Annotated in this window: 49 protein-coding genes, 1 tRNA gene and 1 pseudogene (1 of these 51 only partly in view); 27 read left to right on the top strand and 24 right to left on the bottom strand. The window is 70.7% G+C overall.

What is annotated here, in order from left to right:
• A protein-coding gene (locus ACZ6TU_RS25240) for a flavin-containing monooxygenase (RefSeq protein ID WP_469551193.1) crosses the window boundary here: on the bottom strand, positions 1-1404 show its 5' portion. Its footprint begins 156 nt before the window's first position; 1404 of the gene's 1560 nt are visible here — the first part of the coding sequence; it begins with the start codon at positions 1402-1404; its stop codon lies off the left edge, out of view.
• A 130-nt stretch (positions 1405-1534) separates the two neighbouring features.
• On the opposite strand from ACZ6TU_RS25240, the gene ACZ6TU_RS25235 reads away from it, so the two are divergent.
• Positions 1535-2182 carry a MerR family transcriptional regulator gene (locus ACZ6TU_RS25235; protein WP_469551189.1) on the top strand — a complete coding sequence of 216 codons (648 nt, stop codon included), beginning with the start codon at positions 1535-1537 and terminating at the stop codon, positions 2180-2182.
• Positions 2183-2194: 12 nt separating this feature from the next.
• On the opposite strand, the gene ACZ6TU_RS25230 is transcribed toward ACZ6TU_RS25235, so the two are convergent.
• On the bottom strand, positions 2195-2998 hold the full coding sequence (locus ACZ6TU_RS25230) for an exodeoxyribonuclease III (RefSeq protein ID WP_469551187.1): 804 nt from the start codon (positions 2996-2998) through the stop codon (positions 2195-2197).
• Positions 2999-3058: 60 nt separating this feature from the next.
• On the opposite strand from ACZ6TU_RS25230, the gene ACZ6TU_RS25225 reads away from it, so the two are divergent.
• The 4 genes from ACZ6TU_RS25225 to ACZ6TU_RS25210 all read left to right on the top strand — a co-directional run bounded on the left by ACZ6TU_RS25225 (position 3059) and on the right by ACZ6TU_RS25210 (position 6767).
• On the top strand, positions 3059-3547 hold the full coding sequence (locus ACZ6TU_RS25225; RefSeq protein WP_469551184.1) for a GNAT family N-acetyltransferase: 489 nt from the start codon (positions 3059-3061) through the stop codon (positions 3545-3547).
• A gap of 123 nt (positions 3548-3670) precedes the next feature.
• Positions 3671-4879 (top strand): argininosuccinate synthase-related protein, encoded by a 1209-nt coding sequence (locus tag ACZ6TU_RS25220; protein ID WP_469551180.1) that lies wholly within the window; start codon positions 3671-3673, stop codon positions 4877-4879.
• Between the two features lie 81 nt (positions 4880-4960).
• Complete coding sequence (locus ACZ6TU_RS25215) at positions 4961-5695, top strand: 2OG-Fe dioxygenase family protein (RefSeq protein WP_469551179.1); 735 nt, start codon at positions 4961-4963, stop codon at positions 5693-5695.
• A gap of 43 nt (positions 5696-5738) precedes the next feature.
• Positions 5739-6767 (top strand): DMT family transporter, encoded by a 1029-nt coding sequence (locus ACZ6TU_RS25210; protein ID WP_467673189.1) that lies wholly within the window; start codon positions 5739-5741, stop codon positions 6765-6767.
• Here ACZ6TU_RS25210 and ACZ6TU_RS25205 read toward each other — a convergent pair.
• The gene (locus ACZ6TU_RS25205; RefSeq protein WP_467673187.1) at positions 6702-7748 is read right to left on the bottom strand and encodes a LuxR C-terminal-related transcriptional regulator; all 1047 of its coding nucleotides are present in this window, start codon (positions 7746-7748) and stop codon (positions 6702-6704) included. The genes ACZ6TU_RS25210 and ACZ6TU_RS25205 overlap by 66 nt on opposite strands.
• A 222-nt stretch (positions 7749-7970) precedes the next feature.
• Here ACZ6TU_RS25205 and ACZ6TU_RS25200 point away from each other — a divergent pair, with 222 nt between their 5' ends.
• Positions 7971-8132 carry a hypothetical protein gene (locus ACZ6TU_RS25200; protein ID WP_467673185.1) on the top strand — a complete coding sequence of 54 codons (162 nt, stop codon included), beginning with the start codon at positions 7971-7973 and terminating at the stop codon, positions 8130-8132.
• A 5-nt stretch (positions 8133-8137) separates the two neighbouring features.
• Positions 8138-9040 carry a hypothetical protein gene (locus ACZ6TU_RS25195; protein ID WP_467673183.1) on the top strand — a complete coding sequence of 301 codons (903 nt, stop codon included), beginning with the start codon at positions 8138-8140 and terminating at the stop codon, positions 9038-9040.
• A 148-nt stretch (positions 9041-9188) separates the two neighbouring features.
• Here ACZ6TU_RS25195 and ACZ6TU_RS25190 read toward each other — a convergent pair.
• From ACZ6TU_RS25190 to galU, 7 genes are all read right to left on the bottom strand, one after another.
• Positions 9189-9262 (bottom strand) — tRNA-Ala (locus ACZ6TU_RS25190).
• A gap of 82 nt (positions 9263-9344) precedes the next feature.
• Positions 9345-10550, bottom strand: coding sequence for a divisome protein SepX/GlpR (sepX, locus tag ACZ6TU_RS25185; protein WP_469551172.1), 1206 nt, complete (start codon positions 10548-10550; stop codon positions 9345-9347).
• A gap of 172 nt (positions 10551-10722) precedes the next feature.
• A complete protein-coding gene (locus ACZ6TU_RS25180) occupies positions 10723-11343 on the bottom strand; it encodes a GNAT family N-acetyltransferase (RefSeq protein ID WP_469551395.1) in 621 nt (206 codons plus the stop codon).
• Between the two features lie 23 nt (positions 11344-11366).
• Positions 11367-11867: a MogA/MoaB family molybdenum cofactor biosynthesis protein gene (locus ACZ6TU_RS25175; protein WP_467673180.1), complete on the bottom strand. Its 501-nt coding sequence runs from the start codon at positions 11865-11867 to the stop codon at positions 11367-11369.
• Positions 11864-12358 carry a cyclic pyranopterin monophosphate synthase MoaC gene (gene moaC, locus ACZ6TU_RS25170; protein WP_086845559.1) on the bottom strand — a complete coding sequence of 165 codons (495 nt, stop codon included), beginning with the start codon at positions 12356-12358 and terminating at the stop codon, positions 11864-11866. The genes ACZ6TU_RS25175 and moaC overlap by 4 nt, the downstream gene beginning before the upstream one ends.
• Before the next feature lie 61 nt (positions 12359-12419).
• On the bottom strand, positions 12420-13757 hold the full coding sequence (gene glp / locus ACZ6TU_RS25165; RefSeq protein ID WP_469551167.1) for a molybdotransferase-like divisome protein Glp: 1338 nt from the start codon (positions 13755-13757) through the stop codon (positions 12420-12422).
• Positions 13758-13761: 4 nt separating this feature from the next.
• A complete protein-coding gene (galU, locus tag ACZ6TU_RS25160; protein WP_467673176.1) occupies positions 13762-14664 on the bottom strand; it encodes a UTP--glucose-1-phosphate uridylyltransferase GalU in 903 nt (300 codons plus the stop codon).
• Positions 14665-14796: 132 nt separating this feature from the next.
• On the opposite strand from galU, the gene ACZ6TU_RS25155 reads away from it, so the two are divergent.
• Positions 14797-15381, top strand: coding sequence for a 5-formyltetrahydrofolate cyclo-ligase (locus ACZ6TU_RS25155; RefSeq protein ID WP_469551392.1), 585 nt, complete (start codon positions 14797-14799; stop codon positions 15379-15381).
• Between the two features lie 58 nt (positions 15382-15439).
• Here ACZ6TU_RS25155 and ACZ6TU_RS25150 read toward each other — a convergent pair whose 3' ends face one another.
• Positions 15440-18247 (bottom strand): penicillin acylase family protein, encoded by a 2808-nt coding sequence (locus ACZ6TU_RS25150; protein WP_469551163.1) that lies wholly within the window; start codon positions 18245-18247, stop codon positions 15440-15442.
• Positions 18248-18485: 238 nt separating this feature from the next.
• On the opposite strand from ACZ6TU_RS25150, the gene ACZ6TU_RS25145 reads away from it, so the two are divergent.
• The 6 genes and pseudogenes from ACZ6TU_RS25145 (at position 18486) to mscL (ending at position 24264) form a co-directional block, all read left to right on the top strand.
• Entirely contained in the window at positions 18486-20015 is a 1530-nt protein-coding gene (locus ACZ6TU_RS25145; RefSeq protein ID WP_467673172.1) for a potassium/proton antiporter, read from the top strand.
• A gap of 274 nt (positions 20016-20289) precedes the next feature.
• Positions 20290-21600 (top strand): MFS transporter, encoded by a 1311-nt coding sequence (locus ACZ6TU_RS25140; RefSeq protein WP_469551160.1) that lies wholly within the window; start codon positions 20290-20292, stop codon positions 21598-21600.
• 67 nt (positions 21601-21667) lie between these two features.
• Positions 21668-22003, top strand: a complete 336-nt coding sequence (locus ACZ6TU_RS25135; RefSeq protein ID WP_469551157.1) for an FmdB family zinc ribbon protein — start codon at positions 21668-21670, stop codon at positions 22001-22003.
• A 77-nt stretch (positions 22004-22080) separates the two neighbouring features.
• On the top strand, positions 22081-22941 hold the full coding sequence (locus tag ACZ6TU_RS25130; protein WP_467673166.1) for an S-methyl-5'-thioadenosine phosphorylase: 861 nt from the start codon (positions 22081-22083) through the stop codon (positions 22939-22941).
• 253 nt (positions 22942-23194) lie between these two features.
• Positions 23195-23689 (top strand): hypothetical protein, encoded by a 495-nt coding sequence (locus tag ACZ6TU_RS25125; protein ID WP_467673164.1) that lies wholly within the window; start codon positions 23195-23197, stop codon positions 23687-23689.
• Positions 23690-23809: 120 nt separating this feature from the next.
• A pseudogene (gene mscL / locus ACZ6TU_RS25120) lies at positions 23810-24264 on the top strand (large conductance mechanosensitive channel protein MscL).
• Between the two features lie 25 nt (positions 24265-24289).
• Here the strand turns inward: mscL and ACZ6TU_RS25115 are convergent.
• Complete coding sequence (locus tag ACZ6TU_RS25115) at positions 24290-24469, bottom strand: hypothetical protein (protein WP_469551153.1); 180 nt, start codon at positions 24467-24469, stop codon at positions 24290-24292.
• Between the two features lie 56 nt (positions 24470-24525).
• Between ACZ6TU_RS25115 and ACZ6TU_RS25110 the strand changes: the two genes are divergently transcribed.
• The 4 genes from ACZ6TU_RS25110 to ACZ6TU_RS25095 all read left to right on the top strand — a co-directional run bounded on the left by ACZ6TU_RS25110 (position 24526) and on the right by ACZ6TU_RS25095 (position 29219).
• Positions 24526-25767, top strand: a complete 1242-nt coding sequence (locus tag ACZ6TU_RS25110; RefSeq protein WP_467673158.1) for a low temperature requirement protein A — start codon at positions 24526-24528, stop codon at positions 25765-25767.
• A gap of 101 nt (positions 25768-25868) precedes the next feature.
• Positions 25869-26909 carry a P1 family peptidase gene (locus ACZ6TU_RS25105; RefSeq protein ID WP_469551150.1) on the top strand — a complete coding sequence of 347 codons (1041 nt, stop codon included), beginning with the start codon at positions 25869-25871 and terminating at the stop codon, positions 26907-26909.
• A 166-nt stretch (positions 26910-27075) separates the two neighbouring features.
• Complete coding sequence (locus tag ACZ6TU_RS25100) at positions 27076-28293, top strand: L,D-transpeptidase (RefSeq protein WP_469551146.1); 1218 nt, start codon at positions 27076-27078, stop codon at positions 28291-28293.
• Positions 28294-28472: 179 nt separating this feature from the next.
• Complete coding sequence (locus ACZ6TU_RS25095) at positions 28473-29219, top strand: DUF6227 family protein (protein WP_467673152.1); 747 nt, start codon at positions 28473-28475, stop codon at positions 29217-29219.
• Between the two features lie 188 nt (positions 29220-29407).
• On the opposite strand, the gene ACZ6TU_RS25090 is transcribed toward ACZ6TU_RS25095, so the two are convergent.
• The 5 genes from ACZ6TU_RS25090 to ACZ6TU_RS25070 form a co-directional block, all read right to left on the bottom strand.
• Complete coding sequence (locus ACZ6TU_RS25090) at positions 29408-29563, bottom strand: hypothetical protein (protein WP_467673150.1); 156 nt, start codon at positions 29561-29563, stop codon at positions 29408-29410.
• 117 nt (positions 29564-29680) lie between these two features.
• A complete protein-coding gene (locus tag ACZ6TU_RS25085; protein ID WP_467673148.1) occupies positions 29681-31741 on the bottom strand; it encodes a PTS fructose transporter subunit IIABC in 2061 nt (686 codons plus the stop codon).
• Positions 31742-31922: 181 nt separating this feature from the next.
• Positions 31923-32870: a 1-phosphofructokinase gene (pfkB, locus tag ACZ6TU_RS25080; RefSeq protein WP_467673147.1), complete on the bottom strand. Its 948-nt coding sequence runs from the start codon at positions 32868-32870 to the stop codon at positions 31923-31925.
• Positions 32867-33628, bottom strand: coding sequence for a DeoR/GlpR family DNA-binding transcription regulator (locus tag ACZ6TU_RS25075; RefSeq protein WP_467673145.1), 762 nt, complete (start codon positions 33626-33628; stop codon positions 32867-32869). Before ACZ6TU_RS25075 ends, pfkB begins: the two co-directional genes overlap by 4 nt.
• A gap of 172 nt (positions 33629-33800) precedes the next feature.
• Positions 33801-35306: an MFS transporter gene (locus tag ACZ6TU_RS25070; RefSeq protein WP_469551140.1), complete on the bottom strand. Its 1506-nt coding sequence runs from the start codon at positions 35304-35306 to the stop codon at positions 33801-33803.
• A gap of 62 nt (positions 35307-35368) precedes the next feature.
• Here ACZ6TU_RS25070 and ACZ6TU_RS25065 point away from each other — a divergent pair, with 62 nt between their 5' ends.
• Together ACZ6TU_RS25065 and ACZ6TU_RS25060 are read left to right on the top strand one after the other, a co-directional pair.
• A complete protein-coding gene (locus ACZ6TU_RS25065) occupies positions 35369-36349 on the top strand; it encodes a helix-turn-helix transcriptional regulator (RefSeq protein WP_467673141.1) in 981 nt (326 codons plus the stop codon).
• 93 nt (positions 36350-36442) lie between these two features.
• Positions 36443-37888, top strand: a complete 1446-nt coding sequence (locus tag ACZ6TU_RS25060; protein WP_469551136.1) for a hypothetical protein — start codon at positions 36443-36445, stop codon at positions 37886-37888.
• Positions 37889-38031: 143 nt separating this feature from the next.
• Here ACZ6TU_RS25060 and ACZ6TU_RS25055 read toward each other — a convergent pair whose 3' ends face one another.
• Positions 38032-38406: a hypothetical protein gene (locus tag ACZ6TU_RS25055; protein ID WP_467673137.1), complete on the bottom strand. Its 375-nt coding sequence runs from the start codon at positions 38404-38406 to the stop codon at positions 38032-38034.
• Here ACZ6TU_RS25055 and ACZ6TU_RS25050 point away from each other — a divergent pair.
• Positions 38405-39901, top strand: a complete 1497-nt coding sequence (locus tag ACZ6TU_RS25050; protein ID WP_469551133.1) for a hypothetical protein — start codon at positions 38405-38407, stop codon at positions 39899-39901. The two genes, ACZ6TU_RS25055 and ACZ6TU_RS25050, sit on opposite strands and share 2 nt — an antisense overlap.
• 13 nt (positions 39902-39914) lie before the next feature.
• On the opposite strand, the gene ACZ6TU_RS25045 is transcribed toward ACZ6TU_RS25050, so the two are convergent.
• Both ACZ6TU_RS25045 and ACZ6TU_RS25040 read right to left on the bottom strand, forming a co-directional pair.
• Positions 39915-40625 (bottom strand): TetR/AcrR family transcriptional regulator, encoded by a 711-nt coding sequence (locus ACZ6TU_RS25045; protein WP_467673133.1) that lies wholly within the window; start codon positions 40623-40625, stop codon positions 39915-39917.
• A 421-nt stretch (positions 40626-41046) separates the two neighbouring features.
• The gene (locus tag ACZ6TU_RS25040; RefSeq protein WP_354738103.1) at positions 41047-42045 is read right to left on the bottom strand and encodes a sigma-70 family RNA polymerase sigma factor; all 999 of its coding nucleotides are present in this window, start codon (positions 42043-42045) and stop codon (positions 41047-41049) included.
• A gap of 193 nt (positions 42046-42238) precedes the next feature.
• On the opposite strand from ACZ6TU_RS25040, the gene ACZ6TU_RS25035 reads away from it, so the two are divergent.
• Positions 42239-42760: a GNAT family N-acetyltransferase gene (locus ACZ6TU_RS25035; RefSeq protein ID WP_469551130.1), complete on the top strand. Its 522-nt coding sequence runs from the start codon at positions 42239-42241 to the stop codon at positions 42758-42760.
• Positions 42761-42769: 9 nt separating this feature from the next.
• Here the strand turns inward: ACZ6TU_RS25035 and ACZ6TU_RS25030 are convergent, their stop codons facing one another.
• Positions 42770-43555, bottom strand: coding sequence for a dioxygenase family protein (locus tag ACZ6TU_RS25030; protein ID WP_467673129.1), 786 nt, complete (start codon positions 43553-43555; stop codon positions 42770-42772).
• A 90-nt stretch (positions 43556-43645) separates the two neighbouring features.
• Between ACZ6TU_RS25030 and ACZ6TU_RS25025 the strand changes: the two genes are divergently transcribed.
• Positions 43646-44179 (top strand): MarR family winged helix-turn-helix transcriptional regulator, encoded by a 534-nt coding sequence (locus ACZ6TU_RS25025; protein ID WP_467673127.1) that lies wholly within the window; start codon positions 43646-43648, stop codon positions 44177-44179.
• Positions 44180-44268: 89 nt separating this feature from the next.
• Here ACZ6TU_RS25025 and ACZ6TU_RS25020 read toward each other — a convergent pair whose 3' ends face one another.
• Positions 44269-45816, bottom strand: coding sequence for an MFS transporter (locus ACZ6TU_RS25020; RefSeq protein ID WP_467673125.1), 1548 nt, complete (start codon positions 45814-45816; stop codon positions 44269-44271).
• A 182-nt stretch (positions 45817-45998) separates the two neighbouring features.
• Positions 45999-46643, bottom strand: a complete 645-nt coding sequence (locus tag ACZ6TU_RS25015) for a TetR/AcrR family transcriptional regulator (RefSeq protein WP_467673123.1) — start codon at positions 46641-46643, stop codon at positions 45999-46001.
• Positions 46644-46937: 294 nt separating this feature from the next.
• On the opposite strand from ACZ6TU_RS25015, the gene ACZ6TU_RS25010 reads away from it, so the two are divergent.
• Entirely contained in the window at positions 46938-48254 is a 1317-nt protein-coding gene (locus ACZ6TU_RS25010; RefSeq protein ID WP_467673121.1) for a M6 family metalloprotease domain-containing protein, read from the top strand.
• Between the two features lie 143 nt (positions 48255-48397).
• The gene (locus tag ACZ6TU_RS25005; RefSeq protein WP_469551125.1) at positions 48398-50113 is read left to right on the top strand and encodes an IclR family transcriptional regulator domain-containing protein; all 1716 of its coding nucleotides are present in this window, start codon (positions 48398-48400) and stop codon (positions 50111-50113) included.
• Between the two features lie 491 nt (positions 50114-50604).
• Here the strand turns inward: ACZ6TU_RS25005 and ACZ6TU_RS25000 are convergent, their stop codons facing one another.
• The gene (locus ACZ6TU_RS25000) at positions 50605-51531 is read right to left on the bottom strand and encodes a ribosome-inactivating family protein (RefSeq protein ID WP_469551121.1); all 927 of its coding nucleotides are present in this window, start codon (positions 51529-51531) and stop codon (positions 50605-50607) included.
• A gap of 244 nt (positions 51532-51775) precedes the next feature.
• Between ACZ6TU_RS25000 and ACZ6TU_RS24995 the strand changes: the two genes are divergently transcribed.
• Complete coding sequence (locus ACZ6TU_RS24995; RefSeq protein WP_469551118.1) at positions 51776-55516, top strand: nSTAND1 domain-containing NTPase; 3741 nt, start codon at positions 51776-51778, stop codon at positions 55514-55516.
• A gap of 178 nt (positions 55517-55694) precedes the next feature.
• On the top strand, positions 55695-56351 hold the full coding sequence (locus ACZ6TU_RS24990) for a hypothetical protein (RefSeq protein WP_469551116.1): 657 nt from the start codon (positions 55695-55697) through the stop codon (positions 56349-56351).
• Positions 56352-56526: the final 175 nt, after the last annotated feature.

The following is a 56526-nucleotide window of genomic DNA, read 5'->3' as shown; positions in this document are numbered from 1 at the left end:
GATGGTGGTGTTGCGGCCGCTCGCGTCGAGGTACCAGCTGGTGCAGCCGCCGGTGTTCCACACGGTCCGCTTCATGCGCTCCTGCACCCGGTGGTTCCAGGCGCGTACGGCGCTCGGACGGGCGTCGAGGGCGACCCGGCCGCCGAGGACGTCGAGTTGGCGGACGAAGTCGGCCAGGTAGTTCAGCTGGGACTCGATCATGAGGATCATCGAGGAGTTACCGAGGCCGGTGTTGGGCCCGATGATCGTCATCCAGTTGGGGAAGCCGGCGGCGGAGGCACCGCGCAGGGCCTCCATGCCGCCCTTCCAGGTCTCGGCGAGGGTCCGCCCGTCGGCGCCCACGACCCGGTCGGCGATGGGCATGTCCGTGACGTGGAACCCGGTGCCGAAGACGATCGCGTCCACCTCGGCCTCGCTCCCGTCGGCGGCGACGAGGGTCGATCCGCGGACCTCGCTCAGCCCGCTCGCGACCACGTCGACATTGGGCTGCGCGAGCGCCGGGTAGTAGTCGCTGGACAGCAGGATCCGCTTGCAGCCGATGCGGTAGTCCGGGGTGAGCTTCGCCCGCAGGGCCGGGTCCTTGATGGCGCGGGCCATGTTGCGCCGGGCCATCTGCTCGACGAAGCCGAGTTCGTTCGGGCGCTTGGTGAACGCCTGGACCTGCAGCTCCCGGATGCCCCACAGCAGTCCGCGGCGCAGCTGCGAGGTGAAGGGCAGCTGCCGGTGGAGCCACCGCTCGGCGTCGCTGATGGCCCGGTCGACGCGGGGCATCACCCACGGCGGGGTGCGCTGGAAGAGGGTGAGCCGCGACACCTCGGGCTGGACGGCCGGCACGATCTGGATGGCCGAGGCCCCGGTCCCCACCATCGCGACGCGCTTGCCGCGCAGGTCGTAGTCGTGATCCCAGCGGGCCGAGTGGAAGACCTTGCCCGGGAAGGAGTCCAGCCCGGGGATGTCCGGGACCTTCGGGTCGGACAGCGGCCCGGTGGCGGAGACGACGATGTCCGCCGACAGACTCCCGCTGCTCGTCTCGATGTCCCAGCACAGCCGCTCGGCGTTCCAGGTCATCCGCTTCACCTCCGAGTCGAAGCGGATGTGCGGCCGCAGCCGGAACACGTCCGTCACGTGCTCCAGGTAGGCGCGGATGTGCTCCTGCCCCGAGAAGGTGCGCGGCCAGTCGGGGTTGGGCGCGAAGGAGAACGAGTACAGATGCGACGGCACGTCACACGCGCACCCCGGGTAGCTGTTGTCCCGCCAGGTCCCGCCGACGCTGCTCGCCCGCTCCAGGACGACGAAGTCGGTGACGCCCTCGCGGCGCAGCCGCACGGCGGCCCCCAGCCCGCCGAACCCGGACCCGACCACCGCGACCCGCACATGCGCGCGTTCGTGTTCGCGTTCGCCCATGCCGACACCTCCACACACCACGAGAACCATGCCAGTGAACACTGGCGCAATGGGAGAGTAGGGCAGTGACGTACTGATGGGTAGGGGGCGACCGAGGAAAGTTACCCTCGGTACGCCTTAAGGTGCCCAGGTGGCCGAGAAGCGTGAATACCGCATGGAAGAGCTGGCCCGCCTGGCCGGGATCACGGTGCGCACCCTGCGCTTCTACCGCGAACGCAAGCTGATCCCGCCACCTCGCCGGGAAGGCCGTATCGCCTGGTACGACGACCACCACCTGAACCGGCTGCGCACGATCACGGCCCTGCTGGAGCGCGGCCACACCCTCAGCGGCATCGCGGAGCTGGCGGAGGCCTTCGACCACGGCCGGGACGTCGGCGACCTGCTCGGCGTCGGCGCCCCCACCGAGGAGGAGCCGGTCCACCTCACCCCCGAGGAACTCGCCGACCACTTCGCGGGCGAGGCCACTCCCGAGAACCTCGCCGCCGCGATGGAACTGGGCTACCTCGGCACCGACGGCAACGAGATCGTCCACATCAGCCGCCGCCTCCTGGACGTCTCCTCGGCCCTGGTCCGCGAGGGCATCCCCCTCGCGGAGGTCCTCGGCGCGGCCAAGCAGGTCCGCACCCACGCCGACGCCCTGGCCGAACTCTTCACCGGCCTGGTCCTGTGCCACGCCTCCGAGGACGACCTGCCCCGCCTGCGCCCGCTGGCCCGGAGCGTGGTGGAGGCGGAGCTGTCACTGGCCCTGGACCGCAGGATGCGCGGGGGCGGACGCTGATGCCCGACGGCCCTAGCAGTCGTAGACGACGGTCACGGGCGCGTGGTCGGACCACCGCTCCGCATGCGTGGCGGCCCGCTCCACGAACCCCTTGACCGCCCGCCCGGCGAGCCCCGGGGTGGCCACGTGATAGTCGATCCGCCACCCCGTGTCGTTGTCGAAGGCCCGCCCGCGGTACGACCACCACGAGTACGGCCCCTCGCTGTCCGGGTGCAGGGCGCGTACGGCGTCGACGTACCCCCCGTCGGCCGGGTCGAGCACCCGCCCGAGCCACTCCCGCTCCTCGGGGAGGAACCCGGAGTTCTTGGTGTTGCCGCGCCAGTTCTTCAGGTCGGCCCGCTGGTGGGCGATGTTCCAGTCGCCGCAGACGAGGACTTCACGCCCGTCGGCGGCGGCCCTCTCGCGCAGCTGCGTGAGGTAGGCGAGGAACTCCCCCATGAAGCGCTCCTTCTCGTTCTGCCGCTCGGTCCCGACCTCACCCGAGGGCAGATACAGGGAGGCCACGGTGACCCCCGGCAGATCCGCCTCCACATACCGCCCGCTGCCGTCGAACTCGGCGGACCCGAAGCCGACCTGGACCCGGTCCGGCTCACGCCGGCTGTACAGGGACACCCCGGCCCGCCCCTTGGCGGCGGCCGGTGCGTGCACCGCATGCCAGCCCTCGGGCTCGCGGACGTGCTCGGGCAACTGCCCCGGCTCGGCCCGCACCTCCTGGAGACACAGCACGTCGGCGTCGGTCTGCGCGAGCCACTCCACGAAGCCCTTCTTCGCGGCGGCACGCAGTCCATTCACATTCACAGAGGTCACAGTGAGCACCCCGGCACGATACCGGCACACTGGACGAGGTCCAGTTCCGGATCGAATACGGTACGCAGCATGCATATACGCCGGGTCTCCTTCGACCACCCCGACGCCGTGAAGCTGAACGACCAGGTCCAGGCCGAGTACGCCGTCCGCTACGGGGACGACGGCGATGCCACGCCCATGGCCGTCACGGACTTCGACCCGCCGTACGGCATCTACCTGATCGCGTACGACGAGCTCGGCACCCCCGTCGCCTCGGGCGGCTGGCGCGCTCAGGACGCGAACGACGAGGGCAACCTGGACGGCGACGCCGAGGTCAAGCGCATGTACGTGATCGAGCAGATGCGCGGCCGGGGCCTCGCCCGCCGCATCCTGGCCGCTCTGGAGGAGGACGCCCGCGCGGCCGACCGCATCCGCATGGTCCTGGAGACGGGCCTCAAGCAGCCGGAGGCCATAGCCCTGTACACGTCCAGCGGCTACGAGCCCTGCGCCAAGTTCGGCTACTACCGGCACCACGAGTCGAGCCGCTGCTTCGCGAAGCGACTCCGACACCCTCGCTGACGGGCGCTCGGCCACTGTTTCCGGGTGCGGCCATGGCCGGGGGCGGTCGCCCGGAATCCGTTGCCCGGATTCCGGCACCAGGGAAGTCTCCCTCTCGTGACCCGTACGAAGGTTGGAGACACTATGCGGCCCCCGCTCATCCGTTCCTTCTCCCAGCTGGAGGACCTGGCGCCTGGCCAACCCGTGGTGACCCTGTTCAGCGGCGGGCTCGACAGCTCGTACCTGTTGCTCCGGCTGCGCCGCATGGGCATCCGTGACGTCCACGCCATCAGCGTCGACATCGGCGAGGACGAATCCTCGGACCACAAGCGCCAGATCGCCGAGGCTCTCGGGGCGAAACTCCACATCCTGGACCGCCGCCAGGAGTTCGCCGACCGGTACGTCGCCCCCGCCATCGCCGCGCAGGCCGTGTACCTCGGCATCCACCCGGTCAGCTCCACTCTCAGCCGCCCGCTGATCGCGGACAGTGCCGTGGAGCTGGCCCGGGACCTCGGCGCGCAGGCCGTGCTGCACACCGCCAACCGCTCCCAGAACACCCTGCGCAGGCTCAACGGCGCCCTGCGGTTGCTCGGTTACGAGGGTGCCTTCGGCAGCCCGTACGACCTCGACCCCGTCTCCCGCGAGGAGAAGCTCGCCGCCCTCCGCGCCGCGGACGTGGACCTGCTCGCCGGCCGGACCGTCAGCGGCGACTCGAACCTGTGGTGCCGCGAGTTCGAATCGGGCATTCTCGACGACCCGGAGCTGCACGAGGTTCCGGACGAGATGTACACGTGGAGCCGCCCGGTCGCCGCGCCGGCCGACACCGACACCGTGACCGTCGCCTTCGAGCATGGCCTGCCCGTCGCCGTCGACGGCACACCGCTGCCCCTCACCGAGCTGATCGACCGGCTCAACCATCGCGTCGGCGCCTACGGCCTGGGCCGCTACTCCGGTCTGGAACACCTCGACCACGGCGAAAAGGTCCTGGAGATCCGGGAGATGCCTGCCGCCTGGCTGCTCCTGAGCAGCTACCGGCACGTCGAGAGCGCCTGCCTGGAGGCGGAACTCATCCGCGAGAAGCAGCACCTGGAGCAGGTCTGGGTGCGCGAGGCCCTGGAGGGCCGCTGGTTCGGCGAGCTCCGACTCGCCACCCAGCGCTTCATCGACGCCTGCGCCGCCCGCACCACCGGCTCCGTCACCTGGCGGCTGCGGACCGGCGGCGCCGACACCCGGTCCATCACCACGGGCGCACCGCTCTACCTGCGGGACCGCGAGGCATGGGAGGAGCGGGCGATCGCCACCGAGTCGGCCCCGTTCACCCGTCCCGAGCCGGTGCTCGCGGCGGCCGCCTGACCGCGCCCCTTCCCCCCTTACTTCTTCTCTCTTCCTTCCGTTCCTCTTCCTTACGCGCCGCGATCCTTACGGAGTACCGCCATGACCACCGCCACCGCCACCACCCCCTCCGCCACCGCCGAGGCGGTCACCGCCCTGTCCGGTCCCGGCGGGCATCTGATGCCCTCTGCCGCCCTGTCGTCGCTCCTCGGCGTGGACGCCTCCGACTGGGCTCGGCTCGCCGGGCACTGGGACGAGCTGACCCTCGACACCTACATGGCCGACGGCGGAACCTACCGCTTCCGCCGCTACGGCCAGTTCGACCTCGAACCGGGCTCCGGAGAGCTGACCCTGCTGCCGCACGCGCCGTACCGGCAGGAGATGGACGTCAATCCGCTCAACGGCGGCATCGAGCGGGTCTTCGACGCCCTGACCGAGTCCTTCGCCGCAGACCCCCTGCTGCGCTCCGTGCTGGTGGCGCTTGGGAGGATCTTCACCGAGGTCAGCGGTACGCCGCGCTGGAACGTGAAGCTCCACCCGTACCGCATCGTCGCCTCCGCCGACCAGCAGGGACAGCCGGCCCCCGAGGGCCGGCACCGCGACGGCGTCACGTTCATCACCTCGCTTCTGATCGGCCGCACCAATGTCACCGGCGGCGAGAGCGGCGTCTACGCGAACGACGGCGCCCACCTGCTCACCACTACGCTGTCCGAGCCCGGCGACCTGCTGCTGGGTGACGACCGCCGCACCCTGCACTCGGTGACCCCGGTGCGCCCGGCGGACCCGGACCTCCCCGCACACCGCGACGTCCTGGTGATCGCGTACACGGCGCGCTGACCCGCGCGCCCGTCCCGTACTTCTTCCTGCCGAGGAGCCTGAATTGACCGTCACCGTGGCCCGTCGCGCCTGGCTGACCGACCTTCCCGTCCTGCTGGTCGCGGTGGTGTGGGGCTCCAGTTACCTGGCGGCGAAAGGGATCACCACGGCACAGACCGTACTGGCCGTGTTGGTGCTGCGGTTCGCCGTGGTGATTCCCGTGCTCGTCGTCGCCGGGTGGCGAAGGCTGCGGGCGCTCAGTGGCGCCCAGATACGCGGGGCGGGACTGCTGGGGCTGATCCTCGCGGGGATCTTTCTCCTGGAGACGTACGGGGTCGTGCACACATCGGCGACCAACGCCGGGCTCATCATCAGCCTCACCATGATCTTCACACCGATCGCCGAGAGCCGGGTGCGCGGCACCGGGCTGTCGGGAGCGTTCATGGCTGCGGCCGGTCTCTCCGTGCTCGGTGTGGTGCTGCTGACGCAGGGCACCGGGTTCAGCGCTCCGTCAGTCGGTGACCTGCTGATGCTGGGAGCCGCCGTCGCCCGCACGGTGCACGTGTTGGCGATGGCCCGTATGGACTCGGTGCGGGGCGCGGACTCACTGTCCCTGACGACCATTCAGCTGGGAAGTGCGGTGATGGTGTTCGCCCTGCTCTCGACGGCCTCCGGCGCGGACGCCACGCCTTGGGCGGTGGCCGCCGGCTTCGGGGCCGCGGAGTGGCTGGGGCTGCTGTACCTGTCGGTGTTCTGTACGTTGTTCGCGTTCTTCGTCCAGATGTGGGCGGTGCGACGGACCTCTCCGTCGCGGGTGAGCCTGCTGCTGGGCACCGAGCCGGTCTGGGCCGCCGTCGTGGGCATCACGCTGGCCGGTGACCGGCCCGGGTGGCTGGGCTTCCTCGGCGTGGCGCTGATTCTGGGCGGCACGGCCTGGGGCCGCTCCGTGGCCGGCCGGCACGGGGGCGCCGAGACGGCCTCCGCGAGCGACGACGGCACGGGGAGCCCGGCGGAAGCGGTCGCGGCGTCAGACGTCGAGCCAGCCCAGCCGCACGGCACAGACCCCGGCCTGGAACCGGCTGGCCGCGCCTAGGCGTTCCGTCAGGTCCGAGACGAGGCGGCGGACCGTACGCTCGGAGATACCGAGCTTGCGGGCCATCGCCTCGTCTGTCAGTCCGCCTGCGAGCATCCGCAGCACCTCACGGTGCCGGCCGGTGGGCTCCCACGTGCCGTCGACCCCAGCGGCCGCCGGGTCGGTGTCGGCCAGCACGGCCGCACCCGCCCAGCAGTGGTCGAAGATCTCCCGGAACACTCCCACGAGAGTGTCGCCATGCAGCATCACCGCCGCGAGTTCGCCGTCGGCAGTACGCGGCGCGGGCACGATGGCCAGGGAGCCGTCCGCCACGATCAGCCGCAGCGGCAGGGTGTGCGCCACGCGCACCTGCGCACCCGCAGCGCTCAGCCGCCGCAGGTACGACGCCATGTGCGGGACGGCGGCGGCCGAGGCGAGATGGACGGTACGGATGCGGACACCGCGGCCCAGCGCCAGGAGGTCGCGCTCCAGACCGGCTTCGATCATGTCGGGCGGCAGCGCGTGCCCGGGGTGGAGAGAGAGGATTTCCCGCTCGACGCCGCGCGACACGTCCTCCAGGGCGGCCGAGACGTTGGCACCGCCGGTCACCACCTCCAGCTGCACGGAGCGCAGCTCCCGCGCGTGGACCGGCTGGAAGTCCGCCAGTACGCGGGCGACGGCGGAGCGGGTCTGCTGCACGGAGTCGAGCAGGGCCGACGTATGCCGTTCCTCCTCCAGCAGCAGGTTCCGCAGCGCCGTTCCCGGGGACAGGGCCATCCAGCCGTTGGGGTTGCCCTGTGACGGGACGAACAGGCTCAGCCGTCCGAGCAGTTGAAGCGCGTCGGCGAACTCGGTGTCGCTCCAGCCATGGCCGGCCGTGACGTTCTGCGGGCTCCAGTCCGCGTCGTCGAGTGCGATGCGGTACAGCTCCTGCGCCCTCGTGCGCACATCCAACCTGATTCCCCCGGTGTCGACCGCTCCCCCGGCGAGCCGCACACTCATCCTAGGAACGTGCTCCGTGCCTGGCCACACACGGTCCGTCATCCGGACAGGGGCAGGACCTACCGTCATCCGGACCGGAGGAAGACCTGAGGCGACCGTCCGCGCGGGCAGCGTCCGGGCCTGGCCATGGCCGGTCCCGGAACACCGGCGGGCATAGCCGCGCCCGTACTCCACGGCCCATGCTGATGGCACACCAAATGCCGATTCCCAGGGGGATTTTCGATGTCCGCTGCCCAGAAGGCCGCCCGTCTCGTCGGGGCTGTCCTCGTGATCCTCGCCGCCGCACTGCCGCTCAGCGACGGTGCCGTCCCCGCCGGGAGCGACGCCGCGTCGGGGACCATCGTGACCGCGGACGACGCACGCGACTCCCTCATCTGGGGCTGACACCCGTGGCACGTCCGGCCATCGCCGTCGTCGCCCCCCTGACGGGGCCGTGCACGGAGTCCGGGGCGATTCTCCTCGCACAGGTCGAGCGCGTGAAGGCGGCCCACCCGGGCCTGGCCGACTGGCATGTACACGATGAAGCCAGGGCGGGGGCTGAGGCCGTCGCCCGGGGCGGGTACGTGGCGGTGATCGGCCACTGCGTGGCAGAGGAGGCCCGCCGGGCACTCCGCCTCTACGAGAGCGCCGGGGTGCTGTGCCTGCTGCCGTTCGTACGGGCTCCGGAGCCGGCGCTGAGCTGGGCGCCGGACGAGGACGGCCTGGCCCGGGTGATCGTCGGCGGTGCGATCGCGCTGGGCGCCACCTCCCTGGCGGTGACGCACGACACGGCCCGGCGCTGGGCGGAGCTGGCCGACCGGGTCACCGGCGCGGCCGATGCCGCGGGGCTCACCCGCACGAACGGCCCGGACACCGCCCTGGCCCTGCTCGTCCCTCAGAACCGCCTCTCCGCCGCACTCCGCATGCCGCCCAGCCCGGGAACGGTGTGCACGGGCCCGGGACGTGCCGGGCCCGTGAGTGCCCAGCCGGAGACTGTCGGCCCAGGGCAGGACGGGCGGCCGGTGCTGGTGGTGGCTGACTGCGGTCGGACGGCCTCGTTCGCCGCGCTCGTCAGCTCGTCGGCCGGCCGCCCCGTGTGGGCCGTGCACCCAGGCCTCTGCCTGGCCCGGCGTGCCGCGACCGCCACGACCGCATTGGCCGAGGCGCTGGCCGACGACCCGGCACTGCACGGCCCCGCGCTCGCCACGGCGGTCGGCCGCCGCTCCGGCACCGTACTGGCTCCGGGCGGTGGAGTGCTCGGCGAGGGCTGGTTCGTCTCGCGCCTCCACGCGGTGTGCCCGCCCCACGGCTGACCCGGGCGACCGGGGCCGCCCCGGAGCCACCGGGTGAAGTCGTCTTCGGGCCGGGGGGATTGGCGAAACGCAGAGATCCCGTCCGATCAATCAGATCGGACGGGATCTCGTCAACTGCCCCCGAGCCAGCTCGGAAACAATCGCTGCGTGGACCTGAGGGGATTTGAACCCCTGGCCCCCTCGATGCGAACGAGGTGCGCTACCGGACTGCGCCACAGGCCCTTGCAACGAGTGAAACTTTAGCACCCCGATCGGCCTGCTTGGAAATCCGTTCCCGAGGGGCGGTCACCTGCGGCTTCGCGGGCTACTCGTTGGCGGCCCGGGGCCGCCCCCCGTCCTCGTACTGGTCGAACAGCGGCGTGCGGCCGCGCTCCCGTGCCCGCCGTGCGGAGGCCGCGCGGCGGGCGTCACTGCGCCCGTCACTGCGCCCGTCGTCGTCCGCCCTCTCCTGCGTGCGGGGCTCCGCCTCGCCGGGGTCGGGGCCGGCGGCGGGGGCCGGTGCGTCCTCGTGGTCCGGGGTGACGGCGCTCGACCGCGCGGAGCTCCAGGTGTCGGGGGCTCCGAGGTCCACGTCGCTGGTGGCCCGGGGCGCGACGGGTGCGGTCACATAGGTCGGCAGGGGCACCGGCACCGGCTCCCAGCTGTCGCCCTGCCCCGGCCGCCGCTGCCGCTCGCGCTGCTGGTCGACCCACTCGGCGTGGTCGGTCTGCTCGACGAGTGCGCGCCGGTCCGCCGCGAGAGCCGACAGGCCGGGGTCGGTCGCCGGCTCGGGTCCTTCCTCCGGTTCGTCGGCCTCTTCGTCGGTGGAGGCGCGCCGGCGGGGCTGCCGCTGGCGCTCCCGCAGCCGCTGGGCCGCGGCTTCGGCCCGGCGGCGGTCCATCTGGTAGGCGAAGCGGCGGCGCTCCTGGGAGCGCAGGTGCGCGATGTACACGCTGAGCATGACGGCGGGCACACCGGGCGCCCACAGGAACGCGAGACCCCCGACCGCGGCGACGATCGCGCCGAGGGTGAAGGCGAGGAACAGCATGGTGGTGGTGCGCCGACGGCGCGCGAGCACCTTCGAGCGCCGGGCTCGCGCTGCGGCCGCCTCGTTCGCCTTGTTCGCCTGGGGTGTCACGCCGCGCCGGGCGGCGGGCGCATGGCCCCGTCCGCGTTCGGCGCCGGCCGGTCCGGATGCCGGGCGGGCCGGCTGCTCGGGGGCGGGCGACGGTACGGGGGCCTGGGTCTGCGGACGCGTCTTGGACACGGCGAAGGCCCGGACGTCCACCGAGTCGGTGACGGCGTCCAGGTCGTCGGCGCCCTGCTCCCCCTCCTCGGTGGAGCGCGCCCGCAGGTCCTTGGCGTACCGGCGCTCCATCCCCGCCCGTCCGGACAGCAGCCGGATGGCGGTGCTGAAGCGTTCCGTCGGACGGGCCTCGTTCAGCTCGTCCTGCCTACGGAGCCACATCGGCACCAAGTAGGCGGCCCAGGCCCCGACAATGACTGCGTAGATGAGGCCGCTGCTGCTCACGCCTCACACCGTAGAGGGATTTGCATGAGGCCATCTGCCAATTGGGCCGGTGTGTCGCACGATCTGGCTGATATTTCGAACTTTTTTTGCGACCGATGCGATCAGCAGACCGTCGAGGCCGGGAATTCAATGACCTGAGGCGGTCAGCGACCGATCAATTTCGAACAAACATTCAATTTCCGGGGTGGTGCCGGATTCCCGGATTACTCTGCGATCGTGCCCGGTGCCAGCGCCTCAGCAACCCGTCCGGCACCTCTTCCGCCGTGAGCGCGAAGACGAGGTGGTCGCGCCAGGCCCCGTCGATGTGGAGATAACGCGGCCTGAGCCCCTCCTCGCGGAATCCGAGTTTCTCCACGACCCGGCGGCTCGGCCCGTTCTCGGGGCGAATGCAGATCTCGATGCGGTGCAGCCCGACCGTGCGGAAACAGTGGTCCACCACGAGCGCCACCGCCGTCGGCATCACCCCGCGGCCGGCCACCGCCTCGTCCACCCAGTAGCCGACGTGCCCCGAGCACATCGAGCCCCAGGTGATTCCGGCCACGGTCAACTGCCCCACGAGCCGCCCCTGGTACTCGATGACGAAGGGCAGCATCCGGCCCGCGTTCGCCTCCGCCTTGAGGTGGCGGACCATCTGGCGGAAGGTCGGACGGTGCGCCATCGGCCCACCGGGCGCGGGCGGCGGAATGGTCGCTTCCCAGGGGCGCAGCCAGTCGCGGTTGCGCCGGTTGACATCGCGCCATGCCCGCTGGTCGCGCAGCTTTATCGGCCTGAGGACGACGTCGCCGTCCACCAGCTCGACGGGCCAGGATGGGCTGTTCAGCTCGCACCCCCACTGCCGGGTCTGGGGTGGTCACCGCCGCGGAGCTGCTCGACGGCGTGGACCAGCAGCGGCTCCAGGACGGCCAGTCCGTCCTTCACGCCGCCGCTGGAGCCGGGCAGGTTGACGATCAGCGTCCGGCCCGTCACTCCGGCCAGGCCCCGGGAGAGCGCCGCGGTCGGCACCTTCTCCCGGCCGAACGCCCTGATGGCCTCGGCGATGCCCGGGACCTCGTGGTCGATCACCCGGCGCGTCGCCTCGGGGGTGCGGTCGGTGGGCGAGATGCCCGTGCCGCCGGTGGTGACGATGACGTCGTAGCCGGTCTCGACACCGGCGCGCAGGGCAGCCTCCACCGGGTCGCCGTCGGGGACGATCTGCGGGCCGTCGACCTGGAAGCCGAAACCCTTCAGGCCGTGAGCGATCAGCGGGCCGCCCTTGTCCTCGTAGATCCCGGCGGCGGCCCGGTTGGAGGCGGTGACGACGAGAGCGCGGTATGTCATGCCCGGCTCCAGTCGCCCGACTTGCCGCCCGTCTTCTCCTCCACCCGTACGTCCGTGATGACCGCCCCCTTGTCGACCGCCTTGACCATGTCGATCACGGTGAGCGCGGCGACGGAGACCGCGGTGAGGGCCTCCATCTCGACGCCCGTGCGGTCCGTCGTCTTCACGGTGGCCAGGATCTCCACCGCGTCGTCCGCGACCGACAGGTCCAGTTTCACACCGGACACCGACAAGGGGTGACACAGCGGGATCAGGTCCGGGGTGCGTTTGGCCCCCATGATCCCGGCGATCCGCGCGGTCGCGAGGGCGTCGCCCTTGGGGACGCCCTCGCCTCGCAGCAGTTCGATCACGCGGGGCGAGACGAGGACGCGTCCGCTGGCGCGGGCGGTGCGCGCGGTCACGTCCTTCTCCGACACGTCGACCATGCGGGCGGCACCCGCCTCGTCGATGTGCGTCAGGCGGTCCTGCGTAGGGGGGTCCTGCGTGCTCATGCTGTGTGGCGCTCCCGGTCCGGCCTGCTGTGCGCGACACGGTACCCCCAACCAGCGCCTCTCAGCCGAGCAGGACCACCTCGACCTCGGTGCCGGGCTCGACGGACTCGGTGTCCTCGGGGACGACGATCAGCGCGTCGGCGTGGGCGAGGGCCGCGACCAGGTGGGATCCGGCACCGCCGACCGGGGTCACCCGTCCGTCGGCGTACGTGCCGCGCAGGAACTGGCGGCGGCCCTTCGGCGAGGTCAGCGCCTTGTCCGCGGTCAGAGTCGCCCGGGTCGTCGACCGATGGATGTCCTCCAGCCCCATGAGGGCGCGGATCGCGGGGCGGACGAACAGTTCGAAGGAGACGTACGACGACACCGGGTTGCCGGGCAGGGCCAGCAGCGGGGTGTGGTCGGGGCCGATGGAGCCGAAGCCCTGGGGCTTGCCGGGCTGCATGGCGAGCTTGCGGAAGTCGATGCCGCTGCCCGCCTCGTCCTCGTCGGCGACGTGGGACAGGGCCTCCTTGACGACGTCGTACGCCCCGACGCTCACACCGCCGGTGGTGACCATCAGGTCGGCGCGGACCAGCTGGTCCTCGATGGTGGAACGCAGGGTCTCGGCGTCGTCGGCGACGGCGCCCACGCGGTAGGCGATGGCGCCGGCGTCGCGGGCGGCGGCGGTGAGGGCGAAGCTGTTGGAGTCGTAGATCTGACCGGTGCCCAGTTCCGCGTCGGGCTGGACGAGTTCGCTGCCGGTGGAGAGCACCACCACGCGCGGGCGCGGGCGTACGCGGACCGTGCCGCGGCCGATCGCGGCGAGCAGGCCGATCTGGGGCGGGCCGAGGATCGTGCCGGCCTCCAGGGCGCGGTCGCCGGCCTTCACGTCACTGCCCTTCGCGCGCACGTGCGCGCGTGCCTCGGCCGGGCGGTACACGTGCACGTGCCCGGTGGCGCCCTCGGGGCCGAGGCTGCGGGCGCGCATGCCGCGCGCCGGCCCCTCGCCGAGCCCGCCGTCGGTCCATTCGACGGGCACGACCGTCTCGGCGCCGGGTGGCAGCGGGGCGCCGGTCATGATGCGGGCGGCCTGGCCCGGGCCCACGTGGAGCAGCTCGGCCTGGCCCGCGGCGACGTCCCCGACGACCTCAAGGGCCGCCGGGAACTCCTCGCTCGCGCCCGCGACGTCCGCCACCCGCACGGCGTATCCGTCCATCGAGCTGTTGTCGAAGGGCGGCAGGGACACCGGCACCGTGATGTCCTCGACGAGGACGCAGCCCTGGGCGTCGAGCAGGTGCAGCTCGATGGGTTCCAGGGGGCGCACGGTGGCGAGGATGTCCTCCAGGTGCTCGTCCACCGACCACAGGTGGTCGGGGCCCGAGTGGTCCTGGCCGGTGACGCGGGGCGCGGCGCTGCTCAACGTGTTACATCTCCTCGGCTACGTAACTGCGAAGCCAGGTCCGGAAGTCCGGGCCCAGGTCTTCACGTTCGCACGCGAGCCGGACAATGGCACGCAGGTAGTCGCCGCGGTCGCCGGTGTCATAGCGACGGCCCTTGAAGACGACGCCGTGCACCGGGCCGCCGATCTTCTCGTCCTCGGCGAGCTGCTGGAGGGCGTCCGTGAGCTGGATCTCGCCGCCACGGCCGGGCTCGGTCCGGCGCAGTATGCCGAAGATGTGCGGGTCGAGGACGTAGCGGCCGATGATCGCGTAGTTCGACGGGGCGTCGGCCGGGTCGGGCTTCTCGACGAGGCCGCTGACCTTGACGACGTCGCTGTCCTCGGTGGTCTCCACGGCCGCGCAGCCGTAGAGGTGGATCTGCTCCGGGGCGACCTCCATGAGCGCGACGACGCTGCCGCCGCGCTGCTCCTGGACCTCGACCATGCGCTGGAGCAGGGGGTCTCGGGGGTCGATCAGGTCGTCGCCGAGGAGGACGGCGAAAGGCTCGTCGCCCACGTGCGGGGCGGCGCACAGGACGGCGTGGCCGAGGCCCTTGGGGTCGCCCTGCCGGACGTAGTGCATGGTCGCGAGGTCGCTTGACTCCTGCACCTTGGCGAGGCGGCCGGCGTCGCCCTTCTTCTGAAGCGCCGACTCCAGCTCGTAGTTGCGGTCGAAGTGGTCCTCGAGGGGGCGCTTGTTGCGGCCCGTCACCATGAGGACGTCGTCGAGACCCGCGGCGACGGCCTCCTCGACCACGTACTGGATCGCCGGCTTGTCGACGACCGGCAGCATCTCCTTGGGAGTGGCTTTGGTGGCCGGCAGGAACCGGGTGCCGAGGCCTGCTGCGGGAATGACAGCCTTGCTGATCCGAGGGTGCGACTGAGTCATGCCCGCCACCATATCCGGTGCCTTTGCGCGGAATCCGCGGCTCCGGTTCATAGGCGCTCATATGAGCGTATTGCGATGGTATGGGAGCAACCTTTGAGTCACATCGGACGTCCGGGCGAGCCTGACAAGCGGATGTTGCGGCGAGAGCTCCTCGTGGTGAGGAACAGGTTGACGGCGGATGACCTGCGGGAAACCTCGGCCGCGCTGGCCGGGCGGGCGCTGGAGCTGCCCGAGTTGGCGCGGGCCGGCACGGTGGCGGCGTACGTCTCGGTGGGGAGTGAACCGGGGACGCTCGCGCTCCTGGACGCGTTGCGCGCCCGGGGCGTACGCGTCCTGCTTCCGGCCCTGCTGCCCGACAACGATCTGGACTGGGGCGTCTACGAGGGCGAGGGCTCGCTCGCGCGCGTCCAACACGGCGGCAGGATGGCCCTCTTCGAGCCCGCCGGCGAGCGCCTCGGACCGGACGCCGTGACCACCGCCGACGCCGTGCTGCTGCCGGGGCTGGCGGTCGACACGCGCGGAATGCGGCTGGGGCGCGGCGGAGGCTCGTACGACCGTGTGCTGGCACGGCTGGAGCGGGCGGGGGCCCGGCCCGCGCTGGTGGTGCTGCTGTACGACTCGGAGGTCGTCGAGGTCGTGCCCGTCGAGGAGCACGACCGGCCGGTGCACGCGGTGGTGACGCCGTCGGGGGTGCGGCGGTTCGGGCAGGAGACCTGACGTCAAACGGCCCTCCACGCGCTCGTGGAGGGCCGTTTCGGTGTCCGGTGTCAGTGGCTCACGGCTTGAGCACCAGCTTGTCTTCCGTGCCGTCCTCGACCGCCTGGTCCGAGAAGGACCACGGGAGCAGTTCGCCGTCGGCCCACTTGTCCGTCTGGTCGACGTAGTGGGCGCTGTAGGCGTGCCCGGAGGCGCCGCTGAGGTTGATCCAGCGGGACTTGTCGAGGTCGCCGAGGTTCACGACCATCCGCATGGACGGCACCCACACCACGCCGTAGCCGCCGGCCGCGTTCCAGCCGGTCGCGTTGACGGTGGCCTCGCCGCCGCTGAGCTCCCACGGGCCGCGGTTGAGGGCGTACTGGAGGAAACCGGGCCCCTCGGTGCCGAGGGTCTCGTTCTTCAGGAACAGGCGGTGCAGCCGGCCCCAGGTCCAGGTGTCGATGTCCTTGCCGAGCTTGGCGGTCAGCTCCCAGCGGGCGTCGATCATCGCGCGCTTGAACAGCTGGTCACGGTTGACTGCGGCGGGGCGGGTGCCCGCCTTGGGCGTCTTCCACCAGTCGCTGTCCGGCTGGTCCATCAGCTTGCGGACCACCTCGAACCAGCGGTCGCCGCCGTCGGGCTGCGCCTGGTCGGGGTCGCGCTCGCCGCACTCGCGCACCTTCTCCGCCTCGTCGGCGGGCCCGGTGGTGTTGACCGGCTCCACCCACAGGCACTGGCCCTTGACCCGCAGCTCCTTGGGCAGCTTGTTGCCGAAGGCGAGCTTGAGGATGTTGCGCCAGACCGCGTTGAAGTAGGCGGCGGCCGCCGAGTCGGTGTCCTGGGTGTAGTCCCAGCCCTCCAGCAGTTTCTGCGCCTCCCGCACGTCCTTGCTGCCGGTGTCGATCTTCAGCAGCGTGGGCACCAGCAGCCGGGCGATCTCGCTGCTGTTGTCCAGCTGCATCTGGCGCATGTCGTCCGTGGAGATCTTGCCGCCGTCCTTGATCTTCGACTGGATCAGGTCGGTGATCCGCTGGCTGCGCGTGCCGTAGCCCCAGTCCTTGGTGAGCGTGTAGGGGTACTTGTCCGGATCGATCACGGCCTGGTTGGCGGTGACGATGTAGCCGCGCTCCGGGTTGTACTCGTACGGCAGCGCGTCCTGCTCGATGTAGCCGGTCCAGCGGTACTTGGGGTCCCAGCCGGGCGCCGGGACGGAGCCGTCGTCGTCCTGGGAGCGCTTGGGGATCCTGCCCGGCAGGGTGTAGCCGATGTGGCCCTCGGTGTCCGCGTAGACCAGGTTCTGCGAAGGCACGTCGAACAGTGCGGCGGCCTTGCGGAAGTCGGTCCAGTTCTTCGCCCTGTCCATGGCGAAGACGGCGTCCATGGTGGTGCCCGGCTGCAGCGCGGTCCAGCGCAGCGCGACGCCGTAGCCGTCGCCTCTGTCGGGTGCGGCGGTGTCGACCGTGGCCTTCTTGCCGACCTTCACGAGCTCTTCGGCGCGGTCGGACAGCAGGGGCCCGTTGTTGGTCTCGCGGACGACGATCTTCCTGGGCGAGCCGCCGGCGACCTTGATGGTCTCCTCGCGCGTCTCGAAGGGCTTGACCTTGCCGTCGTAGAGGTAGCCGTTGCCGGTGATCTTCTCCAGGTAGAGGTCCGTGACGTCGACGCCGGAGTTGGTCATGCCCCAGGCGACGTCCTGGTTGTGGCCGATTATCACGCCGGGCATGCCGGCGAAGGTGTAGCCGCTGACGTCGTACTGGCACGCGCTGGAGACGCTGCGGCAGTGCAGGCCCATCTGGTACCAGACGGACGGCAGCGAGGGCGACAGGTGCGGGTCGTTGGCCAGCAGCGGCTTGCCGGTGATGGTGTGCTGCCCGCCGACCACCCAGGAGTTGGAGCCGATGCCATCGCCGTTCACGCCGACGGCCGGCGGGAGGTCGCCCAGGACATCGCTGAGACCGGTGAGCTGACTGTCCAGGCCCGAGGTACCGGAACCCGTGCCCGACGTGCCGGAGGCCGTGCCGGCGGCGGTGCCGCCGGTTCCGCTCGTGCCGCCTGTGCCCGTGCCGCCGGTGCCCGTGCCGCCGGTGCCGCTCGCGCCGCCCTGCTCGAACGCGCCCGTCAGCTCGTCGTACTGGCCCTCCTGGACGATCGCCTTGTTCCGGCTGTACGGGTACTGCGGGTACAGGTCGGCGATCTGCTTCGGGCCGAGGCGGCTGGTCAGCAGGGCGCGGTCGATCTCGTTCTTCATGTTGCTGCGCAGGTCCCAGGCCATCGCCTTCAGCCAGGAGACCGAGTCGACCGGGGTCCACTTCTGCGGCTTGTAGTCGTTGGTGAAGCCGAGCGCCGCGTACTCCAGGGAGATGTCCTTGCCGTCCTTGCCCTGGAGGTAGGCGTTGACCCCCTCGGCGTAGGCCTGGAGGTACTTCTTCGTGGCGGCCGACAGCTTGGTGTCGTACTCCTTCTTGGCGACCCGCTCCCAGCCGAGCGTGCGCAGGAACTCGTCGTTGTCGACCTGGCTCTTGCCGAACATCTCCGACAGCCGGCCCGCGGCCATGTGACGGCGTACGTCCATCTCGTAGAACCGGTCCTGCGCCTGGACGTAGCCCTGCGCCTTGAACAGGTCCGCGTCGGAGGAGGCGTAGATCTGCGGGATGCCGTGGTTGTCCCGTTTGACCTCGACGGGCCCCGAGAGGCCCTTGAGCGTGAGAGTGCCCTTGGTCTGCGGGAAGGAGGCCCGGACGGTGCTGATGGACCAGTACGCCCCGAAGGCGACGCCTCCGATCAGTGCCAGCACCAGGACGAGCACGATCAGACGTGCTTTGCGCCCCTTTCTCCTGCCGGACTTGCCGGGCTGCTGACCCGTGGAGGCGGTGGTGTTCGGGGGCATCGCTGTCCTTGCTGTCCTAAGTCGAGCGGCAGGTTCGGCTGTGCTTTTAACTGAGCGCTGGAGCAACGATAGGCGCAGGGCCTTGCGCGCCTTGACGCGGAGTCGGGAACCGGCACGGACGAACGTTCGATCCCAGCCTCGGAAGCGTCAAGAAATCGTCAAGAGTTAGGTAAGGTAACGAAGTACTTGGCGCGCTGCGCCGCAGCTTCATGTGCGATGTACGTGAGCCCACGCGCGGGTGCGCGTGAGCCAGGGAAGGATTCGGCCGCTGACTGTTCACCACCTCAACCAGCTCCTGCTCGTCTGCTCGCTCGTCCTGCTCATCGCCGTCGCAGCAGTACGGATCTCCTCGCGCAGCGGGCTCCCCAGCCTGCTCGTCTATCTGGGGATAGGCATCGCCATGGGCCAGGACGGCATCGGCGACATCCACTTCGACAACGCCGAACTGACCCAGGTCATCGGGTACGCGGCCCTGGTCGTGATCCTGGCCGAGGGTGGTCTGGGCACGAAGTGGAAGGAGATCAAGCCGGCCCTGCCGGCCGCCACGGCACTGGCGCTGGCCGGTGTCGCGGTGAGCGTCGGGGTGACGGCGTCGGCCGCGCACTACCTGATCGGGCTGGAGTGGCGGCAGGCGCTGATCATCGGCGCTGTGGTCTCCTCGACCGACGCGGCGGCCGTGTTCTCCGTGCTGCGGAAGATCCCCCTCCCCGCGCGCGTGACGGGCACGCTGGAGGCGGAGTCCGGCTTCAACGACGCCCCGGTGGTCATCCTCGTGGTCTCGCTGTCCGCGGCGGGCCCGGCCGAACACTGGTACGTGCTGCTTGGCGTGATCCTGCTGGAGCTGGCCATCGGTGCGGCCATCGGGCTCGCGGTGGGCTGGCTCGGCTCCTGGGGACTGAGGCACGTGGCGCTGCCGGCCTCCGGCCTCTACCCGATCGCCGTCATGGCCATCGCGGTGGTGGCGTACGCGGCGGGCGCGCTGGCCCACGGCAGCGGCTTCCTCGCGGTGTATCTCGCCGCGATGGTGATGGGCAACGCGCGACTGCCGCACTGGCCGGCCACGCGCGGCTTCGCCGACGGGCTCGGCTGGATGGCCCAGATCGGCATGTTCGTCCTGCTCGGCCTGCTGGTCACCCCGCACGAGCTGGGCGACGACATCGTGCCCGCACTCGTCATCGGACTGGTGCTGACCATGGTGGCGCGTCCGCTGAGCGTGGTGGTCTCCCTGCGGCCCTTCCGGGTCCCCTGGCAGGAACAGGCCCTGATGTCCTGGGCGGGGCTGCGCGGGGCGGTGCCCATCATCCTGGCGACCATCCCGATGGTGGAGGGCGTGGAGGCGAGCCGCCGGATCTTCAACATCGTCTTCATCCTGGTCGTCGTCTACACCCTGGTCCAGGGCCCGACGCTGCCGTGGCTGGCCCGCACGCTGCGCCTGGGCGACGGTTCGGAGGCCGCCGACCTCGGCATCGAGTCGGCCCCGCTGGAGCGGCTGCGCGGGCATCTGCTGTCCGTGGCGATCCCCGAGGGGTCGAAGATGCACGGCGTGGAGGTCAACGAGCTGCGGCTGCCTCCCGGCGCCGCCGTGACGCTCGTCGTACGCGAATCGGAGTCATTCGTTCCGCTTCCTACGACGGTGCTGCAACGCGGAGACGAACTTCTCGTCGTGGCCACGGACCCCGTGCGGGACGCGACGGAGCGGCGGCTGCGCGCGGTGGGCCATGGCGGCAAGCTGGCCGGATGGCTGGGGACGGACGGGGCGAGTCGTTAAGGGCTGATTTGCGTTGTTCGCGCCCCGGATTTCGCAGGTGGGTGCACCCGTCGTGCTCTTTTTCACAGGCAGGCCGACTCAGGTGCCTGTACGATGAAGGTGTTACCCAAGATCGAACCAACTCTGCCTGACGCAGAGCTGGCGCGACCGTATGGCGGTCGGGTCTCCCCTCCTCACCGGGCCCCGGCATCTACCGCAGTTCCGCGCAAGAGGACAGCTCTCGGCGCCGCCCGCTGACGGGCCCGCGCTACCAGGCGGCAGAAAGGCACGGGCCGTGGCATCCACGGTCACCTCGAAGAAGTCGAAGAACTCGATGACCTCGAAGAACTCGACGGCTTCCGCCCGCCCGGGATACGGCCGGCTGCTGCGCACCCGCGGCGCCTGGACGTTCCTGCTCCCCGGCTTCGCGGCGCGCCAGCCGTTCGCGATGCTGACGATCTCCATCGTGCTGCTGGTGCAGCACACCACCGGCTCGTACGGAGCGGCGGGTGCCGCCGCGGCCGTCACCGGTGTCTCCATGGCCCTGTTCGCTCCCTACAGCGGCCGCCTCGCCGACCGCTGCGGACAGCGGGCCGTACTGGTCCCCGGCGTGCTGCTGCACGCGCTGTCCGGTCTGACACTGACGGTGCTGGCGCTGATGGACGCCCCCTTGTGGGCGGTGTTCGTGGCGGCCGTCCCGACCGGCGCCTCGGTGCCGCAGGTCGGGCCCATGGTGCGGGCCCGCTGGGGCGTGAAGCTCAAGGACTCGCCGCTGCTGACCACCGCGGCGGCCTTCGAGTCCGTCACGGACGAACTGACCTTCGTCGTGGGCCCGCTGCTGGCCACCGCCCTGTGCACGGCCGTCGACCCGGCCGCCGGGCTGGTCACGGAGGCCTCGCTGACCCTGATCGGCGGTCTGCTGTTCGCCGCGCGGAAGAGCACCCAGCCCTCGGTCGGAGGCGGTGGCCACGCGCGCGTGGAGCACGCTTCCGCACTGCGGATCCCTGGGGTGCGCGTGCTGATCGTGACGTTCCTGGGCATCGGGTCCGTCTTCGGCGGTATGCAGGTCTCGCTGGCCGCGTTCACCGAGTCGATCGGCGAACCGGGCCTCAACGGCGTCCTCTACGGCGTCTTCGCCGCGGGGAACATGCTCTCCGGCGTCGTCTGCGGCGCGATCGCCTGGAAGGTGGCCCCGCAGCGGCGCCTCGTCGTCGGCTACACGGCACTCGCGCTCACCGCGTCGGGCCTGTGGGCCGCCCACTCCGTGCCGGTCCTCGCCGGACTCGGCCTGCTGGTCGGCATGTGCATCGCGCCCGCCCTGATCACCGGCTACACCCTGGTCGAGAGTCTGGTCCCGGCCGGCGCCCGCACCGAGGCCTTCACCTGGCTGACCGGCGCCGTGGCGCTCGGCCAGGCGGCCGCCGTCACGGTCGCCGGGCAACTGGAGGACCGCTTCTGGGACGGCGCCGGTTTCCTGGTGCCGATGGGCGGCACCGTGCTCGCCCTGGCGACCCTCCTGGCCCTGCGTTCCCGGCTGACGGCACGCGCCCAGGGTCGGACCGTGGCACGTGGCGTGGGTCACCGCGTGCCGGTGGCAGTGGACTGAACGGCCGGAATACGTCAAGATGGATCGTCGTTAGCACTCATCTAGTGAGAGTGCCAGGAGGAAGACAGTGCCCACCTACCAGTACCAGTGCACCGAGTGCGGCGAGGGCCTCGAGGCGGTGCAGAAGTTCACCGACGACGCCCTCACCGAGTGCCCCAGCTGCAAGGGCCGCCTGAAGAAGGTGTTCTCGGCGGTCGGCATTGTCTTCAAGGGCTCCGGCTTCTACCGGAACGACAGCCGCGGCTCCTCGTCGAGCAGCGCCCCGGCGTCGAAGTCGTCGAGCACCTCCTCGTCGTCCTCCGACTCCGGCTCCAGCGCCGGCTCCGGTTCGAGCTCCGGCTCCGGTTCGAGCTCGTCGTCCAGCGCCGGCAGCTCCACCAGCAGCAGCTCCACCGCCGCGTAAGGCCTGTTTCTTACCGGGCCCTGTCGCCTTTCGGCGGCGGGGTCCTCGGCGTTTCCGCGTGCGGTTAGGGTGCGGGCATGGCGAACAAGGCGAACGTGGCGAACAAGGGGGGCGCCGGGATCGGCGTCATCGGCGGCTCCGGGTTCTACTCCTTCCTCGACGACGTGACCGAGGTCCAGGTCGACACCCCGTACGGGCCGCCCAGCGACTCCCTCTTCCTCGGCGAGGTCGCCGGCCGGCGCGTCGCCTTCCTGCCCCGGCACGGACGGGGCCACCATCTGCCGCCGCACCGGATCAACTACCGGGCCAACCTGTGGGCGCTGCGGTCGGTCGGCGTGCGCCAGGTGCTCGCCCCGTGCGCCGTCGGCGGTCTGCGTCCCGAGTACGGGCCCGGCACGCTGCTGGTTCCGGACCAGCTGGTCGACCGGACCAAGTCCCGCGCGAACACGTACTTCGACGGGCTGCCGCTGCCCGACGGGACGGTGCCGAACGTGGTGCACGTGTCGCTGGCCGACCCCTACTGCCCCGCCGGGCGGGCCGTCGCGCTGAAGGCGGCGCGCGGGCGGGACTGGGAGCCGGTGGACGGGGGCACGCTGGTCGTCATCGAGGGGCCGCGCTTCTCGACCCGTGCCGAATCGTTGTGGCACCAGGCGCAGGGCTGGTCGGTGGTGGGCATGACCGGTCACCCCGAGGCGGCGCTCGCCCGCGAGCTGGAGCTCTGCTACACATCCCTGACCCTGGTCACCGACCTCGACGCCGGTGCGGAGACCGGGGAGGGCGTCTCGCACGACGAGGTGCTGCGGGTGTTCGCGGCGAACGTGGACCGCCTGCGGGGAGTGCTGTTCGACGCGGTGGCGGGGTTGCCGGGTGAGGACGAGCGGGGCTGTCTGTGTGTGAACGCGCTGGGTGGGATGGATCCGGGGTTTGCGCTGCCGTAGGTGGTGAGCTGTGGACTGCGCGGGGGGGGGCGGAACTTGCCGTTCAGGTGAGGGAGTTGTCCACAGGCCGGCGGTAGGTCCACAGGCCTGAGCGGGCGGTGGTGGGAAGCCTCATCGTGGGGAGCGCAAACCAGTCGCTCGTCACAGGTGGTGGTTCCCCATGTCCCGCGCTCCGTCCTCCCCTTTCCTCACCCTGCCTTCTTGGTCTGTTGCCGCATGCCCACCCGGGCCCGAGGTACCGGCGGCGCGTGAGGTGCCGCAGTTCGACCCCGTACGGGTACGCGGCGGCCGAGTCGGCCGGCTGGTGCGGCACCGGCGGCGGGCCCTGGCCGTGGGGCTCGCGGTCACCGCGACCGCCCTGGTGGCGGCCGGACCGCGCGGCTCCGACGGGGCCCGTGGGCATCCCCGAGCTCAGCCTCCCGCGCACGCGGCCCCGGTGTCCGGGGAACAGCCCGTGCGGACGCGTCGTGCCGCGCTGCCGGTGACGGCCCCCGTCCGGATCGCTGACGCGGCCACCGTACGGCTGCTGCGGCCCGGCGACCGGGTGGACGTCATCGCCGCCGAGGAGACGGTGCCGGGCGGCGACGCCCGGGTGGTCGCGCGCGGGGCCAGGGTGACGGAGGTGCCGGAACCGCTGGAGGGCGCGGCCGACGGCGGTGCGCTGGTGGTGCTGTCCGTGCCGCGTGCCACGGCCGTCCGGCTCGCCGGTGCGAGCGCCACCGCGCGGTTGGCGGTGACGTTGTGGTGACGTGCACGGCCCCGTCACGTCTCTCGTTCGAGGGACCCAGGTGCTCCGTTCGGCGCAACGTTGACGTAGGTTGCGGAGCGTTTTGTTCCGCAAGCTGCTCGTGCGAGGAGAGACCCCGAGGTGAGCGAGAAGAAGGAACCGAGCCTCTGGGAGGGCTTCAAGGCCTTCCTGATGCGCGGGAACGTCGTCGACCTGGCCGTGGCGGTGGTGATCGGTGCCGCCTTCACCAACATCGTCAACGCCGTGGTGAAGGGGATCATCAATCCCGTCGTCGGGCCATCGGGACCAAGAACCTCGACCACTACAGCTCATGTCTGAGCTCGACGTGCGAGGGCGAGCAGGGCATTCAGATCCTGTGGGGTTCCGTCCTCGGTGCCGCGCTGAGCTTCGTGATCACCGCGGCGGTCGTCTACTTCCTGATGGTCCTGCCCATGGCGAAGTACCTGGCCCGGCTGGAGGCCCGCCGCAAGGCGAAGGAGGGCACGCAGGAGGTCATCGAGGTGACCGAGCTGGAGGTGCTGAAGGAGATCCGGGACGCGCTGGTCGCACAGCGCGCCGGGGACGACCGGCAGTAGCGCCACGGGCGACCGCCCGGCCCGCTCAGAGGTGGTGGGGCGGCTTCTCGTCGAGGAAGCGCTTGAGGTCGGCCGCGCCGCCGCCGGAGTCGGAGCGCTCGCCCCAGCCTCGGTCGGTGTCGTCGGAGGACTGCTGGTCGAGCGGGTCGTCGAAGACCAGCGCGGGCTTCGGCGCGGGCGGCTCGGGATCGGGGGCGGTGCTCATGCGTCCAGGGTACGGTCGCGGAGAAATTCCCCGCGCCTTCTGTTGTGCTGGGACTCATGACGTCCGGCCCCACTCCCCCGCCCCTACCCTCCGGCGCGCCCGGCGGGCGGCGGCCGCTGCGCAGGCTCGGGGCCCGCGGACGCGACGAGGCGCACCGGGCGGCCTCGCCGCTGGAGCTCTTCTTCGACCTGTGCTTCGTCGTGGCGGTGGCCCAGGCGGGCATCCAACTGGTGCACGCCGTCGCCGAGGGGCATGCGGGCGAGGGGATCCTCGACTACGCGATGGTGTTCTTCGCCCTGTGGTGGGCGTGGATGAACTTCACGTGGTTCGCCTCGGCGTACGACAACGACGACGTGCTCTACCGGGTCGTCACGCTGGTGCAGATCGCGGGTGTCCTGGTCCTCGCGGCGGGGGTCTCCCGGGCGTTCGAGGAGCACGAGTTCTTCGTGGTCTGGCTGGGCTACCTGATCATGCGGATCGCCCTGGCGGCGCAGTGGCTGCGGGCGGCCCGCTCGAGCGAGGGCCCGGAGCGGACGACGGCTCTGCGCTACGCCGGTGGCGTGCTGCTGTGCCAGATCGGCTGGCTGGGGCTGCTGTTCCTGCCCGAGGGGGCCCGGCCCTGGTGGTTCCTGGTCATGGCGCTGCTGGAGATGTGTGTGCCGCCGTGGGCGGAGAAGGACCACCCCACGTCCTGGCATCCGCGCCATATCGCCGAGCGGTACGGACTGTTCACCATCATCGTGCTCGGCGAGACGATCGCCGCGGCCACGGTCGCCGTGAAGTCGGGCGTCGACGAGAACGACGCCCTGGGCGAGCTCCTCCCCATCGCGGCGGGCGGGCTGCTGATCATCTTCGCCGCGTGGTGGGTCTACTTCGTGGTACCCATCCACGACCATCTGCGGTCCAACCGGCAGGCGTTCCTGTGGGGCTACGGCCATTATCCGGTCTTCGCCTCGGCGGCAGCGATCGGGGCCGGGCTGGAGGTGGCGGTGGAGCAGACGGTCGGCAAGGCGCACATCTCCACGCTGGCGGCGTCAGCCGCCGTGACCCTGCCGACGGCCCTGTACCTGCTGACCTTGTGGGCCCTGCACTCGCGCCACTTCAAGTCGGGCATCGCCCAGCAGCTGGTGCTGCCGACGACGGCACTGCTCGTGATCTGCTGCACGTTCCTCGGCGACTGGGCGGTGCTCGCGGCGGGTGTCGTCTGCGCGCTGTCGGTGGTGTCGGGAGAGACCCTGGCCACCCGCAGGGCCGCCCGAGCCGCCCGGGCGGGCGGGCCCGCGGCTCCGACCGGGTGACGGCACCCGCGAGGTCCCGCACCCCGGTGAGCCGGGCGGGCTGACGGCCCCGACCGGCCGGGTACGCCCGCAGGGGCCGGCTCTGGACAAGACTGGGCGCCATGACATTTGACGCTCTGGTGGACGCTCTGACGGATGTCTCCGGCTTGCGAGTGGGGCATGCGACACACGCCGGCGACGGTTGGCTCACCGGCACCACGGTGGTGCTGGCCCCGGAGGGCGGGGCGGTGGCCGCCGTGGACGTGCGGGGCGGTGGTCCGGGCACCAAGGAGACGGACGCACTCGACCCGCGCAACGTGGTGCGGAAGGTCGAGGCGGTCGTGCTGACCGGCGGCAGCGCGTACGGGCTCGACGCGGCTTCGGGGGTGATGGCCTGGCTGGAGGAAAGGGGGCGCGGGATCCGTGTCGGGGCGGACCCGGCGCATGTCGTGCCGGTGGTGCCCGCCGCCTGTGTCTTCGATCTGGGGCGGGGCGGCGACTTCCGGGCCCGGCCGGACGCGGCCACCGGCCGGGCGGCGGTCGAGGCGGCCGCGGCGAGCGAGCTCGGCGCACCGGTGCCCGAGGGATGTGTGGGCGCCGGCACGGGGGCGGTGGTCGGGGTGGTGAAGGGCGGCGTCGGCAGCGCGAGCACCGTGCTCGGCTCGGGAATCACGGTGGCCGCGCTGGTGGTGGCCAACGCGGCGGGGTCGGTGCTGGATCCGGAGACGGGGGTGCTGTACGGGGAGTTGTTCCAGGGGCGGGTGGAGTACCCGGATGCGCAGCTGCACGAGGCCGCGCGGCGGCGCCTCGCCGAGACGGCCGCGAGGAGCGCGCCTCCGCCGCTCAACACCACGCTCGCGGTGGTCGCCACGGACGCGGACCTGTCGAAGGCGCAGGCGCAGAAACTGGCCGGCACGGCACACGACGGCATCGCCCGCGCGGTGCGGCCGGTGCACCTCCTCAACGACGGGGACACGGTGTTCGCGCTGGCGACCGGAGACCGCGCCCTGGACGCCGCGACCCCGCTCGCCCTCAACGAGATCCTCGCGGCGGGCGCGGACGTCGTGATGCGGGCGATCGTACGGGCCGTGCGCGCCGCGGAGCCGGTCGACGGTCCGGGCGGGGCGTGGCCGTCGTACGGGGAGTTGTACGGGGGCCGCTGAGCGGGCGGGCACCGCACAGCGGTTCCACAGCGACGCCGGACATTGTCCCGGCCCTGTAACGGTGATGTCGTACACGGCGTTCGGACGGAACCCGACCGGTCGCCCGGCCCCTCTTCCCTCACGTACTGGAGCGGATCACTCACATCACTCGAACTGGGAGCAGCCCGTGACAACGCCGGACATTGCAGCGCGGCGCAAACTGGGGGCATGTGCCGCCCTGATGGTCGGCGCCCTGACGCTCACCGCCTGCGGTGGCAGCGCCAACGCCAAGGACGACGCCAAGGGTGGCGACGACTCGGCGAAGACGTCCGTCGCGAAGATCGCCATCTCGGCGAAGGACGGTTCGACCGACGCCTCCATCAACTCGACCGGCGTGAAGGTCAGCGACGGGAAGCTGACCGGCGTGAAGATGACGGTTTCGGGCAGCGATCAGGTCGTACCGGGCTCGATCTCCTCCGACGGCAAGGCCTGGAAGCCGAAGGAGCAGCTGGAGCGCGGCACGAAGTACCAGATATCGGCGACCGCGAAGGACACGAAGGGCCGTACGGCCGCCGCGAACTCCATCTTCACGACGGTCACCACGGCGAACAGCTTCATCGGGACGTACACGCCGGACAACGGCACCACGGTCGGTGTGGGTATGCCGGTGTCGTTCAACTTCGACAAGGCCATCACGAACCGCAAGGACGTGCAGTCGCACATCACGGTCACGTCCAGCAGCGGGCAGAAGGTGGTCGGGCACTGGTTCGGCTCGCAGCGGCTCGACTTCCGGCCCGAGGAGTACTGGAAGGCCGGCTCCAAGGTCACGATGAAGATCGACCTGGACGGGGTCGAAGGCACGAACGGCGTCTACGGCGTGCAGAAGAAGACGGTCACCTTCACCGTCGGACGCTCGCAGGTCTCCACGGTCGACGTGAACACGCAGACCATGACGGTCGTGCGGGACGGCAAGACCGTCAAGACGATCCCGATCTCGGCGGGCAGCCCGGAACACACCACGTACAACGGGCAGATGGTGATCTCCGAGAAGTTCGTGCAGACCCGGATGAACAGCCGGACGGTCGGGCTCGGCGGTGAGTACGACATCCCGGACGTGCCGCACGCGATGCGCCTGACGACGTCCGGCACGTTCATCCACGGCAACTACTGGTACAGCAAGGGCAATCCGCCCTTCGGCCGCCAGGGCACCAGCCACGGCTGCGTCGGCCTGGCGGACGTCCAGGGCGCCGGGGGCAGCACGCCCGCCAAGTGGTTCTACGACAACTCGCTCATCGGGGACGTGGTGGTCGTCAAGAACTCCCCCGACAAGACGGTGGCGCCGGACAACGGGCTCAACGGCTGGAACATGGCGTGGAGCCAGTGGGTCGCGGGGAGCGCCTCGTAAGGGCATGAACGACCTCCCCAAATGGGGGCTTTGACGGGTCGACCGGGCCGCGCGGGAACTTTTCGCGCGGCCCGTGCGTTTTCCTGGACGTACGTTTTCTCGGTTCCCGGACATGATGTCCGACCGAGGGGCTACCGTATGCACCCACAAGGTGACATGCAGCAACGCCGGGAGAAACCTTGAGCGTTCCGTACGAGACGGCACCGTACGAACCCCACGACTCGCCCGAGTCTCCGGAGGAGCACCTCGCGCGACTCCTCGGCCGTGCCCTGAACTCCTTCGAGTTGCCGGACGAGACGATAAGGCGGCTGGACTGCGCCCTGGCGCACGACGGTTCGCTGCACTCCGCACACCACAGCGCGGGCCTGCACCGGGAGACGTACCGGCACACGTGGCTGCTCGCCGACGGTTCGGCCCTCACGCTCTGGGAGCTCGTCCACAACACCGCCCCGGGCAGCGAACCGCAGCACGAGGTGTACGTCGACGAGGAGGAGCTGCGCGCCGCCACCACGCGTCTGCCGCTGCCGCAGGAAACGCCTGACTTCGAACTGCCGGTGACGGTGCAGCTGTCCTCGGTCCCCGCGCCCCGGCACGCGTACGCCGGGGACGACTCGGCGGACCACGCGCGGCGTTTACTGCGCCGCGCGGAGAACACGGACCGGCCGGGCGACGACACGGCGGCCCTGCTGGCCACGGCGTCCGGTCACCAGATCACCCAGGCCTTCGGCCGTCCGTGCCGGGCGGGCCGGGCGGGGCTGTGCTTCTCGCTCTACGAGCACGCGTTCCTGCTGCGCGACGGCGCGGAGGTCTCCCTCTGGGAGGTGGAGCACACGGCGACGCCGGACGGACGGCACATGTGCGAGGTGTACGCCAGCGAGGACGCGGCGCGCGAGGCGATGGAGCGGCGGGCGGCGCAGCTCTCCTAGGGCCTGTCGCGTACTCGGGCTGTAGTCCGTAACAGTCGTGGGCGGCGTCTTCGTCGGCCTTGGGGCAGCCGAGGGTGCCGTCGAGCGACCAGTCGGTGGTGGTGGTCATCAGGGTCGCCGGATGCCCGTAGAGCCAGGTGAGGAACCAGCAGAGCCGAGCGAGGAAGCGGCATGACCGCCGGAGAGCCCTACGGCCTGTCGCCGAGTTGGCGCACCAGCTCGGCGAAGGCGTCTCTCTCCTCCGGGGTCAGTTCCACGGACTCCGACCGGGGACCTGTCTGCCGCTGTTGCGGGAGAGCGGGGAGGGAGTGGCCCTCGGGCCACCGGGAGACGTGCTCAGGCATGCGCCCCAGTAGACACCACGGCCCGGGACTTCGGTCCCGGGCCGTGATTTTCGTGATCTATCTCGCAGGTGGCATGAACGACTCACACACCCTGAAAGGGGGCGAACGTCAGGGGGCTCACGCCGCCACCGGCTGCTTCTTCTCCGCCGTCGGGGCGGTGCTCTCACCGGGTGCCGTGGTGGCGCCCGGGGCCGGCTTGCGCATGCCCTTCAGGACGACCACCAGGGCCGTGGTGACGCAGACGCCCGCGGCGATGGCGACCAGGTAGAGCAGCGGGCTGCCGATGAGCGGGACCACGAAGATGCCGCCGTGCGGAGCACGCAGGGTGGCGCCGAAGGCCATCGACAGGGCACCGGTGATCGCGCCGCCCGCCATCGAGGCCGGGATGACGCGCAGCGGGTCGGCCGCGGCGAACGGAATCGCGCCCTCGGAGATGAAGGAGGCGCCGAGCACCCAGGCGGCCTTGCCGTTCTCGCGCTCGGTCTGGTTGAAGAGCTTGCCACGGACCGTCGTGGCCAGGGCCATCGCCAGCGGAGGCACCATGCCGGCCGCCATGACCGCCGCCATGATCTTCATCGCGGAGTCGCTGGGGCTGGACACCGCGATGCCGGCGGTGGCGAAGGTGTAGGCGACCTTGTTGACAGGGCCGCCGAGGTCGAAGCACATCATCAGGCCGAGGAGGGCACCGAGCAGGATGGCGTTGCTGCCGGACAGGCCGTTCAGCCAGTCGGTCATGCCCTTCTGCGCCTCGGCGATGGGCTTGCCGATGACGACGAACATCAGGAACCCGACGATCGCCGAGGAGATCAGCGGGATCACCACCACCGGCATGATGCCGCGCAGCGCCGCCGGGATGTTCACCTTCTGGATCGCCATCACCACGCCACCGGCGATCAGACCGGCCGCGAGACCGCCGAGGAAGCCCGCGTTGATGTTGAACGCGATCATGCCGCCGACGAAGCCGGGGACGATACCGGGCCGGTCGGCCATGCCGTAGGCGATGTAGCCGGCCAGGACCGGGACGAGGAAGCCGAAGGCGACGCCGCCGATCTGGAAGAGCAGGGCCGCCCAGCTGTCGGCCTGCAACCACATGAAGTGGTCCATCACCGACGGGGCCTTGTCGACCTTGTAGCCGCCGATCGCGAAGCCGAGGGCGATCAGCAGACCGCCCGCCGCGACGAACGGCACCATGTAACTGACGCCGGACATCAGCCACTTGCGCAGCTTGGTGCCGTAGCCCTCGCCGGAGTCGCCGGAGCGCTCCACCGGAGTGGCCGGGGCGGATCCGGAGGTGACCTCGCCGCGGGCGGCCTTCTCGCGGACCTCGGCGATGAGTTCCGCGGGGCGGTTGATGCCCGCCTTCACACCGACGTCGACGGTCGGCTTGCCGGCGAACCGCTCCTTCTCCCGTACGGGCACGTCGTGGGCGAAGATCACGGCGTCCGCCGCCGCGATGACCGCCGGGTCGAGCCTGGTGAAGCCGGCCGAGCCCTGGGGCTCGACGCTGACCTCGACGCCCGCCTCGCGGCCGGCGTTCTCCAGCGACTCGGCCGCCATGTAGGTGTGAGCGATGCCGGTGGGGCAGGAGGTGACGGCGACGATGCGGAACGGGCGCTCCGCCACGTCGGCGGTGTCATCGGCGCTGTCGGTGTCGTCGGTGACCGTGGCGGCGGCGGGAGAGGCCGCTCCCGCCGACGCCACGGGGTCTTCGGAGCCGGCCTCGGCAGGCTCGCCGGGCTCGTCGCCGCGGATCAGCGCGGCGGCGGCCGTCGCGTCGCCCACCGCGCGCAGGGCGTCGGTGAACTCCGTGTTCATCAGCTGCCGGGCCAGCGACGACAGGATCGTCAGGTGGGCGTCGTCGGCGCCGGCCGGCGCGGCGATCAGGAAGATCAGGTCGGCGGGGCCGTCCGCCGCGCCGAAGTCGATGCCGTCGGCGCTGCGCCCGAAGGCGAGCGTCGGCTCGGTGACGTGCTCGCTGCGGCAGTGCGGGATGCCGATGCCGCCGTCGAGGCCGGTCGGCATCTGGGCTTCGCGGGCGGCCACGTCGGCGAGGAAGCCGTCCAGGTCGGTCACCCGGCCCAGGGCCACCATGCGCTCGGCGAGGGCGCGCGCCGCCGCTTCCTTGGTGTCGGCGGACAGGTCGAGATCGACCAGTTCCGCGGTGATCATGTCGCTCATCGCGGGCTCCTTAGCTCGCGTATCGCCCGGTCAGTCGGATGGGCGGGGGAGGGGACGGGGATGCGGTGGGGGGTGACGGGGGTGGGAGTACGAGCGGCCTCGGCTAACGGGGCGTCTCGCCGCTCACGGGCCGGTGTGCGCCGTTCGACGTGCGCGACGACACCGGCTGGTTCGGCGTACGTCATGACACCGGCTCCTTCAACGCACGGTCCGCCGGGATCTCCGCCGTGACCATCACCGCGGCCGGGTCCAGGTCGCCGGGCTTCGGCATGACGCTGCCGGGCAGCTGGACGGCCGCCGCGCCGTGGGCGACCGCGGAGGCGAGGGCCTCGGGGCCGCTGCCGCCGGCGATCAGGAAACCGGCGAGGGAGGAGTCACCGGCGCCCACGTTGCTGCGTACGGCGGCCACGCGGGCGCTGCCGAACCAGGCGCCCTCGTCGGACACCAGCAGCTGCCCGTCGGCGCCGAGGCTCGCGAGGACGGCACGGGCACCCATCTCGCGCAGCTCCTCGGCCGCCTTCACGGCGTCGCCGACGGTGGTGAGGGGGCGGCCGACGGCCTGCGCGAGCTCCTCGGCATTGGGCTTGACCACGTCGGGCCGCTCACGCAGGGCCGCGAGGAGCGCGGGCCCGGAGGTGTCCAGCGCGATCCGGGCACCGGCGGCGTGCGTGCGGGCGACCAGTTCGGCGTACCAGGAGGGGGCGAGGCCGCGCGGGAGGCTGCCGCAGCAGGCGATCCAGGCTGCGTCGCGGGACTGCTGCCGTACCGTCTCCAGGAGCAGTTCCCGCTCGGCCTCGGACAGTTCCGGGCCCGGCGCGTTGATCTTCGTCAGGACGCCGTCGGACTCCGCGAGGGCGATGTTGGAGCGGGTGGCCCCGGCGACCGGGACCGGCGCGACCTCGATGCCCTGTGCGTCGAGCAGGTCGGCGACGAGCGCGCCCGGGGCACCGCCCAGGGGCAGGACCGCCACGGTGCGCTGACCGGCCGCCGCGACCGCGCGCGAGACGTTCACGCCCTTGCCGCCCGGGTCCATCCGCTCGCCGGTGGCGCGGATGACCTCGCCGCGGTCGAGGGACGGCACCTCGTAGGTGCGGTCCAGGGACGGGTTGGGGGTGACGGTGAGGATCATGCGCGCACTACTTCCGTGCCGCCGCGCTCGATGGCGACGGTGTCTTCGGGGCTCAGCCCGCTGTCGGTGATCAGCAGGTCCACATCGCTCAGGTCGCCGAAGCGGGCGAAGTGCTCCTGGCCGTGCTTGGAGGAGTCGGCGAGCAGCACCACGCGGCGGGCGGCGGCCACGGCCGCGCGCTTCACGGCGGCCTCGGCGAGGTCGGGGGTGGTCAGGCCGTGTTCGGCGGAGAAGCCGTTGGCGGCCACGAACAGCACGTCGGCGCGGATCTCGCCGTACGCGCGCAGCGCCCAGGCGTCCACGGCGGCGCGCGTACGGTGCCGTACGCGCCCCCCGATGAGGTGGAGCTGGATGCCGGGGTGGTCGGCGAGGCGGGCCGCGATGGGCAGGCTGTGGGTGACGACGGTGAGGGAGGCCTCCAGCGGGAGGGCCGCGGCCATTCTGGCGACCGTCGTACCGGCGTCGAGGATCATCGTGCCCTCGCTCGGCAGTTCCGCGAGGGCCGCCTTGGCGATGCGGTCCTTCTCGTCGGGGGCCGTCGTCTCGCGCTCGGCGAGGTCCGGCTCGAAGTCGAGGCGCCCGGCCGGGATGGCGCCGCCGTGCACCCGGCGGACCAGTCCGGCGCGGTCGAGGGCCTTCAGGTCCCGGCGGATCGTCTCCGCCGTCACCTGGAACTCCTCGGCCAGCGACACGACATCCACTCGGCCGCCGTCACGGGCGAGCCGGAGGATCTCCTGCTGCCGCTCCGGTGCGTACATGTCTGTTCGCCTCCGCCTCGTGCCCGAACGTGTGGTTTCAGCGGGAGGCTACGCCGAGATTTCCGCGAAGTAAACAGGTTCGGACTCAATCGGGCATGATCGGAAACAAGGACGGGCTCGGCACCGATGTGCCGAGCCCGTCCCGTGACGCCGAAGCCGCCCCCGACGGTGGTCAGGAGACCAGCGCCGGTTCCTTCTGCTCCATCGCCGCCTGCTCCCCCTCGACGTGCTGCGCGGGCCGCTTCGGCAGGGCGAACATCAGCAGGAAGATCAGGCCCATCACCGCGGCCACCCAGCCCAGCGAGTTCCGGAAGGCGTCCGCGAAGGCCTGACCCACCTGGTCCCGGCGCAGATGGTCGCCGATCGTGCCGAAGAAGACGACCGACACCAGGCCCAGCCCCAGCGCGTTGCCCATCTGCTGCACGGTGTTGAGCAGGCCGGACGCCGAGCCGGAGTGCTCGCGCGGCACCTCGGAGAGGATCGCGTCGGTCAGCGGAGCGACGATCAGGCCCATGCCCACACCCATCACGACCAGCGGCAGCGCCATCTGCCAGGGCGCGATGCCGAGACCGTAGTGTCCGGACTCCCAGAGGTAGAGCAGCACCCCGGCCGCCATCACCAGCGCGCCCGCCTGGAGCACCTTGCGTCCGAAGCGCGGGACCAGCTGCTGTACCGACATCCCGGCGGCCACGGACACGGCGATCGAGAACGGCACCCCGGTCAGCCCGGCCTTCAGCGGGCTCCAGCCCAGCCCGATCTGCATGTACAGCGTCCAGACCAGGAAGAAGATGCCGAGCGCGACCCCGAAGACGGTCTGTACGGCGATCCCGGCCGCGAAGCTCTTGACCCGGAACAGCGACAGTTCGACCAGCGGGGAGCCGTCCCGTGCGCTCTTGCGCCGCTCGTACGCCACCAGCGCCGCGAGGACGACGAGCGCCCCGGCCATCGAGACGTACCCCCACACCGGCCAGCCCAGCTCGCGGCCGCGGATGAGCGGGTAGAGCAGCATCAGCAGGCCCAGCGTCACGAGGGCCACGCCCACCAGGTCCAGCTTCAGGGCCCGCGGCGCCTTGGACTCGGTGATGAAACGACTGCCGAGGATCAGTCCGGCTACTCCCACGGGCAGGTTGATCAGGAAGATCGAGCGCCACTCCCACCCGAACAGGTTCCACTCGGTCAGCAGCGCGCCGAGCAGCGGACCGGACACGGCTCCGAGACCGACGACCGCGCCGAACAGCCCGAACACCTTGCCCCGCTCGTGCGCCGGAAAGGTCGCGTGCACGATCGACAGCACCTGCGGCACCATCAGCGCCGCCATGGCGCCCTGGAGGAACCGCGAAGCGACCAGCATCTCCGGGTTCACCGCGAGGCCGCACAGCGCGGAGGCGAGGGTGAAGCCGCCGATGCCGACGAGGAAGATCCGCTTGCGGCCGTGGATGTCGCCGAGCCGTCCGCCGGTGATCAGCCCGGCGGCGAACGCGAGGGCGTATCCGGCGGTGATCCACTGGATCTGGCCGAAGGACGCGCCCGATTCCCGCTGGATCGACGGTATGGCGATGTTGACGATCGTCACGTCGACGAGGTCCATGAAGGCCGCGGTCATCACGATCGCGAGGGCGAACCAGCGGCGGCGGTCGGTCCCGCCCGCGGTGCTGAGAGGGGTCTCGGTGGAGGTCATGCCTCGAAGCTAGAGGGCCATTAGGTCAGATCGTGTCCTACTGGTGCGGCATCCTCGTCGGTATGACGACGGACACTCCGGCCCGGCTGCTGACGCTCCTCTCCCTCCTCCAGACGCCCCGCGAATGGCCCGGCGGTGAGCTCGCCGGCCGGCTCGGGGTCTCCCGCCGCACGGTCCGGCGGGACATCGACCGGCTGCGCGAGCTGGGGTATCCCGTGCAGGCGACCAAGGGCGCCGACGGTGGCTACCGACTGGTCGCTGGCAAGGCCATGCCGCCGCTCGTGCTCGACGACGAGGAGGCGGTGGCCATCGCGGTCGGGCTGCGGGCCGGGGCGGGGCACGCGGTGGAGGGCCTGGACGAGGCGTCGGTGCGGGCGCTGGCCAAGCTGGAGCAGGTGCTGCCGGGCCGGCTGCGCCACCGTGTGACCACGCTCCAGTCCGCGACCACTCCGCTGACCAGCGGGGACGGGCCGAGCATCGCACCCGAGACACTGACCGTCATGGCCTCCACGGTGGCGGGGCACGAGCGGCTGCGGTTCGCCTACCGGGCCGCGGACGGCACCGAGTCGCGGCGCCTGACGGAGCCGTACCGGCTGGTGTCGACCGGCCGCCGCTGGTACCTCGTGGCGTACGACATCGACCGGGACGACTGGCGGACGTTCCGCGTCGACCGCGTGAGCGAACCGTTCGCCACGGGGGCACGGTTCGTGCCGCGCGAGCTGCCGACGGGGAATGCGGCGGAGTACCTGCGGCAGTCCATGCAACGGCACCAGGAGTCGTACGACTTCGAGGTCACGTTCGCCGCACCGGCCGACTTCGTCGCCGCCCGGCTGCCGGCATGGCTGGGCACGCCCGAGCCGCTGGACGACGGCAGCTGCCGGCTGCGGGGATCCGTGGGGGACGCGGTGCAGTGGGTGGCGTTCCGGCTGGCTCTGCTGGAGTGCGACTTCGTGGTGCACGCGCCGGAGGAACTCGTGACGGCCGTCAGGGGGTTGGGGGCGCGGTTGAGCAGGGCGGGCGAAGGGGGACGGAGCATGACCTGAAGCGCCCGTTGCCGGGGGGCGGCCGCACTGCCGAATGGCCGGATGGAGCAAGCCCGGCTGCGTGTTGTCCGTTCATCATCAAGGCTGTCCCTCATGGAGAAGACTCCCAGGGTGATTGTGGAGCCGCCGGACAGCAGAGGCCTTCGCGCAGTCAGCGTGGGTGGCACAGCGGTGGGCAGCGCCTGGTCCCCGAGCGGTCTGCGCAAGGTTCTCCGACAACTCGGTTGCCCGGAAGGCGTCGATCTGGAAGACCGGAGAGTCATAGTCTGGCGCGAGGCCGGCAGCGAGGTATGGCCCGATCGCACGTGGCGAAGACGCACGGCCACAGCTCTCATGATGGCGGGACTGATCCTGTCCACGGTCCTGCTCACCGTCGTCGGAACACCGGACGCCATGGGGGCACTGACATTCGCTCAGCGCATCACGGGATTCCTCTTCATCCTGTCCGGCGCGGTCCAGGGCCTCGCCGCGCTGGCGGCCCTCGACCATGAGGGAAAACGGCAGTTCAAGCATTCCGGGGCCGTGGTACTGGTCGGGGCGCTGATCGCCTTGATCACAGAGAGCATCTTCCTGTTCACCTGGCTCCAGGAAAGAGAACCGACACTCTACCTACCCGTATACCTGCTGCTCTTCGCCTGGTCTCTGTGGGCCCTCTGGCGACTGTTCCATGAGCAGGTGTGGAGAGTCATCCCCCACCCCAAAAGATTTGCGACCGGGGTGGCCCTTTCCGGCCTTCTGGCCGCCACGAACTTCGCATACTCCGCCATCTATCAGCCCACATCAGCTCCCTTCTATGTCACTCTCACGGCAAAGTTCGGCACCCCTCACACCGATCCCACCCGCCCGTTCATCCATGTGCCGCTGACTTTCCAAGTGGAGAACACCGGCAAGGTTCCGGCATACATCCTTGTTGACAAGTATCTGATCTACGGGCGTTCGGCTGAATATTCGAAGGACGACGGGGGGCTGAGAGACTGGAAGAAGGCCCTGGAAAACGGATACGACGCAGAGCTTCATGTCGCTCGATCAGACAGCAAAACGATAAGCGCCGGACAATTCGCCGGACCGGGGTACTGGCTTCATCCGGGAGAGGGTCACGTAAAGGAAAAAGTGATACAGATCCCCAGGGGCGTTGAATACGATCTCCTGGAAGCAACCTTGGCCGTGGTGACGATGAGAATGGATCGTGGAAAGATCGATCTCCTGCAACTACAGCAGGCGCACCCCTCCTGGAAAAACAAGGACGGGCGATTCTACTGCGCACAATGCGACATGATCATCCATGAAGGCCAAGTGCGCCACAACAACAACATCATCAACGTCACCCGAAAACCCCGGTACGTGACCGTACTCTGGTACGGCACACGGGAGGAGTTCAAGTACGCGTACGCCATCTCGTCCTACAAATTCGACTCCAGAAAAAACCCTGACTGGGAGGAATTGGGAAGGGAAATCGCGAGGGAAAGTGATCGGTATGGCGTGGAGTCGCGCTCGACTTCGACCAGAGTATCCGTCGCCGCATTGATGGCGTCGTTGTAGCGGACTGGGCCCCGAGTTGCAGGAGGACCCCATTGGGTCCAAAGTAGTTGGAAGTGGCTGTTGTGCCTGTACGGGCAAATCCGCATGAACCACAGTGCACCTGGATGCGCCATGGCCAGAAACGCCCGGCGACGAGTCTGCCGTTACAGGGGCTGCACGTACTGCTTGGTTGCAGCGCTCTCGCTCTCAGGAGGCGTGACCGTCTCCGCGACGGGGGCCTTCGGCCAGGCCGCAACCGTGACACCGGCCCAGACTCCCACCCCACCGCCGGATCCCGGCACGCCAGATACCGGTACGCCAGATACCGGCACCCCGGAACCCGGCACGCCGACCGGGTCCAGCACTCCGCCCGAGCCCGGCACGCCGCCGGATCCCGAGACGACGGGATCCGGCACGCAGACCGGGCCGAGCGAGCCGACCGGGCCGAGCGAGCCGACCGGCCCCAGCGAACCGACGGACTCCGGCACGCAGTCGCAGCCCACGTCACCGGCCGACCCCTCGGAACAAGCGACGCTCATGGAGAAGCGCACGGCAGCGCTGAAGGTGCCGGAAGAAGTGAAGGAGGAAGTCGAGAACGAGCTGAGCGGGTTGCTGAAGATGAGCCGGGATCCGGACATCCCGCCCAGCGAACGGGCCGCCTACGTGAGAATCGCGTCTCGGCTCACCGACGCGATGGGGATGATCCAGGATCCCAGGACGCCTCCCGAGGAGCGAGTCGCCCACACGCACATCGTGGAACGGTCGACCGAAACGCTGGGCGTGATCCAGGATCCGGGCACGCCGCGCGAGGACCGGACCGCCTACACGAGAATCGTGGACGGGACAGTCAATACGCTGGGGGCGATCCAGAATCCCAAGACGTCTCCCGAGGAGCGGGCCACCTACACGGAGTGCGCGGAAGAGATGACCGAGCGCTTCGGGCTGGCCACGGATCAGGAAGCACCCAAGGCCTTTAAGTACTTCGCCCTCAGGAACACCGAGGTGGACGTCAAAACGCTGACTCGCTCTCAAGTCCAGCAGACGCCGCAGAGTTATCGCGAGTGGACTGTGAGGGCCATAAATGCGTCGGGGACGAGCCAGCAGATTCTCCGCGACCGGACCCTTCCGCCGAAGGCACAGGCCGAGCTCAAGAAGAACGTGGAGCAGCTGAGCGCCACTCTGCTGAAGTCCTACGACCGGTCGGCATCCCGCGAAGACCGGGACAAGGCGAAGGATGCGGGAAAGGACTTCCTCAAAAAACTTGAGGAGAACAACAAGAAGCACTCGGACAAGCCCCTGCTGGAGATCAGGAACAAACCCTTGAGCTCTACGGTCGCTCCGGGAGAGTTCCAGTCGTTCACCGTCAAGGTCACCAATCACGGGGAGGACGACGTCACCGGTGTGACGGTGGAGGACGAGTTCGACTCGGCCTCGGGCAGTGCCGATGGAGGCGTCATCCACCCCGTGCTGCACGCGCAGCTGATGACGGAATCAGGTGCGGAGAACGACTGCGACATCACTGCGGGGGACACCGTGGTGACCTGCCCCACGGAGGGTGACACCAAGATCGTGCCGGAGGAGACGGTCACGATCACCATCCGTGCGGTGGTGAAGGCGTCGCAGGTGCCTTCCGGAGAGCAGGAGAACGTCACCCAGGTGAAGCATGAGGAGGGTGCGGAGCAGGGCAGTGCCAAGTTCGCCGTCGTCAAGTCTCCGAAGTTGTCCGAGCAGGACCTCGAAGGCGAACTACGGGCCATCCGGCAATGTGCCGGGCACTTCGAGTCGTCCGGCATCTCGAGGGAAGCCCTGACCGTTTTCACCGAGGTGATGGGTGGCGAACTCGAGCACGGGGCGTCTCCGGCCCAGGCCAGTTCCGAGGGGTACAAGGCCGCTCTCACCAGAGCTGGGCCCGACGAAGCGGTGTCTCTCGCGCAGATACCCGTGTTCGACGTGTCTCTTCGCGACGCCGCGAAATCCTTCAAGTCGGCAGGCGACTGCCCCGGATTCGTCGACAAGGCCCTGTCAGCCGAGTGACCGTAAGGCCCCCTCAACGGCGTGACCGTCCATCGTCGAGCCGCCGGCTCTCCCAAGGGAAATCCCGCAGCACCCCCAGATTCCGCAACGCCAGTTCCGCCGGTCCCTCCGGCCCGTCCGCCGGGACGTCCCCGGCCGTCGCCCAGTTCTCCACCGCCGCACGTACGGCCGCGCTCGCCACGGCGGCGGCGAAGCGCAGGTCCGAGGGCGAAGCAACGTTGTCGGGGTCGGTTGTCGAGGGAGTCCGCGTAGGACCGGCCGTCAGCCGCGCGGCCAGTACCTCCTTCAGCGACCGCTCGGACGCCTGGCACACCTCCGCCCACACCCGGCGCAGGGACGGGTTCGCCTCGGCGAGGCGCAGGAGTGTGCGGACCCACTCCCAGGAGGACGCCGAGACGCCGACGCCCGGGGGGAGGGTGTGCCGCACCCCGTACTCCAGGGCCCGGAACACGCTCGCGTCGGCGGGTGCCGCGCGTACCGTCTCCACCCAGCGTTGGGCGCCGGCCGCGTAGAGCGGGGCGACGGCCTCCTCCTTGGTGGCGAAGTACCGGTAGAAGGTGCGTGGGGCGATGCCGGCGGCCTGGGCGATGTCCTCCGCGCGGGTGGCGCGCAGGCCGTGCCGTACGAAGAGGCCGGCCGCGGCCCGGGCGATCTCCATGCGCGTCTCGGCCTTCCGCCGCTCGGTCAGCGAGGCCTGCGGAGGGGTCGGGGTGGTGCTGCTCACGCCCGGCAGGCTATGCCCATGTGACACAATCTGCCATCTGGCGGGCCACCCCGTGGTTCAGGTACGGGGTGCCCCGCCCTCCACTCCCCCGGGCATGCAGAGAGCCGGGCCCCGGCGTCCGGGGGGAGGGACGCCGAAGCCCGGCTTTTGGAGAGTCCCGGCGCCGGGGGGAGTGCGACGGGACTTGGCTCTGGGGACCAGGGGCGTGGCCCCGGGCCCGAACTGGTGGGCCCGGAAGTCTTGTTCCCGGTGCCCGGCGGGTTGAAGCGGCGTTACATCGCCATGTTTGCGCGGTCTTTCGCCACCCGGCGTACGCGGCGGCCCCCGGGCGCACACGGTCCGTCATCCACAGGCCGTGGGACGACGCCCACAGGCCGCGGGACGAGCCGTACGCCCGGACGCCCACCGGCGGACACCGGCGTCACGCCGCCGCGTCGAACCCGGTGCTGCGCGCCAGCTTCTTCAGCTCCAGCAGCGCGTGCTTCTCGATCTGCCGGATGCGCTCGCGGGTCAGGCCGTGCTCCTTGCCGACCTCGGTCAGCGTGCGCTCCCGGCCGTCCTCGATGCCGTAGCGCATCTTGATGATCGAGGCCGTGCGCTGGTCGAGGCGGCCGATGAGGTCGTCGAGCTCCTCGCTGCGCAGCAGCGTGAGCACCGACTGCTCGGGCGACACCGCCGAGGTGTCCTCCAGGAGGTCGCCGAACTGGGTCTCGCCCTCGTCGTCCACCGACATGTTCAGCGAGACCGGGTCGCGGGCCCAGTCGAGCACGTCGGTGACGCGCTCCGGCGTCGAGCCGAGCTCGGCGGCGATCTCCGCGGGCTCCGGGTCCCGCCCGTGCTCGCGGTTGAACTCGCGCTGCACCCGCCGGATCCGGCCAAGCTCCTCCACGAGGTGGACGGGCAGGCGGATCGTACGGGACTGGTCGGCTATGGAGCGCGTGATGGCCTGGCGGATCCACCACGTCGCGTACGTGGAGAACTTGAAGCCCTTGCGGTAGTCGAACTTCTCGACCGCGCGCACCAGGCCGGCGTTGCCCTCCTGGATCAGGTCCAGCAGCGGCAGACCGCTGCGGGGGTAGCGGCGGGCGACGGCGACGACCAGGCGCAGGTTGGAGCGGATGAAGACGTCCTTGGCCCGCTCTGCGTCGGCGACCAGGGCTTCGAGCTCCTCACGGGTGGCGTCCGCCTCGGTCTCCTCGTACCCGTCGAGGACCTGCCGCGCGAACACACCCGCCTCGATGACCTGTGACAGCTCGACTTCCTTGGCGGCGTCGAGCAGCGGCGTACGCGCGATCTCGTCGAGGTACATGCCGACCAGGTCGCGATCGGCGATCTCGCCGCCATGGGCGCGAACACTGCTTGCCGCGTCGGCCGTCTCGCCGGTGGCGGACTGACGACGGGCGACGGCACGGGTTGCCATGCGTGCTCCCTTGCGATGGTGAGGTCAGCGGGTGGTCCTTCGGACGCTGGACTCCGTCTCCGGGACTCTCCGGACTCTCCTCGGGTGCCCTGCATCCGATGGAAACAACGACTGGAATCAGGACAGAATTCCCAACCGGACCCCCGATTTTTCTGATCATGCAGTACCCTGTCCGGCCATGCGAGGAGGCGAGATGCCGTCGGATCCTACAGAGGTGCAGGTCAGGCCGGGAGTCGAGGATGACCTCGAGGCCCTCACGGCCCTCTACAACCACTACGTATGTGAGACGGCGATCACATTCGATACCGCGATCTTCACTCCGGAAGAGCGCCGCCCTTGGCTGCTCTCCCACCCTGAAGACGGCCCCTACCGCCTGATGGTTGCCGTGGACCCGAACTCACAGGAGATTCTGGGCTACGCCACATCCAGCCCTTTCCGGGCGAAGCCCGCCTACGCGACCTCCGTGGAGACGACGGTGTACGTCGCCCCGCACGCCGGCCGCCGCGGCGTCGGCACCCTCCTCTACAAGGCCCTCTTCGAGGCCCTGTCCGGCGAGGACCTGCACCGCGCGTACGCGGGCATCGCGCAGCCGAACGAGGCGTCGGCCCGGCTGCACGAGCGCTTCGGCTTCCGGTACGTCGGCACCTACCGGGAGGTCGGCCGCAAGTTCGGCCGCTACTGGGACGTGGCCTGGTACGAGAAGGACCTCGTGTAGGGCCCGGCCTCAGCCGAACTGCACCGACCGTTTCGCCAGCCCCATCCAGAAGCCGTCGATCACCGACTTGTGCGCGTCCAGCTCGCCGGCCTCGTCGGCCGCGCCCATGGTCACGAACAGCGGGGCGAAGTGCTCGGTGCGCGGGTGGGCGAGCTGCCCCGCGGGTGACTTGCGGGTGAAGTCGAGCAGGGCGTCCACGTCACGCGCCTCCAGCGCCCGCCGGCCCCAGTCGTCGAACTCCGCGGACCAGGCGGGGATGCCGCCCTGCCGGAGCGCGGCCAGGTTGTGGGTGAAGAAGCCGGAGCCGACGATGAGCACGCCCTCGTCCCGCAAGGGGGCGAGCCTGCGGCCGATCTCCATGAGCCGGACCGGGTCGAGCGTCGGCATGGAGACCTGGAGGACCGGGATGTCGGCTTCCGGGTACATCTCGACCAGCGGGACGTACGCCCCGTGGTCGAGGCCGCGGTCGGGGACGTCCTGGACGGGCACGCCGGGGGCGCGCAGCAGCTTCCGTACCGACTCGGCGAGCTCCGGTGCGCCGGGGGCCTCGTAGGTCACCCGGTAGTAGTGCTCCGGGAAGCCCCAGAAGTCGTAGACGAGCGGGACGGTCTCGGTGGCGCCGATGGCGAGCGGGGCCTCCTCCCAGTGGGCGGAGACCATCAGGATCGCCCGGGGTCGCGGCAGTCCGGCCGACCAGGCGGCCAGTTCACCGGGCCAGACCGGGTCGTCCGCCAGCGGCGGGGCGCCGTGACTCAGGTACAGAGCGGGCATGCGCTCCTGGGTGGCGGCTGACATGCTGCGGCTCCTTCCGAAACATGGTTCCCTGACAAAACTGTACGGGGCATTTGTTTAAAGTTCAAGGAGGGGCCACGTAGAGTGGAAGACATGAAGGCACCCGCATCCGCACCGACACCAGGCTCCGTGGCAGAGCCTCCGGAACCGCGCTGGCTCACCGATGAGGAGCAGCGCGTATGGCGCTCGTTCATGGAGGGCGTCACCCTCCTCGACGACCACCTCGACCGGCAGCTCCAGCGCGACGCGGGCATGCCGCACGTGTACTACGGCCTTCTGGTCAAGCTCGCCGAGGCGCCGCGGCGGCGGCTGCGGATGACGGAGCTCGCCATGCTGGCGAAGATCACCCGCTCCCGCCTCTCGCACGCCATCGCGCGCCTGGAGAAGAACGGCTGGGTGTGCCGTGAGGACTGCCCCGACGACAAGCGGGGCCAGTTCGCCGTGCTGACGAACGAGGGCTACGAGGTGCTGCGGCAGACCGCGCCGGGCCATGTGGAGGCCGTACGCCAGGCGGTCTTCGACCGGCTCTCCCCGGAACAGCAGAAGTCCCTCGGCGAGATCATGCGGATCATCTCCGAGGGACTCCAGCCGGCCGAAGCGGGTGCGGACCTGCCCTGGCTCCGCTGAGCCGGGGCAGGTCCTGGAATCCGTAGGTACGAGGCGTCCCCTTCCTCGTACCTACGGAGGGCCCGAAGGGGTGTTTCCGGGTACGGCCGTCAGTGGGCGACGACCGGGACCTGCACCTCGTCCGCCACATCCGCGCCGGAACCGGAGCCGGTCACGGCGGCGCTGCCGGGGCGGCCGGCGTTGACGAAGGTCAGGGCGATCGCGGCGGCCACGACGAGGATGCCGACGGCGAACCAGATGGCGCTCGTGTAGCCCTCGACCATGCCCTCCAGCTGGACCAGCTGCTGCTGGGACCGGCTGCCGGCCCCGGCGATGTGGTCCGCGATGTAGGACGTGGTGGCCGAGGCGGCGATCGTGTTCAGCAGGGCCGTACCGATCGCGCCGCCCACCTGCTGCGAGGTGTTGACCATCGCGGAGGCGACACCGGCGTCCCGCGGCTCCACACCCTGCGTGGACAGCGACATGGCCGGCATGAACGCCGTACCCATGCCGAGGCCGAGCAGCAGCATCGCCGGCAGCAGCAGGGCGGCGTACGAGGAGCCGATCTCCAGCCGGGTCAGCAGCAGCATGCCGAGCGCGGCGACCAGGAAGCCGGGGCCCATCAGCAGGCGCGGTGCGACCCGGGTCATCAGGCGGGTGCCGATCTGCGTGGATCCCGTGATCATGCCCGCGATCATCGGCAGGAACGCGAACCCGGTCTTGACCGGCGAGTACCCCTTCACGATCTGGAGGTAGTAGGTCAGGAAGAGGAACAGGCCGAACATCGCGATGATCGCGAGACCGAGGGACAGGTAGATGCCACCACGGTTGCGCTCGGTGATCACGCGCAGCGGCAGCAGCGGGGCCTTCACCTTGGACTCGACGATCACGAAGGTCGCGAGCAGGACGACGGAGGCCACGAACATGCCGACGGTCACGGAGTCGCTCCAGCCCTCGGACTCGGCGCGGGTGAAGCCGTAGACGAGGGCGACCAGGCCGAGGGTGGACAGGATGACGCCCGGGATGTCGAGCGGGGAGCGGTTGCGGCCGCCCTCCGGCTCACGGATGACGAAGTACGCACCGGCCGCGGCGACGATGGCGAACGGGATGTTCACGAAGAACGTCCAGCGCCAGTCCAGGTACTCGGTGAGGAAGCCGCCCAGGATCAGACCGACGGCACCGCCGCCGCCGGCGATCGCGCCGTAGATGCCGAACGCCTTGGCGCGCTCCTTGGCGTCGGTGAACATCACGGCGAGCAGGGAGAGCGCGGCGGGCGCGAGCAGGGCTCCGAAGACGCCCTGGAGAGCGCGGGCGCCGAACATCATCGCCTCGTTCGTGGCCGCGCCGCCGAGCGCGGAAGCCACGGCGAAGCCGCCCAGCCCGAGGACGAACGCCCTCTTGCGGCCCCACAGGTCGGCTATCCGGCCGCCGAACAGGAGCAGACCGCCGAAGGCGAGGGCGTAGGCCGTGACGACCCACTGCCGGTTGCCGTCGGAGATGCCCAGGTCCTGCTGGGCGGAGGGCAGGGCGATGTTCACGATGGTGGCGTCCAGGACGACCATCAGCTGGGCCAGCGCGATGAAGACGAGCGCTTTCCAGCGGCCGGCGTCCGGCGAGGCCGCCGGAGCGCCGAGTGCCTTTGAGGCTGTTTCAGACATGGAGGTACCCACTTCGGGACAAGGTGACGGAAAAAGGCGTCGTTGAGGGACGACTCGGCGACCGGTGTGATCGCGAGCTGTGTGTGGCTGTGAGCTGTGTGGCTGTGAGCTATGTGGTCGTGAGCTGTGTGTGGCCGTGAGAGATGTAGGTGGTGACTCGGGCGGCGCCCGGAACTGATCGGTCAGGCTTGACGGAGGTCCTCCATGGTCACTGCGGCGCCCGGCAGGGCGGAACGGGCCGGGGCCCGCAGTCCGTCCAGGAACAGCTGAAGATGACGGTGTACGAAGGAATCGGCGCTGAAGCACGCCGTACCGGCCGGGGGCCGGCTGAGCTGGGCCACGGCGACCATCAGGTCGCCGACGCCGACGTCGGGGCGGAGCTGGCCGGCCGCCTTGGCGCGGTCCATGACCTCCTGGAGAATCCGCTCCACGCGCTCGCGCGCCGCTTCCAGGTCGGGGTGGTTCTTGTCGAACGTGCTCAAGACCATCGGACACAGCGCGCTGATCCGCTCGTCGGCGGAGGTGTGCGCGAAGCGCTCCAGGGCCTCGAACGCGTCCCCGGTCTCCGCGAGCGCGCGCTCGCCCGCCGCGCCCGTACGGTCCAGTACGGAGCAGACGACCTCGCGCACGAGCGCGTCGCGGTCCGGGAAGTTGCGGTACACCGTGGCGTTGCCCACGCCGGCCCGACGGGCGATCTCGTCGAGCGGCACCTCGGGGCCGTGCTCGACGAACATCTCCCGGGCGGCGGTGACGATCCGCTCCCGGTTGCGCAGGGCGTCGGCACGGGGCCGGGGCGCCTTGCGCGGTGCGGGGGTGGCGGTCTGCACGGCGTACTCCTGGGTGGTCTGGGTGTGGTGATGCGATCCGGGGAGACGCTCCCCGTTTCAGTCGGACACATGGCTAAACGGGGACTGGGTCCCCGGTATTTCCCCCAACCGGGGCTTTGATTTGTGACCTGCCTCACAAAACCGACGGGGTCGCTGCTGCCGCTACTGACGGGAAACCCACGATCGGTCTCCTCCAACGCGCGCCCCCACCCTCCGTGACACAGGGTGATCGCAAGGGCGCAGCCGGAGACCGGAGGCTGCCGTGGCGCGGGAGGTCCCTTGCAGGTCCCTTGCATGCAGCCGCAGCCCCTGCGACACCGGCCAGACGGCTCGGGGCCGCCCGGCCGCCGGATACCCGGGCGGCGTCTCGCCGCTCTCGTCTGTGTGACCACCCTGACCTTCACGGTCAGCACCTCGGCCGGCACGGGCCACCTCGCTCCGGGCGCCACAACGGCCGGAGCCGGCCCGATCTCCCTGTCCCGCACCTCCGCGCACGCCCCCTGCATGATCCGCGGCGCCCGCGAGGTCCAGATGTCCGAGGGCATCCCCACCACCGACGGCTACGCCCGCTCCACCGGCACCGTCCGCGCCCTCACTCTGATGATCGACTTCTCGGACGCACCCGGCGAGGGCAAAGCCCTGGACCGCTACCGGGAGTTCTTCCCGCAGACCCGGCACTGGTTCCGCACCAGTTCCTACGGCCGCCTCGACTACCGCCCCGAGACCCCGATCCCGGAGTGGCTGCGGATGCCGAAGTCCTTCCACGAGTACGGCATAGAGCGCGGCTCCCCCTTCGACCCCGGCTACCGCACGCTGGTCCAGGACCTCGTGGCCGCGGCCGACCCGAAGGTGGACTTCCGCGAGTACGACCTGCTGAACGTACTGATCACCCCGAACGCGGGCCCCTCCGCTCTCGACACCGTCCTCTCGGTCACCTTCGCCGGCAACCCCGAGGCCCCGAGGGCCGACGGCATACCCGTGGCCAACGCCTCCTTCGTCTACTCCCGCCAGGACGACGGCTCCGGGTCCTACGGCCGCACCGGCTACCGCGTCCTCCCCCACGAGAACGGCCACGTCTTCGGCCTGCCCGACCTCTACACCGCGGAGGGCGGGGGCGCGGTCGGCCACTGGGACATCATGAGCGAGGACTGGGGCGCCAACAACGACCTCCTCGGCTGGCACAAGTGGAAGCTGGGCTGGCTGGACGCCGCGCAGGTGCACTGCGCTGCGAGCCCCGGCACCACGGAGTACACCCTGACGCCGCTGGCCCGCGCGGGCGGCTCCAAGCTGGTCGTCGTGCCCCTGGACAGCAGAACCGGCTACGCCGTCGAACTGCGCACCCGCGCCGGCAACGACGAGTCGGTGTGCCGCCCGGGCGTCCTGATCTACAAGGTCGACGCCGAGGTGGACACGGGCATGGGCCCGGTCACGGTCTACGACTCCCTCCGCGACAGCGGCGGCTGCACGCGCGCGCCGAACGTCCACGCGGAGCTGTCCGACGCGCCGTTCGGGCCCGGGGAGACGTTCAGGGATCCGCGGAGGGGCGTCGTGATCAAGGTGGCGGGGGCGGATCTGGCCGGGGACTACCGGGTGCGGGTGACGCGGGGGTAGGCAACGGCCGGCGAGGAGGAGGGAGGGGAAGAGGTCGCGGCCGGCACCGGGGCGATCAGCACACAACCATGGGGCCGATTCCGGATTACGGTAGGCCTGCCGCCTTACGGTAGGCCTGCCGCGACCGCCGTACCGGAGAGCCGATGCCAGCGAAGCCCACGAACGACGCCCGCGAGGGGGCGACCCCACGGGCCGGCGGGACCGGGGCGACCCCACCGGCCGGCGGAAAGACGGGGATACCCGACGAGGCGGTCACGCCGCTGATCCGCGGCATCGCGGTCCTGCGGGAGCTGACCGAGGCGGACGGCACGCTGAGCCTCAGCGCCCTGGAGCGGGCCACCGGCCTGGCCCGTTCCACGGTCGACCGCATCACGGCCACGCTCGCCCGCATGGACTACGTCCGCGTGGACGGCAGGGACGTGCACCTGGCCCCCCGCCTGATGGAGCTGGGCAACGCCTACCTCTCCGCCCTGCGCCTCCCCGCCCTCCTCTCCGCCCGAGCCGACGCCCTGGCCGACGAACTGGACGAGTCGGTCTCCCTCGCGGTCGCCGACCGCGACGGCATCCGCTTCATCCACCAGGCGACCCGCCGCCGCGCGATGTCCCTGAGCTTCCGCATCGGCGACCTGCTCCCCGCCGAACGCACCGCTCCGGGCCCGCTGTTCGCGACGGAGTGGACGGACACCGACTGGCAACACTGGCGGGACCGCAGGGCTTCGGACCCGAGGGACCTGTCTTTCACGGCCGTACCGCCGCGCAAGTACGGAGCGGACGAGCGAGACGACGAGGCCTTCGTCAACCGCACGGAAGAGGCGGCAGCGAACGGCTGGGCCCTGGACGACCAGCTGATCGAACCGGGCCTGGTGGCGGTCTCGGTACCTGTCCGGTCTCCACACACGGGAGACCGCCGAAGGATCACCTGTGTGGCGAGCGTGGTCAGCCACACGAGCCGGCACACAGCACACCACCTGCGCACGACCCTGCTGCCGAGGTTGCGCTCGGCGGTGACGGAGATGGAACGCGAACTGCGCCGCACGCCACCCCCGGAGCCCGGCCCGCCCCCCTCGAACCTGGCGCTCTGGACGGGCGCGTCCAAGCAGCGGCTGGGCCGCGACTTCATCGAATCCCTGGCCCGGGGCCTGACGGTCCTCACGGCGTTCGGCGAGGGCAGGCCGGAGCTGACCCTCACGGAGGTGGCACAGGCGACGGGCCTGGCCCGGGCGACGGCCCGCCGCGCACTGATCACCTACGAACACCTGGACCTGGTGACCACCCCGAGCCCCCGTACCTTCACCCTGACCCCCCGGGTCCTCTCCCTGGGCTTCCCACCCCTCTCCCGCAGGTCCCTCCCCGAGATCGCCCAGCCCCACCTGTCCGACCTGGCGTCCCGCATCCACGAGTCGACGTCGCTGGCGGTGCTTTCGGACTCGGGCAAGGAGATCCAGTACACGGCCAAGGTGTCGACGGGCCGGGTGATGAGCGTGAACATCACGGTGGGCACGCGCCGGCCGGCATACGCGACGGCACTGGGACGAGTCCTGCTGGCGGACACACACAGGGACCACGGACGGCTCGGTGACGAACAGACACCGTCCCGCTCCCGCACCCTGGCCTCGGTCCACTCCCAGGGCTACGCCCTGGTCGACGAGGAACTGGAAGAGGGCCTCCGCTCCGTCGCGGTCCCGATCCGCGACCGGTCCGGAAGGGTGGTGGCCGCCCTGAACACGGCGATGCACGCGAGCCGCCACACCCCGCGGGAGTGCGTAACGGACCTGCTCCCCGATCTGACGTCGACAGCCACCCGCATCGAGTCGGACCTCCACACCGCCGGCCGCTTCACCCACGTTCCCCTGACCTGACCCCCACACCCACCCGACCCGTATCCGGTACGCTGACGCCTGTGGTCCTCCCAGACCACAGGCACGCCGCTGCTTGCGTCCGATGCCACCGCCTTCGTGGAAGCCTCTCTCTCCCCCCGCCCACGCCTCTTGGCCGCACAGCGCCACGGTTGAGCCTTCCGCTCCACGACTGTCGCTTTCCTCCGCTCCGGCGCCTCTCAGGGGGCGCCGAGCCGGCCATTGCCGGACTCTCGTCGCAGGCGGTCCGCCGCCCGCCGCCGACGGCAGGACAGCCCGGCTGCAGCTCAGGTCACCACACTCCCGGTCAAGCCCGCCCCGGCCCGGGTCGGCCTGTAGTGCGCAGGCACCAGGACTGGTGAGCGGCCGGTCCTGGCACCAGGGCAAGACGGCCGCAGGGGGCGATGTCCGGAGTGATCAGCAGGTGACGACTTCCTTTGGTGCCCCGGCGGGATGGGGAAGCATCCCGCCGGGGGTTGCTCATCGCGGTGGCCTCAGAACTTGTGGTGGAGGGCCACGGCCAGCTGGGCGTCGATGGCCGACAGCGTCGTGAGGTAACCGTTCCCGATGCGGAAACGGGGGGCGGCGTGGTTGTGGAGCGCGTTCTGGGCGGCCCTGGAGAGGTCGCTCCAGTCGTTCTCGAAGTCCAGGCCCGTCACGTCGATCATGCTTCCGCCCGAGTTCGACCCGTTGCTGCTGATCGTCGACGACTCTCCGGGGTAGTAACTGTGGCCGCCCCTGATCGCCTGGCTGACGCGATAGGAGATGAAGTCGGCGCGGGCACCTTCCGCGAGGGCCTGGGTGAGGATCAGCAGGGCCCGTGCCTGGTCCCGGCCGGCCGCCGTGTAGTGCCGGCCGTCCAGGTCGCTGATCGCGCCCTGGATGGTGCGCAGAGAGATGCCCAGGCTGCCCCGGCTGATGTTGCCTGCGGCCCCCTCCATGTTGTTGTAGTTGAGCCAGTTCAGATTGCGCACCCTGGCCTCGGCGAAGGTCTCGGGCCCGTGGCCCAGCCGGTAGTACGTGTTCGTTTGGTGGTTGCGCCAGCCGACGATGTACAGGTTCTTCGCGTTGAAGATCAGGGTGACCTGGCTGCGGCCCATGGCCAGGGTGACCGGGAAGTAGTCGTCCCGGTTCCGGGTGAGAATGATGTTGCCGTAGAGCCGGGTGCCCCCGAGCCGTCTGCGGATGTCGTTGATGAGGGCGTCGTACCGGCGGGCCAGGTCCGAGTGGACGCCGGTCGTCATGTCGTAGCTCATGCCCTCGGTCGGTGTGGAGTCGCTGACCAGTTGGGCCTCGTGCCCGAACGATGTGTGGTGCGTCTCGGTGAGTCCGCTCATGCCGGTGACGGCCAGGGCGCCGACGAGTGCTGCCGGCACGACGGCCGAGGTACGAAGCCTGCGGAGGACCTGAAATCGGGACATTGCGCTGTTCTCCCCGTGCTGGGTGTGCCGGATACCGGCCTTTCCCCACCGACGTTCGCAACCGGAACCTTGATTGGCACGTCCCTTTTGTCAGGTCAATCAATCCTGTGGGCGAAAGGGGATTGATTGACTTCACATGCCGCAACACCTGCACGCCACCCGTGGGCAACCTGGGCGTTGTCGGGCGTCTTGTGTGTTCATCACGCTCAATGTCGCTTTCGCCTGGCTGTACGGAGGTATGCGCATGGGGCGCCCGGAAAGACCGCTGGACCCGACGGCCGGCCCCGTGCCGCGGCTCGCGCACGAGCTCCGGGAGCTGCGCCGGACGGCCGGTGGCCCGTCCTACCGGGCCATGGCCAGGACGGCGGGGTTCTCGGCCACGACGTTGTCCCAGGCCGCGGCCGGCGAACGGCTGCCGTCGCTCGCCGTCGTCCAGGGGTATGTGCGGGCCTGTGGAGGAGACCCGGCCGAGTGGGAGTCCCGGTGGAAGGCGGCTCAGGCGGAGGCTGCGGGCACCGCGCGCGAGGACGACGAGGACGCGGTGCCGCCGTATCGCGGACTGGCGCGGTTCGAGCCCGGCGACCGGGCGCTGTTCTTCGGCCGGGACCGGCTGGTGGAGGAGTTGCAGGAGCTGGTGTGCGAGCACCGTTTCGCGGTGGTGTTCGGCGCGTCCGGCAGCGGGAAGTCCTCGCTGCTGCGGGCCGGACTCATCCCCCGCCTGAGGGAGAAGATCCTGGAGCTGGGCTCCCCGGCAGTCCTGCGGATCCTCACCCCGGGGCCCCGGCCCGCCTCCGAGTACGGCCACCTGCTGGCCCCGGCGCAGGACGAGCCGGAGAGCTGGGTGGTGGTGGACCAGTTCGAGGAGGTCTTCACCCTCTGCCGGGACCGGGAGGAGCGGGCGCGCTTCATCGACCTGCTGCTGGCCGCCCGGAAGCCGGACAACCGACTCCGGGTGCTCATCGCCGTACGCGCCGACTTCTACGCCCGCTGCGCCGAGCACCGCGACCTGGCGGACGCCCTGCGCGGCGCCGGCCTGCTGGTCGGCCCGATGACCGCGGACGAGCTGCGGGAGGCGGTGGTCAAGCCCGCACAGGCGGTCGGGCTCCTGGTCGAGCGGGAGCTGACCGCGCGGCTCGTCGAGGAGGTGCTCGACGAGCCCGGCGGACTGCCGATGCTGTCGCACGCCCTGCTGGAGACCTGGCGCCGCCGCAAGGGCAGGATGCTGACGCTGACCGCGTACGAGGCGGTCGGTGGAGTGCGCGGTGCGATCGCGGCCAGCGCCGAGGAGGTGTTCGGGCAGCTGTCGGCGGCACAGGCCCACACCGCCCGCCGCCTGCTGCTGCGGCTCGTCGAACCCGGACAGGGCACCCCCGACACCCGCCGCCCGCTCTCCCGGTCCGAACTGGAGGAGTGGGGGGACCCCGACGTGCCGCCGGTGGTGGAGCGGCTGTCCGGCGCCCGCCTGCTGACCGTCGACGAGGAAGCCGTCCACCTCACCCACGAGGCCCTGCTCACCTCCTGGCCCCGGCTGCACGGCTGGATCGAGGAGGACCGCGAGCGGCTGCGCCACCACCGGAAGCTGACCGACGCCGCCCGCACGTGGCTGGAGCACGACCGCGACCCCGGCGCCCTGTACCGGGGCACCCGGCTGGCCCGCGCGGAGGAGCTGTTTCCCGACCACGAGCGGGACCCCGCACTGACCGCGGCGGAACGGGCGTTCCTCACCGCCACGCTCGACGTCCGCGATGCGGAAGCACGGGCCGCCGCCCGCTCCACACGCCGGGCACGGGCCGCGGTGGGCGTGCTGTCGGCCGTCCTCGTGGTGGCGCTGGTCGCCGGTCTGGCCGCCTGGACACAGCGCCGGGACAACCAGCACCGGCGCACCGACGACGTGGCCCGCCGGATCGCCGACGTCGCGGACGCCCTGCGCACGACCGAACCTCGCGTCGCGCAGCTCCTGGGCGTCGCCGCGTGGCGGGTGGCCCGCCTGCCGGAGACCCGGCGGGCCCTGCTGGGCTCACTTGGCCAGCCGGAACTGGACACCTTCAGCGATCACGCGCCGGGCGACAGCGCCTCCCGCTACCTGACGGACTCGGGTCGCACGTTGCTCAGCGTCGAGGGCCGTACCTGGCGGACCTGGGACGTGGCACGGCACCGGCGGATCGCCTCGGGACGGTTGCCGGTGGGCGGGCTGGTGCTCGGGGCGAGTCCGGACGGCCGGCTGCTGGCGGTCCACGCGGACGACGGCGTACGGCTGTGGGACACGGCCGTCGGACGGTGGAGCGGTGACCGGCTTCCGGCGTCGTCCCTCGTGGACTTCGCCGGGAGCAGCTACACCGTGAGCGACGCGGACGACTTCCGGGTGCAGGTGCGTTCGAACGCGGACGGCAGGCTGCTGTTCGAGACGCAGTCGGCGACCGTGGTCCCCAGCGCGGACGGCCGACTGGTCGCGTTCTGTCATGCCGGTGACGGGCTGCGGGTGCGGGACCTGCGAAGCGGGCGCACGGTGCCCGGGCGCTGGGAGCATGGCGGCGAGGTCTGCGGCGACGAGCGGGCACAGCTGGTGCTCGGCGACGGGAAGCGGCTCGCCGCCGTGAACGGCACCCGCGTGCGCGTCTTCGACGTCCGGACGGGGCGGCAGCTGGCCGACCTGCACGACGCGGGGGTGAAGCTGGCCGCCTTCAGCAAGGACGGGAACTTCCTGGCGACCGCCGACGGGGAGGAGCTCAGGGTGTGGCGGCTGGGCGCCGACGCCCCGGTGTTCCGGCACTCCCTCAACAACCAGCATCTGTACGGCGCTCTGGCCTGGGACCCGGCGCACCCGGTGCTGCGGTATCTGGAGGGCGGCACGGTGCACTCGCTGGACGTCGCGACGGCCGTGACCTCCCCCTGGCAGGACCGGCCACTGGACAGGGTGCTGATCAGCCCGGACGGCCGTACCGTCGCCACCGCCCGGCGCACCGGCGACCGCTACGGCTTCGAACTGCGCGACACCCGCGACGGGCGGCTGCTGCGGACGCTGCCGTCCCCGCCGCTCCCCGTCTCCCGCGACCCTTCCCGGCCGGTGGACGCCGAGCAGACCCTTGCCCTGCTGGCCTTCGGCCCCGACGGCACGTCGCTCGCGTACGGTGTCTCGGCCCCGGGCAGCGAGGCGTCCGCGCAGCGGATCACGATCTGGGACGTCACGCGGGGACGGGCCCGCACGACGCTGGATCTGGCGCCGGGCGGGCCGGCCGGAGCGGTGATCACGCTCGCCCTGGGCCCGGACGCCCGCACGCTCCACGCCGCCCGCACCCTGGCCGAAGGCACGCTGAGCAACGAGGTCTGGGACACCGCGCACCACCGCAGGACGGCGGTCCTCCCGGCGCTGTCCAGCCACCACCTCGCCGTCCGCCCCGACGGCGGGCTCCTGGTCGGCGACAACCGTTCGGCGGCCCTGCCCGGCGGCAAGGTCGCCGGACAGGACCTCGTCCAGGGCGAAGAGCTCGGCGCCCTCGCCTTCTCCCCCGACGGTTCGCGGCTGGCGGCGGGGGACCAGACGGGCCGGGTGGCGCTGTGGGACGGGACGCTGCGACAGCGGGCGGGAGTCCTGCCGAGCGTCTTCCCCACACTCCCGGAGGGCATCTCCGACTCACTCCTCGGCGACACCTCGGAGGCCGTCAGCGCCCTCGCCGTCAGCCCTGACGGCAGCACGCTGGCGGCGGGCGGCGAGGCGGGGACTCTCCAGCTGTGGGACATCGCCACGCAGCAGCCGCTCGGCGGTCCGCTGACGACACCGGGCGAGTCGATCGACACGGTGGCGTTCGCCAAGGACAGCTCCACGGTGTACGCGGGGAGCGCGCACGTACCCCTCCAGCGCTACACGATCCACCCGTCGAAGGCCGTCGAGTCGGTGTGCGCGCGAGCGGGCGGCGGCGACCTCACTCGGGCGCAGTGGCAGACGTACGCGCGTGACGTGCCGTATCGCGAGGTGTGCGACGACTGACCCGTCCGGCATTGATTTCCCTGGTCAGAGGCGATTGATTGACCTGATGGAAAGGCTGGCCGATCAACCCCCCGAGCCCTGACGATCGACCCGTCGCTGCCCCGGTCCGACTCCCCCCTCGGCCGGGGCAGTGGCCGACCCGACCAGCGGGTCGAGGAATCCGACGGGAGAACCACCCATGAAGATCCGGAAGACCGGCCGCCGCCGGACGGCCGTGCTGACATCGGCCCTCGCCCTGGCGCTGATTCCCCTCTCCACGGGCACGGCCAGCGCCAACACCAGCCCTGGCTGGGGCGACGACAAACCCGACGTGATCTGGGGCTGCAACAACGGCAAGGCCAACCTGTGCCAGTACCACGAGGTCAACGCGTGGACCCAGCTGGGCAAGCGGCGTCAGGTCGGCAACCCGGTGTACAACTGCGCGGGCAGCAGGGACCTGGGCTTCGACCTCGCCTTCAGGACCGACCGCAGCACCTCGTACTCCTTCCAGCAGGAGACGAAGGTGGAGGTCAAGGCCGGCTTCTCGGACGTGCTCGAAGGGGGCATGTCCGCCAGCCTGTCGCAGACTGAGAAGTGGGAGGTCGGCAGGACCACCAGCGCCGGCACCACGCTCAAGGGCGTCATCCCGCCCCATATGGCGGGCGGGTACTGGTTCGCGCCGTACTGGCGGAAATCCCAGGGGTGGCTGGAGGTCCACTACGGCAAGCGCAAGCACGACCACTACTTCTGGTACTACCCCGGCAAGGGCTCCACGGGTGTCCGGATCGCGACGCCGGTGATGAACTCGGACGGCTCGATGAAGGGCAAGTGGTACTGGGCGACCTGGAAGTGCTGACCCGGCCGGATCCGTGATTCACATCCCCGAGCACCTCCAGCAGTCCCCGAGCACACCCGCACCCACCGGCTCGTCTACCCCTACCGCAGCGACGCCGAGTCGGACCGCTCCCAGCTCGACGCCTCACAGTGGAACGGGCGCCTGCTCCTCACCCTCGGTTTCGTCCTCGCCCGAA

It is taken from the genome of Streptomyces sp. NPDC052064 (assembly GCF_055585925.1).
This window is presented reverse-complemented; position numbering and strand designations above follow the sequence as displayed.

Bases quoted from the DNA above. Each gene is read 5' to 3' on its own strand.
- ACZ6TU_RS25065 (WP_467673141.1), top strand. From the start codon at position 35,369: ATGACGACGGACACTCCGGCCCGGCTGCTGACGCTCCTCTCCCTCCTC.
- ACZ6TU_RS25075 (WP_467673145.1), bottom strand. From the start codon at position 33,628: ATGTACGCACCGGAGCGGCAGCAGGAGATCCTCCGGCTCGCCCGTGAC.
- ACZ6TU_RS25060 (WP_469551136.1), top strand. From the start codon at position 36,443: ATGGAGAAGACTCCCAGGGTGATTGTGGAGCCGCCGGACAGCAGAGGC.
- ACZ6TU_RS25050 (WP_469551133.1), top strand. From the start codon at position 38,405: ATGGAGAAGCGCACGGCAGCGCTGAAGGTGCCGGAAGAAGTGAAGGAG.
- ACZ6TU_RS25205 (WP_467673187.1), bottom strand. From the start codon at position 7,748: ATGAGTGTGCGGCTCGCCGGGGGAGCGGTCGACACCGGGGGAATCAGG.
- ACZ6TU_RS25035 (WP_469551130.1), top strand. From the start codon at position 42,239: ATGCCGTCGGATCCTACAGAGGTGCAGGTCAGGCCGGGAGTCGAGGAT.
- ACZ6TU_RS25200 (WP_467673185.1), top strand. From the start codon at position 7,971: ATGTCCGCTGCCCAGAAGGCCGCCCGTCTCGTCGGGGCTGTCCTCGTG.
- pfkB (WP_467673147.1), bottom strand. From the start codon at position 32,870: ATGATCCTCACCGTCACCCCCAACCCGTCCCTGGACCGCACCTACGAG.
- ACZ6TU_RS25105 (WP_469551150.1), top strand. From the start codon at position 25,869: ATGACATTTGACGCTCTGGTGGACGCTCTGACGGATGTCTCCGGCTTG.
- ACZ6TU_RS25220 (WP_469551180.1), top strand. From the start codon at position 3,671: ATGCGGCCCCCGCTCATCCGTTCCTTCTCCCAGCTGGAGGACCTGGCG.
- ACZ6TU_RS24990 (WP_469551116.1), top strand. From the start codon at position 55,695: ATGAAGATCCGGAAGACCGGCCGCCGCCGGACGGCCGTGCTGACATCG.
- ACZ6TU_RS25025 (WP_467673127.1), top strand. From the start codon at position 43,646: ATGAAGGCACCCGCATCCGCACCGACACCAGGCTCCGTGGCAGAGCCT.
- ACZ6TU_RS25130 (WP_467673166.1), top strand. From the start codon at position 22,081: ATGGCGAACAAGGCGAACGTGGCGAACAAGGGGGGCGCCGGGATCGGC.
- moaC (WP_086845559.1), bottom strand. From the start codon at position 12,358: ATGAGCACGCAGGACCCCCCTACGCAGGACCGCCTGACGCACATCGAC.
- ACZ6TU_RS25155 (WP_469551392.1), top strand. From the start codon at position 14,797: ATGTTGCGGCGAGAGCTCCTCGTGGTGAGGAACAGGTTGACGGCGGAT.
- ACZ6TU_RS25115 (WP_469551153.1), bottom strand. From the start codon at position 24,469: ATGAGCACCGCCCCCGATCCCGAGCCGCCCGCGCCGAAGCCCGCGCTG.
- ACZ6TU_RS25085 (WP_467673148.1), bottom strand. From the start codon at position 31,741: ATGAGCGACATGATCACCGCGGAACTGGTCGATCTCGACCTGTCCGCC.
- ACZ6TU_RS25225 (WP_469551184.1), top strand. From the start codon at position 3,059: ATGCATATACGCCGGGTCTCCTTCGACCACCCCGACGCCGTGAAGCTG.
- ACZ6TU_RS25110 (WP_467673158.1), top strand. From the start codon at position 24,526: ATGACGTCCGGCCCCACTCCCCCGCCCCTACCCTCCGGCGCGCCCGGC.
- ACZ6TU_RS25055 (WP_467673137.1), bottom strand. From the start codon at position 38,406: ATGAGCGTCGCTTGTTCCGAGGGGTCGGCCGGTGACGTGGGCTGCGAC.
- ACZ6TU_RS25040 (WP_354738103.1), bottom strand. From the start codon at position 42,045: ATGGCAACCCGTGCCGTCGCCCGTCGTCAGTCCGCCACCGGCGAGACG.
- galU (WP_467673176.1), bottom strand. From the start codon at position 14,664: ATGACTCAGTCGCACCCTCGGATCAGCAAGGCTGTCATTCCCGCAGCA.
- ACZ6TU_RS25030 (WP_467673129.1), bottom strand. From the start codon at position 43,555: ATGTCAGCCGCCACCCAGGAGCGCATGCCCGCTCTGTACCTGAGTCAC.
- ACZ6TU_RS25175 (WP_467673180.1), bottom strand. From the start codon at position 11,867: ATGACATACCGCGCTCTCGTCGTCACCGCCTCCAACCGGGCCGCCGCC.
- ACZ6TU_RS25090 (WP_467673150.1), bottom strand. From the start codon at position 29,563: ATGCCTGAGCACGTCTCCCGGTGGCCCGAGGGCCACTCCCTCCCCGCT.
- ACZ6TU_RS25000 (WP_469551121.1), bottom strand. From the start codon at position 51,531: ATGTCCCGATTTCAGGTCCTCCGCAGGCTTCGTACCTCGGCCGTCGTG.
- ACZ6TU_RS24995 (WP_469551118.1), top strand. From the start codon at position 51,776: ATGGGGCGCCCGGAAAGACCGCTGGACCCGACGGCCGGCCCCGTGCCG.
- ACZ6TU_RS25020 (WP_467673125.1), bottom strand. From the start codon at position 45,816: ATGTCTGAAACAGCCTCAAAGGCACTCGGCGCTCCGGCGGCCTCGCCG.
- ACZ6TU_RS25070 (WP_469551140.1), bottom strand. From the start codon at position 35,306: ATGACCTCCACCGAGACCCCTCTCAGCACCGCGGGCGGGACCGACCGC.
- ACZ6TU_RS25150 (WP_469551163.1), bottom strand. From the start codon at position 18,247: ATGCCCCCGAACACCACCGCCTCCACGGGTCAGCAGCCCGGCAAGTCC.
- ACZ6TU_RS25005 (WP_469551125.1), top strand. From the start codon at position 48,398: ATGCCAGCGAAGCCCACGAACGACGCCCGCGAGGGGGCGACCCCACGG.
- ACZ6TU_RS25010 (WP_467673121.1), top strand. From the start codon at position 46,938: ATGCAGCCGCAGCCCCTGCGACACCGGCCAGACGGCTCGGGGCCGCCC.
- ACZ6TU_RS25215 (WP_469551179.1), top strand. From the start codon at position 4,961: ATGACCACCGCCACCGCCACCACCCCCTCCGCCACCGCCGAGGCGGTC.